This window comes from Trinickia symbiotica, assembly GCF_003028655.1.
Lineage (GTDB): Bacteria > Pseudomonadota > Gammaproteobacteria > Burkholderiales > Burkholderiaceae > Trinickia > Trinickia symbiotica_A.
The window spans coordinates 170,288-227,756 of record NZ_PYUC01000012.1; the positions used below are offsets into that span (position 1 = coordinate 170,288).

At 65.2% G+C, this 57,469-nt stretch carries 50 protein-coding genes (1 of these 50 only partly in view); 37 read left to right on the top strand and 13 right to left on the bottom strand.

Going from position 1 to position 57,469, the window contains the following annotated elements; all coding sequences use genetic code 11:
• Positions 1-380 carry the final stretch of an enoyl-CoA hydratase gene (locus C9I57_RS23120; protein WP_181321924.1) on the top strand. 466 nt of this gene lie to the left of the window's left edge, so only the last 380 of its 846 coding nucleotides appear in the window; the start codon falls outside the window, past its left edge; it ends in the stop codon at positions 378-380.
• On the opposite strand, the gene C9I57_RS23125 is transcribed toward C9I57_RS23120, so the two are convergent.
• A complete protein-coding gene (locus C9I57_RS23125) occupies positions 337-1,320 on the bottom strand; it encodes an alpha/beta hydrolase (RefSeq protein WP_107152950.1) in 984 nt (327 codons plus the stop codon). The two genes, C9I57_RS23120 and C9I57_RS23125, sit on opposite strands and share 44 nt — an antisense overlap.
• Before the next feature lie 236 nt (positions 1,321-1,556).
• Between C9I57_RS23125 and C9I57_RS23130 the strand changes: the two genes are divergently transcribed.
• The 5 genes from C9I57_RS23130 (at position 1,557) to C9I57_RS23150 (ending at position 7,090) form a co-directional block, all read left to right on the top strand.
• Positions 1,557-2,588, top strand: a complete 1,032-nt coding sequence (locus C9I57_RS23130; RefSeq protein WP_107152951.1) for a methionine ABC transporter ATP-binding protein — start codon at positions 1,557-1,559, stop codon at positions 2,586-2,588.
• A complete protein-coding gene (locus tag C9I57_RS23135; protein ID WP_107152952.1) occupies positions 2,581-3,234 on the top strand; it encodes a methionine ABC transporter permease in 654 nt (217 codons plus the stop codon). The genes C9I57_RS23130 and C9I57_RS23135 overlap by 8 nt, the downstream gene beginning before the upstream one ends.
• Positions 3,235-3,490: 256 nt before the next feature.
• Positions 3,491-4,252, top strand: coding sequence for an electron transfer flavoprotein subunit beta/FixA family protein (locus C9I57_RS23140; RefSeq protein ID WP_107152953.1), 762 nt, complete (start codon positions 3,491-3,493; stop codon positions 4,250-4,252).
• Between the two features lie 21 nt (positions 4,253-4,273).
• Positions 4,274-5,206 (top strand): electron transfer flavoprotein subunit alpha/FixB family protein, encoded by a 933-nt coding sequence (locus C9I57_RS23145; RefSeq protein ID WP_107152954.1) that lies wholly within the window; start codon positions 4,274-4,276, stop codon positions 5,204-5,206.
• A gap of 93 nt (positions 5,207-5,299) precedes the next feature.
• A complete protein-coding gene (locus C9I57_RS23150) occupies positions 5,300-7,090 on the top strand; it encodes an acyl-CoA dehydrogenase (RefSeq protein ID WP_107152955.1) in 1,791 nt (596 codons plus the stop codon).
• A gap of 52 nt (positions 7,091-7,142) precedes the next feature.
• Here C9I57_RS23150 and C9I57_RS23155 read toward each other — a convergent pair whose 3' ends face one another.
• The gene (locus tag C9I57_RS23155) at positions 7,143-8,429 is read right to left on the bottom strand and encodes a D-amino acid dehydrogenase (protein WP_107152956.1); all 1,287 of its coding nucleotides are present in this window, start codon (positions 8,427-8,429) and stop codon (positions 7,143-7,145) included.
• Positions 8,430-8,526: 97 nt separating this feature from the next.
• Here C9I57_RS23155 and C9I57_RS23160 point away from each other — a divergent pair, with 97 nt between their 5' ends.
• A complete protein-coding gene (locus C9I57_RS23160; protein ID WP_107152957.1) occupies positions 8,527-9,015 on the top strand; it encodes an Lrp/AsnC ligand binding domain-containing protein in 489 nt (162 codons plus the stop codon).
• A gap of 251 nt (positions 9,016-9,266) precedes the next feature.
• Positions 9,267-9,455, top strand: a complete 189-nt coding sequence (locus C9I57_RS32490) for a hypothetical protein (RefSeq protein WP_146166252.1) — start codon at positions 9,267-9,269, stop codon at positions 9,453-9,455.
• 6 nt (positions 9,456-9,461) lie between these two features.
• On the opposite strand, the gene C9I57_RS23170 is transcribed toward C9I57_RS32490, so the two are convergent.
• From C9I57_RS23170 to C9I57_RS32850, 3 genes are all read right to left on the bottom strand, one after another.
• A complete protein-coding gene (locus C9I57_RS23170) occupies positions 9,462-11,627 on the bottom strand; it encodes a 3-hydroxyacyl-CoA dehydrogenase NAD-binding domain-containing protein (RefSeq protein WP_258187788.1) in 2,166 nt (721 codons plus the stop codon).
• 129 nt (positions 11,628-11,756) lie between these two features.
• A complete protein-coding gene (locus C9I57_RS23175; protein ID WP_107152959.1) occupies positions 11,757-14,906 on the bottom strand; it encodes a transglycosylase domain-containing protein in 3,150 nt (1,049 codons plus the stop codon).
• Positions 14,907-15,504: 598 nt separating this feature from the next.
• The gene (locus tag C9I57_RS32850) at positions 15,505-15,675 is read right to left on the bottom strand and encodes a hypothetical protein (RefSeq protein ID WP_181321925.1); all 171 of its coding nucleotides are present in this window, start codon (positions 15,673-15,675) and stop codon (positions 15,505-15,507) included.
• 597 nt (positions 15,676-16,272) lie between these two features.
• On the opposite strand from C9I57_RS32850, the gene hutH reads away from it, so the two are divergent.
• The 9 genes from hutH to C9I57_RS23220 all read left to right on the top strand — a co-directional run bounded on the left by hutH (position 16,273) and on the right by C9I57_RS23220 (position 25,201).
• Positions 16,273-17,838 carry a histidine ammonia-lyase gene (hutH, locus tag C9I57_RS23180; RefSeq protein ID WP_181321926.1) on the top strand — a complete coding sequence of 522 codons (1,566 nt, stop codon included), beginning with the start codon at positions 16,273-16,275 and terminating at the stop codon, positions 17,836-17,838.
• 4 nt (positions 17,839-17,842) lie between these two features.
• Positions 17,843-18,544: a histidine utilization repressor gene (gene hutC / locus C9I57_RS23185; RefSeq protein WP_107152960.1), complete on the top strand. Its 702-nt coding sequence runs from the start codon at positions 17,843-17,845 to the stop codon at positions 18,542-18,544.
• Between the two features lie 55 nt (positions 18,545-18,599).
• Positions 18,600-20,288: a urocanate hydratase gene (gene hutU, locus C9I57_RS23190; RefSeq protein WP_107152961.1), complete on the top strand. Its 1,689-nt coding sequence runs from the start codon at positions 18,600-18,602 to the stop codon at positions 20,286-20,288.
• A gap of 10 nt (positions 20,289-20,298) precedes the next feature.
• Positions 20,299-20,955, top strand: coding sequence for a HutD/Ves family protein (locus C9I57_RS23195; protein WP_258187789.1), 657 nt, complete (start codon positions 20,299-20,301; stop codon positions 20,953-20,955).
• A complete protein-coding gene (gene hutI, locus C9I57_RS23200; RefSeq protein ID WP_107152962.1) occupies positions 20,952-22,199 on the top strand; it encodes an imidazolonepropionase in 1,248 nt (415 codons plus the stop codon). The genes C9I57_RS23195 and hutI overlap by 4 nt, the downstream gene beginning before the upstream one ends.
• A 20-nt stretch (positions 22,200-22,219) precedes the next feature.
• Positions 22,220-23,620 carry a formimidoylglutamate deiminase gene (locus C9I57_RS23205; protein WP_107153011.1) on the top strand — a complete coding sequence of 467 codons (1,401 nt, stop codon included), beginning with the start codon at positions 22,220-22,222 and terminating at the stop codon, positions 23,618-23,620.
• 39 nt (positions 23,621-23,659) lie between these two features.
• Entirely contained in the window at positions 23,660-24,466 is an 807-nt protein-coding gene (gene hutG / locus C9I57_RS23210; protein ID WP_107152963.1) for an N-formylglutamate deformylase, read from the top strand.
• A gap of 85 nt (positions 24,467-24,551) precedes the next feature.
• On the top strand, positions 24,552-24,857 hold the full coding sequence (locus C9I57_RS23215; RefSeq protein ID WP_018439067.1) for a HigA family addiction module antitoxin: 306 nt from the start codon (positions 24,552-24,554) through the stop codon (positions 24,855-24,857).
• Between the two features lie 92 nt (positions 24,858-24,949).
• The gene (locus C9I57_RS23220; protein WP_258187790.1) at positions 24,950-25,201 is read left to right on the top strand and encodes a hypothetical protein; all 252 of its coding nucleotides are present in this window, start codon (positions 24,950-24,952) and stop codon (positions 25,199-25,201) included.
• Between the two features lie 11 nt (positions 25,202-25,212).
• Here C9I57_RS23220 and C9I57_RS23225 read toward each other — a convergent pair whose 3' ends face one another.
• Positions 25,213-26,064, bottom strand: a complete 852-nt coding sequence (locus C9I57_RS23225; protein ID WP_107152964.1) for a LysR substrate-binding domain-containing protein — start codon at positions 26,062-26,064, stop codon at positions 25,213-25,215.
• A 132-nt stretch (positions 26,065-26,196) separates the two neighbouring features.
• On the opposite strand from C9I57_RS23225, the gene C9I57_RS23230 reads away from it, so the two are divergent.
• The gene (locus C9I57_RS23230) at positions 26,197-27,408 is read left to right on the top strand and encodes an aminotransferase class I/II-fold pyridoxal phosphate-dependent enzyme (RefSeq protein ID WP_440130243.1); all 1,212 of its coding nucleotides are present in this window, start codon (positions 26,197-26,199) and stop codon (positions 27,406-27,408) included.
• Positions 27,409-27,471: 63 nt separating this feature from the next.
• Here C9I57_RS23230 and C9I57_RS23235 read toward each other — a convergent pair whose 3' ends face one another.
• A complete protein-coding gene (locus C9I57_RS23235; protein WP_107152966.1) occupies positions 27,472-28,020 on the bottom strand; it encodes a hypothetical protein in 549 nt (182 codons plus the stop codon).
• 135 nt (positions 28,021-28,155) lie between these two features.
• Here C9I57_RS23235 and C9I57_RS23240 point away from each other — a divergent pair, with 135 nt between their 5' ends.
• The gene (locus C9I57_RS23240) at positions 28,156-29,058 is read left to right on the top strand and encodes a helix-turn-helix transcriptional regulator (RefSeq protein ID WP_107152967.1); all 903 of its coding nucleotides are present in this window, start codon (positions 28,156-28,158) and stop codon (positions 29,056-29,058) included.
• Here the strand turns inward: C9I57_RS23240 and C9I57_RS23245 are convergent.
• The 4 genes from C9I57_RS23245 to pdxY all read right to left on the bottom strand — a co-directional run bounded on the left by C9I57_RS23245 (position 29,055) and on the right by pdxY (position 33,819).
• Positions 29,055-29,915 (bottom strand): cytochrome c oxidase assembly protein, encoded by an 861-nt coding sequence (locus C9I57_RS23245; protein WP_107152968.1) that lies wholly within the window; start codon positions 29,913-29,915, stop codon positions 29,055-29,057. The genes C9I57_RS23240 and C9I57_RS23245 overlap by 4 nt on opposite strands.
• A gap of 188 nt (positions 29,916-30,103) precedes the next feature.
• Positions 30,104-31,264, bottom strand: a complete 1,161-nt coding sequence (locus tag C9I57_RS23250; RefSeq protein ID WP_107152969.1) for a pyridoxal phosphate-dependent aminotransferase — start codon at positions 31,262-31,264, stop codon at positions 30,104-30,106.
• 92 nt (positions 31,265-31,356) lie between these two features.
• Positions 31,357-32,505, bottom strand: coding sequence for a branched-chain amino acid ABC transporter substrate-binding protein (locus C9I57_RS23255; RefSeq protein WP_107153013.1), 1,149 nt, complete (start codon positions 32,503-32,505; stop codon positions 31,357-31,359).
• 462 nt (positions 32,506-32,967) lie between these two features.
• On the bottom strand, positions 32,968-33,819 hold the full coding sequence (gene pdxY / locus C9I57_RS23260; RefSeq protein ID WP_107152970.1) for a pyridoxal kinase PdxY: 852 nt from the start codon (positions 33,817-33,819) through the stop codon (positions 32,968-32,970).
• A gap of 618 nt (positions 33,820-34,437) precedes the next feature.
• On the opposite strand from pdxY, the gene hpnI reads away from it, so the two are divergent.
• The 17 genes from hpnI (at position 34,438) to C9I57_RS23350 (ending at position 53,842) form a co-directional block, all read left to right on the top strand.
• Positions 34,438-35,637, top strand: coding sequence for a bacteriohopanetetrol glucosamine biosynthesis glycosyltransferase HpnI (hpnI, locus tag C9I57_RS23270; protein WP_107153014.1), 1,200 nt, complete (start codon positions 34,438-34,440; stop codon positions 35,635-35,637).
• A gap of 93 nt (positions 35,638-35,730) precedes the next feature.
• Positions 35,731-37,152, top strand: a complete 1,422-nt coding sequence (gene hpnJ / locus C9I57_RS23275; RefSeq protein ID WP_107152972.1) for a hopanoid biosynthesis associated radical SAM protein HpnJ — start codon at positions 35,731-35,733, stop codon at positions 37,150-37,152.
• 4 nt (positions 37,153-37,156) lie between these two features.
• Positions 37,157-38,026, top strand: a complete 870-nt coding sequence (gene hpnK / locus C9I57_RS23280; RefSeq protein WP_107152973.1) for a hopanoid biosynthesis-associated protein HpnK — start codon at positions 37,157-37,159, stop codon at positions 38,024-38,026.
• Positions 38,023-39,102 (top strand): lysylphosphatidylglycerol synthase domain-containing protein, encoded by a 1,080-nt coding sequence (locus C9I57_RS23285; protein WP_107152974.1) that lies wholly within the window; start codon positions 38,023-38,025, stop codon positions 39,100-39,102. Before hpnK ends, C9I57_RS23285 begins: the two co-directional genes overlap by 4 nt.
• Positions 39,103-39,485: 383 nt before the next feature.
• Entirely contained in the window at positions 39,486-40,175 is a 690-nt protein-coding gene (locus C9I57_RS23290) for an ABC transporter permease (protein WP_181321932.1), read from the top strand.
• Positions 40,172-40,885, top strand: coding sequence for an ABC transporter permease (locus tag C9I57_RS23295; protein ID WP_107152976.1), 714 nt, complete (start codon positions 40,172-40,174; stop codon positions 40,883-40,885). The genes C9I57_RS23290 and C9I57_RS23295 overlap by 4 nt, the downstream gene beginning before the upstream one ends.
• 21 nt (positions 40,886-40,906) lie before the next feature.
• The gene (locus C9I57_RS23300) at positions 40,907-41,701 is read left to right on the top strand and encodes an ABC transporter ATP-binding protein (RefSeq protein WP_107152977.1); all 795 of its coding nucleotides are present in this window, start codon (positions 40,907-40,909) and stop codon (positions 41,699-41,701) included.
• A 5-nt stretch (positions 41,702-41,706) separates the two neighbouring features.
• Positions 41,707-42,831: a GlxA family transcriptional regulator gene (locus C9I57_RS23305; protein WP_107152978.1), complete on the top strand. Its 1,125-nt coding sequence runs from the start codon at positions 41,707-41,709 to the stop codon at positions 42,829-42,831.
• Positions 42,832-42,927: 96 nt separating this feature from the next.
• The gene (locus tag C9I57_RS23310; RefSeq protein ID WP_107152979.1) at positions 42,928-44,190 is read left to right on the top strand and encodes an aspartate aminotransferase family protein; all 1,263 of its coding nucleotides are present in this window, start codon (positions 42,928-42,930) and stop codon (positions 44,188-44,190) included.
• Between the two features lie 29 nt (positions 44,191-44,219).
• The gene (locus tag C9I57_RS23315; protein ID WP_107153016.1) at positions 44,220-45,482 is read left to right on the top strand and encodes an arginine N-succinyltransferase; all 1,263 of its coding nucleotides are present in this window, start codon (positions 44,220-44,222) and stop codon (positions 45,480-45,482) included.
• Complete coding sequence (gene astA, locus C9I57_RS23320; RefSeq protein ID WP_107152980.1) at positions 45,479-46,537, top strand: arginine N-succinyltransferase; 1,059 nt, start codon at positions 45,479-45,481, stop codon at positions 46,535-46,537. Before C9I57_RS23315 ends, astA begins: the two co-directional genes overlap by 4 nt.
• Before the next feature lie 5 nt (positions 46,538-46,542).
• Positions 46,543-48,006: a succinylglutamate-semialdehyde dehydrogenase gene (gene astD, locus C9I57_RS23325; RefSeq protein WP_107153015.1), complete on the top strand. Its 1,464-nt coding sequence runs from the start codon at positions 46,543-46,545 to the stop codon at positions 48,004-48,006.
• Between the two features lie 198 nt (positions 48,007-48,204).
• Positions 48,205-49,545 (top strand): N-succinylarginine dihydrolase, encoded by a 1,341-nt coding sequence (gene astB / locus C9I57_RS23330; protein ID WP_107152981.1) that lies wholly within the window; start codon positions 48,205-48,207, stop codon positions 49,543-49,545.
• Positions 49,529-50,617, top strand: a complete 1,089-nt coding sequence (gene astE / locus C9I57_RS23335; RefSeq protein WP_107152982.1) for a succinylglutamate desuccinylase — start codon at positions 49,529-49,531, stop codon at positions 50,615-50,617. Before astB ends, astE begins: the two co-directional genes overlap by 17 nt.
• 392 nt (positions 50,618-51,009) lie before the next feature.
• A complete protein-coding gene (locus tag C9I57_RS23340; protein ID WP_107152983.1) occupies positions 51,010-52,068 on the top strand; it encodes a sugar ABC transporter substrate-binding protein in 1,059 nt (352 codons plus the stop codon).
• Entirely contained in the window at positions 52,068-53,066 is a 999-nt protein-coding gene (locus C9I57_RS23345) for an ABC transporter permease (RefSeq protein WP_107152984.1), read from the top strand. The genes C9I57_RS23340 and C9I57_RS23345 overlap by 1 nt, the downstream gene beginning before the upstream one ends.
• The gene (locus C9I57_RS23350; RefSeq protein ID WP_107152985.1) at positions 53,066-53,842 is read left to right on the top strand and encodes an ATP-binding cassette domain-containing protein; all 777 of its coding nucleotides are present in this window, start codon (positions 53,066-53,068) and stop codon (positions 53,840-53,842) included. Before C9I57_RS23345 ends, C9I57_RS23350 begins: the two co-directional genes overlap by 1 nt.
• A gap of 16 nt (positions 53,843-53,858) precedes the next feature.
• Here C9I57_RS23350 and C9I57_RS23355 read toward each other — a convergent pair whose 3' ends face one another.
• Positions 53,859-54,257 carry a hypothetical protein gene (locus tag C9I57_RS23355; protein WP_107152986.1) on the bottom strand — a complete coding sequence of 133 codons (399 nt, stop codon included), beginning with the start codon at positions 54,255-54,257 and terminating at the stop codon, positions 53,859-53,861.
• A gap of 242 nt (positions 54,258-54,499) precedes the next feature.
• Between C9I57_RS23355 and C9I57_RS23360 the strand changes: the two genes are divergently transcribed.
• A complete protein-coding gene (locus C9I57_RS23360) occupies positions 54,500-55,858 on the top strand; it encodes an EAL and HDOD domain-containing protein (RefSeq protein WP_107152987.1) in 1,359 nt (452 codons plus the stop codon).
• A 69-nt stretch (positions 55,859-55,927) separates the two neighbouring features.
• Here C9I57_RS23360 and C9I57_RS23365 read toward each other — a convergent pair whose 3' ends face one another.
• Positions 55,928-57,382 carry an HDOD domain-containing protein gene (locus C9I57_RS23365; protein WP_107152988.1) on the bottom strand — a complete coding sequence of 485 codons (1,455 nt, stop codon included), beginning with the start codon at positions 57,380-57,382 and terminating at the stop codon, positions 55,928-55,930.
• Positions 57,383-57,469: the final 87 nt, after the last annotated feature.

Here is a 57,469-nt window from a genome sequence, read left to right on the forward strand (position 1 = left end):
ACTACGGTCTCTTCTGCGCGACGCCGGCCGTGCCGCTTTCGCGCAATCTTTCCCGCAAGGCCGCTTTCGAAATGCTCATGACGGGCGATTTCATCGACGCCGCGCAGGCTCGTGAAAAGGGGCTCGTCAATCGGATGGCGCCGCTCGACGCGCTCGATGCCGAAATCGCCGAGCTGGCCTCGAGTATTTGCGCGAAGCCGGCCGCGGCGGTCCGCGCGGGCAAGACGCTGTTTTATCGCCAGCTCGAGCTGGACGTCGAAGCCGCCTATCAGCTGGCCGCGCAGACGATCGCCTGCAATGCGATGGATGAGGCCGCGCTCGAAGGCATCCATGCATTTATCGAGAAGCGGAAGCCGAACTGGCCGACGAACGGTGCTTGATCCAATCGATCAACGCTTCGATGACGCGCTCGCGATCGAGATCGTTCATCGTCTCGTGGTAGCTGCCTTCGTAAATCGTCAGCGTGCAATCGGGCGAGCCGACTTGCGCGGCAAACGCGCGGCTGCCCAGCGGCTCGGTGAGCTTGTCCTCGCTGCCATGATAGACGAGCACCGGTAGCCGCAGCGCGGCGCGGCCACGCTCGATGCGCGCCATCGCATCGAGAATTCCGGCCCCCGTGCGAGCCGGTATATTGCCGTGGTGGACGAGCGGGTCGCGACGATTCGCTTCGACGACGGTTTCATCGCGCGCGAGCAGCGCCGGTTCCACTTTCATCGCCGGAAAGCTGGGCCAAACACGGCTGACAAAGCGGCTCGCCGCGATCTTCCAGCGCGGCACGTCATGGCCCGGCGCCAGAGCCGGGCTCGAGAGGATGAGGCCGGCGAGCGGCCCGTTGCGCTCGGCGAAATCGGCGAGCCGCTCGATGGCGAATAGCGCCGCGATCGCGCCACCCATGCTGTGGCCCATCAGGAAGAGCGGCGGCTCGGAGCCGTCGCTACGCTCGGGGTCGCGAGCGGCATCGAGCAGCGCCTGCGCATCGGACAAATAATCGTCGATCCGAGCGACCCACGTGCGCTTGCCGGGCGAACGTCCGTGGCCGCGCAGATCGATCGCCACGAGCTCGATGCCGGCCGCGTTCAGGCATTCGGCGAGCGGGGCATAACGGCCGGCGTGCTCGGCGAGGCCGTGCAAGAGTGCGACTGTCGCGCGAGGGCGCGGCTCCCGGTAAGCCGCGGTGGCGGCAGCCGAGGCTGCCGGCCAGCGGTAGCAGGCGAGTTCGACTCCGTCGGCGGTGCGAACGGTGCCCGTGTGTCCGCGTCGCCCGGCTCGAGGCGGCGCTCCATTCTGATGTGCGGGCGAGCGCTCGACGCTGCTGACCATGGCGCAACCTTTCAAGTGGTGCTTGGGGAACAGATATTAGTCGGGTTCGCGCGGGCGGACCCGCATCCACGTGGGTCAAGACCTCTAATTACTGATAGTTATTTTAATCGGACGATTGCTTATTAATCGTCATTTGCCGCATTGCGATAAAATAAGCGCCTTTACCAGTGAGCCACGGCGGCCGGCTGTCGACAAGCGCGAGGCGCGCTCCGACGGTCTCCGCCGTTTTACTTTTGATGATCGAATTACGCAACGTTTCGCAGCGCTACCCCGGACCACAAGGATGGGTCGATGCGCTTCAAGCCGTCAATCTGACGATCCCGGCTGGCGAGATCTTCGGCATCATCGGCCGCAGCGGCGCCGGCAAGAGCACGCTGGTGCGCACGATCAATCTGCTTTCGCGGCCGAGCGAGGGCGAGGTCGTCGTCGCGGGCCGTACGCTGACGGCACTGCCGGCCGACCAGTTGCGCGAGGCGCGCCGCGAAATCGGCATGGTTTTCCAGCACTTCAACCTGCTGAACTCGCGCACCGTCTTCGAGAACGTCGCGCTGCCGCTCGAGCTGGCCGGCATGAAGCGGGCCGCGATCGAGGCGGCCGTGCTCCCGCTGCTCGAACTCGTCGGGCTCTCCGCTCAGAAGGACCGCTATCCGGCGCGAATCAGCGGCGGTCAAAAGCAGCGCGTCGGTATCGCCCGCGCGCTCGCGAGCAAGCCCAAAGTCCTGCTTTCCGATGAAGCGACGTCGGCGCTCGATCCCGAGACGACGCGCTCGATCCTCGAGCTGCTGAGAAGCATCAATCGGAAGCTCGGCTTGACCATCGTACTGATCACACACCAGATGGAAGTCATCAAGCAGGTGTGCGACCGCGTCGCGGTGCTGGACGCAGGCCGGGTCGTCGAGCAAGGCAGTGTCGTCGATGTATTCCTGAAGCCGCGTCACGAAGTCACGCGCGCGCTGCTCGGCGACGTCATCGCGCACGAGCTTCCCGAGGCCGTGAAAGCGCGCGTCGCGAAGCATCTCGAGACGGGCGAGGGCCGACTGCTGCGGCTCGCGTTCGCCGGCGCGAGCGTCGATCGGCCCGTGCTCTCGGAGACGATCCGGCGCTACGCCGTCGACATGAACATCCTGCACGGCCAGGTGGACGACATTCAGGGCCGCGCATTCGGCTCGCTTGCCGTGCTGGCGGGCGGCGAGCCGGCGCAGCTTGGCGCCGCGCTCGACTTTCTGCGTGAGCAAGGCGTGGTCGTGGAGGCACTCTCGCATGTTTGACGAAATGCTCTCGATGTTTCTCCAGTCGTTCTGGGAAACGCTCGTCATGGTCGGTATTTCGGGGACGCTCGGCGCGCTCGTCGGCCTGCCGCTCGGCGTATTGCTGCACCTCACCGAACGCGGGGGCGTGCTCGAAAGCGTCTCAGCTAATCGCGCGATGGGCTTGACGGTCAACGCCGTGCGCTCGACGCCGTTCATCATCCTGCTCGTGGCCGTGATTCCATTTACACGCGTCGTCGTCGGGACCTCGATCGGCACGGCCGCGGCCGTCGTCCCGCTCACGATCGCGTCGGCGCCGTTCATCGCGCGCCTCGTCGAGACCGCGCTGCGCGAGGTCGATCGCGGCCTTATCGAGACGGCGCAAGCGCTCGGGGCGACGACGCGACAGATCGTCTTCAAGGTGCTGCTGCCCGAAGCGCTGCCGGGCATCGTCGCGGGGCTCACGATCACGTTCGTTTCGCTAGTCGGCTATTCGGCGATGGCGGGGGCGATCGGCGGAGGCGGGCTCGGCGACCTCGGCATCCGCTACGGCTATCAGCGCTTCCTGCCGCAGGTGATGCTGGCCGTCGTCGTGATCCTGATCGTGTTCGTCCAGCTCGTTCAGTCGTTCGGCGATTGGCTCGTGCGGCGGCTCAGCCATCGCTGAGCATCGCCGGCGGAAACGCGGAAAAGGCGGGGTACGCCGGCTGCGGCCGGCGCGGTGCGCGTTAGTAGAGGCGTTCGTCGAGTAACGGGACTTGGCGTCCAGGTCCGCGCCTCATTAAAATAAAACGATCGTTCGCTAATGCCGCGTGCACCATCGGAGGAGAGACCCTTCGGCTTCCTAGCCCGGCGCGGTGGCTCGAAGCGCCGTCGTTATAATGGCCGCTAGGTTAACGTAATCGTCACTTTGGAGCGTGTGCATGAAAGTTCTGGTTCCAGTCAAGCGCGTGGTTGACTACAACGTGAAGGTCCGGGTGAAGTCGGACGGCACGGGTGTCGACATCGCGAACGTGAAGATGTCGATGAATCCGTTCGACGAAATCGCCGTCGAGGAAGCGGTGCGCCTCAAGGAAGCGGGCGTGGCGACCGAGATCGTCGCCGTTTCGTGCGGCGTGGCGCAGTGCCAGGAGACCTTGCGCACGGCGCTCGCGATCGGCGCGGACCGTGCGATTCTCGTCGAATCGAGCGAAGAGCTGCAGCCGCTGGCCGTGGCGAAGCTCTTGAAGGCGCTCGTCGAGAAGGAAGAGCCGCAGCTCGTGATCCTCGGCAAACAGGCGATCGACGACGACTCGAACCAGACGGGTCAGATGCTCGCCGCGCTGGCTGGCTTGCCGCAGGCGACGTTCGCGTCGAAGCTGACCATTGCCGATGAGGGCGGACAAAAGCGGGCGACGGTGGCGCGCGAAGTGGACGGCGGCGCCGAAACGCTCACGCTGACGCTGCCGGCCGTGGTGACGACGGACCTGCGTCTGAATGAGCCTCGCTACGTCACGCTGCCGAACATCATGAAGGCGAAGAAGAAGCCGTTGGAGACGATCAAGCCCGAAGACCTCGGCGTCGATGTGACGCCGCGTCTGAAGACGCTGAAGGTGGCGGAGCCGCCGAAGCGCAGTGCCGGTGTGATGGTGCCGGACGTGAAGACGCTGGTCGAGAAGCTGAAGACGGAAGCCAAGGTGCTGTAAGCGCGAGCGGAGCAACGAGAAATGACGATTCTGGTAATTGCCGAACATGACAACGCGACCGTCAAGGGCGCGACTTTGAACACGGTGGCCGCGGCTCAGAAGATCGGCGGCGATATTCACGTGTTGGTGGCGGGGCACGACGCGCAAGGCGCGGCCGATGCGGCGGCGAAGATCGCCGGTGTCTCGAAAGTGCTGCTGGCCGACGCGCCGCAGCTGGCCGAAGGGCTCGCCGAGAACGTCGAGGCGACGGTGCTCGGCATCGCCAAGGACTACTCGCATATCGTCGCGCCCGCGACGGCGTACGGCAAGAACATCGCGCCGCGCATCGCGGCGAAGCTCGACGTGGCGCAAGTCAGCGAAATCACGGCGGTGGTGTCGGCCGATACGTTCGAGCGGCCGATCTACGCGGGCAACGCGATCGCGACGGTGCAATCGAGCGATCCGATCAAGGTGATCACGGTCCGTGCGACAGGCTTCGACGCGGCGGCGGCGGAAGGCGGCAGCGCGTCGATCGAAAAGGTCGAGGCGAGCGCCGATCGCGGCATTTCGCAATTCGTGAACCGCGAAGTGACGAAGCTCGATCGGCCGGAGCTGACGAGCGCGCAAATCGTCGTCTCGGGCGGACGCGGCCTGGGCAGCGGCGAGAACTACGAGAGCGTGCTCGTGCCGCTCGCGGACAAGCTCGGTGCGGCATTGGGCGCCTCGCGCGCCGCGGTCGACGCGGGCTATGTGCCGAACGACTATCAGGTCGGGCAGACGGGCAAGATCGTGGCGCCGCAGCTCTACGTGGCCGTGGGTATCTCGGGCGCGATTCAGCATCTGGCCGGCATGAAGGATTCGAAGGTGATCGTTGCGATCAACAAGGATCCGGAGGCGCCGATTTTCAGCGTGGCCGACTATGGCCTCGTTGGCGATCTGTTCTCGCTCGTGCCCGAGTTGGTTGCCGCGCTTTGACGTGACGTGTGAAGCGCTGCGATGAGCGGCGCCTGACGGAAAAGTGGGGGCGCGAGGCGCCCCTTTTTTTATACGCTTGGGACGGAGGAGACAATGAGCTACATCGCGCCTATCAAGGACATGCTGTTCGTGATGAAGGAGCTTGCCGGCTTCGACGAAATCGGCAAACTGCCGGGCTTCGAAGAAGCGACGCTCGACACGGCGCAGGCTGTGCTCGGCGAATCGGCCAAGCTTTGCGAAGCGGTGCTCGCTCCGCTCAACGTCGAAGGCGACCGCAATCCGAGTGTATGGAAAGCAGGCGCCGTCACCGCGACTCCCGGTTTCAAGGAAGCGTTTCGTCAGTTCGTCCAAGGCGGCTGGCAAGGCGTGCAACAACCGCTCGACTACGAGGGTCAAGGCTTACCCAAGCTCATCGGTACGCCCTGCATCGAGATGCTCAACGCGGCGAACCTCTCCTTTGCGCTCTGCCCGCTGCTGACCGACGGCGCGATCGAGGCGCTGCTCACGGCCGGCAGCGAGGAGCAGAAGCAGCGCTTTGTGCCGAAGCTGATCGGCGGCGAGTGGACGGGCACGATGAACCTGACCGAGCCGCAGGCCGGCTCCGACCTCGCGCTCGTGCGCACGCGAGCGGAGCCGCAAGGCGACGGCACTTATCGCCTCTTCGGCACCAAGATCTTCATTACGTGGGGCGAGCACGACATGGCCGACAACATCGTCCACCTCGTACTTGCGCGCACGCCCGACGCGCCCGAGGGCGTCAAAGGCATTTCGCTTTTCATCGTGCCAAAGTTTCTCGTCAACGACGATGGTTCGCTCGGTGCCCGCAACGACGTGCATTGCGTTTCGATCGAACACAAGCTCGGCATCAAGGCGAGTCCGACGGCCGTGCTTCAGTTCGGAGACCATGGCGGCGCGCTCGGCTATCTCGTCGGCGAAGAGAATCGCGGTCTCGAATACATGTTCATCATGATGAATGCCGCGCGCTTCGCCGTCGGGATGCAGGGCATCGCCGTTGCCGATCGCGCCTACCAGAAGGCCGTCGCCTATGCGAAGGAGCGCGTGCAGAGCCGGCCTGTCGACGGCTCGGCGAGAGAGGCCGTGACGATCATTCATCATCCGGACGTGCGCCGGATGCTCGCGACGATGCGTGCGCTGACGGAAGGCGCGCGTGCGCTCGCCTATGTGGCGGCTGCCGAGAGCGACATCGCGCATCGTCATCCCGACGAAGCGAAGCGCGCCGAACATCAAGCCGTCTACGAATACCTCGTGCCGATCGTCAAGGGATGGAGCACGGAGCTTTCGATCGAGGTGGCGAGTCTCGGTGTCCAGGTGCACGGCGGCATGGGCTTCATCGAGGAAACCGGCGCCGCCCAGTACTATCGCGACGCACGCATTCTGACCATTTACGAAGGGACGACGGCGATCCAGGCGAACGACCTCGTTGGTCGCAAGACGCTGCGTGATGGCGGCGCCGTGGCGAAGCAGCTGATCGGCCGCATCGGCGAGACTATCCAGGCGCTTTCGGCGCGCGATGGCGCCGCCTTGGCGTCTATGCGCGAGCGCCTCGAGGCCGGTGCTCGCTCGCTCGCGGCCGTCGTCGACTTCGTCCTGTCCAACGCGAAGCGCGATCCCAACGCGGTGTTTGCCGGCAGCGTTCTCTACCTGCAACTCGCTGGAATCGTGCTCGCCGGTTGGCAGATGGCGCGCGCGATGCTCGCGGCGGCCGCGAACGAATCGAGCGATCCTTCGTTTTACGGCGCGAAGATCGCCACCGCGCGCTTCTATGCGGAACATCTGTTGCCGCGAGCCGCGGCGCTCGAGGTGGCGATCTTGAGTGCGAAAGGCGGCGAGGGCGTGCTGGCGTTGTCCGAAGATCAGTTTTGAGCGCCGCGCGGCGGAAATGAAGAGGGCGCCCCTTCGAGCGCCCCTCCTGCCGTTACGCGTAAGCGGGACGCGGCGTGGCGCCGACGTCGCCGATGTACCGATGCACGGACAGATCGTCGGCCTTGATGGCGGGCCGCTTGCCCGAGATCAGATCGGCCAGCAATTGCCCCGAGCCGCACGACATGGTCCAGCCTAGCGTGCCGTGGCCCGTGTTGAGGAAAAGGTTGGGCAACGGCGTGCGGCCGACGATCGGCGTGCCATCGGGCGTCATGGGCCGCAAGCCCGTCCAGAACGGCGCCTGCGACGTGTCGCCGGCGCCCGGGAACAGATCGTTCACGCACATCTCGAGCGTCTCGCGGCGGGCCTGGCGCAGCTTCTTGTCGAAGCCGACGATCTCGGCCATGCCGCCGACGCGGATCCGGTTGTCGAAGCGCGTGATCGCGATCTTGTAGGTCTCGTCGAGCACCGTCGACACAGGGGCGGCCTCCGCGTTGACGACTGGGGCCGTGATCGAATAGCCCTTCAGCGGATAGACGGGAATCTTCGCGATGTCGGCGACGAGCTTCGTCGAGTACGAACCGAGTGCCACGACGTACGTATCGGCGTGCAGCACCTCGTCGCCGCAGCGCACGCCCGCGATGCGGCCCGACGCCATCAGCAGTTCGTCGATCGACGTGCCGAAGCGGAACTTCACGCCAAGCTCGGCGGCCATCGCGGCGAGGCGTGTCGTGAAAAGTTGGCAGTCGCCCGTTTCGTCGCCGGGCAGCCTCAGGCCGCCCGTCAGCTTATGCGAGACGGCTGCGAGCGCCGGTTCGGCGCGCGAAAGCTCAGTCGCGCTCAAGAGCTCATAAGGAACGTTCGCCTCTTGCAAGACGGCGACATCCTTTGCCGCGCCGTCGAGCTGCTGCTGAGTGCGAAAAACCTGCAGTGTGCCGCCGGTGCGGCCTTCATATTGAATGCCCGTCTCGGCCCGCAGGGCTTGCAGGCAATCGCGGCTGTACTCGGCGAGACGGACCATTCGCCCCTTGTTGGTCGCATAGCGCTCGGCCGTGCAGTTGCGCAGCATTTGCCACATCCAGCGCAGCTGGAATTGCGTACCGTCGAGGCGGATCGCGAGCGGCGCGTGTTTCTGGAACATCCACTTGACGGCCTTCAGCGGCACGCCGGGCGCGGCCCACGGCGCGGCGTAGCCGGGCGAGATCTGCCCGGCGTTGGCGAAGCTCGTTTCGAGCGCGGGCCCCGCCTCGCGATCGACCACGGTGACTTCATGACCGGCGCGCGCCAAATAATAAGCGCTCGTCACGCCGACCACGCCGCTGCCCAGAACGATGACTCGCATAGCTATCCCTCAAGACGGAAGATCCAGTTCTTGGCGCTATACTATTGCGACAAAAGCAGTTTTTGTTTCTGTACTTTTTTGATTTTTGGTGAAAACCATGCGCACGCAGCGGCAACCCGTCCGCAAGCTGGACAAGCTCGATCACCATATCCTGAAAGTGCTCCAGGAAGACGGGCGCATCGCGATGAAAGACCTCGCCGAACGCGTCGGCCTGACCGTGACGCCTTGCATCGAGCGGGTGAAACGGATGGAGCGCGACGGCGTCATCAAGGGCTATCACGCGCGCGTCGATCCGCTGCAACTCGGCGCGGCGCTGCTCGTCTTCGTCGAAATCACGCTCGGTCACAAGAGCGGCAACATGTTCGACCAATTCCGCCGTGAGGTGCAGAAGATTCCCGAAGTACTCGAGTGTCATCTCGTCTCCGGGGACTTCGACTACCTGATCAAGGCCCGCATCGGCGAAATGGCCGACTATCGCAAATTGCTCGGCGACATCCTGCTGCAATTGCCGGGCGCGACGCAGTCGAAGAGCTATGTCGTCATGGAAGAGATCAAGGAGACGCTCGCGATCTACGTCGGCGATTGACGCGAACGGCCGCGCTCGCCGGCCATCCGGCGCCGCGTGCGGCGCCGCGCAGCGCATTTCCTCCGACTTTCCCGCTCAATCGGCCGCTCGTCCGGGAACCGCTTTTGCTGACCCTTTGAGTGGGGATGCCGGCGCCGTCGACTGGCGGCATCCCGCCGCGTTGTCGCGCGCGAGATGGGCGAGATGCTTTCCATCAGCGCATCGACATTCGCCGCGCCGCCGTCATCGGCCGATACAACAGGGAGGAAGTGATGAAACGGAACTGGTTTTTGGCGCTTTTGCTGCCGTTTTTTATCGCGGGCTGCTTCTCATACAGCAAGAGCCCGCCACCGAAGGAGAACACGACCGTCGTCGTACCGCAGGGAACGCAGACTGTGCCTGAAGAGCGCAACACCATCGTGACGCCGCCGGGCACGACGACGTGCGTGGCGCCCTGCTGAACTCGCTCACCCCCGCGCCGTATTGAGGCTCGAGAAGTCGGCACCGCGATCGACGAGTTCGACGATGAGCGGTGACGGCTTCCAAAAGAGCGGGTCCTCCTTCTCGAAGCGCCGCAAACTCGCGAGCACGTTCGCGAGGCCGAGGGTGTCCGCATACTTCATCGGGCCGCCGCGGTAGCGCGGAAAGCCGTAGCCGTGCATGAGGGTGACATCGACGTCGAGCGGGCGCAGCGCAATGCCTTCACGGACGATGTTCGCCGCTTCGTTGACGACGGCCGTCATCAGGCGCTCGACGATTTCCTCGTCGGTGAAGCGGCGAGGCGTGACGCCGCGCCGCTTGCGCTCGTCTTCGACGAGCGCCTCGACCTCGGGATCGCGAACGCCCGTGCGCGCGCCCTCAGGGTAGAGGTAAAACCCGCGTCCCGTCTTCTGTCCGAACCAGCCGCGCTCGCAGAGGCGGTCCGCGATCTCGACGTAGCGCAGGCGCGGATCGCGCGTCGGCGCGCGCCGCTTGCGAGCGGCCCAGCCGATGTCGCCGCCCGCGAGATCAATGACCTGGTACGGTCCCATCGGATAGCCGAACGCGCGCATCGCTTCGTCGATCTGATAGGGCGATGCGCCGTCTTCGAGCAAATAGTCGGCCGCGGTCCGGTAGACGGCGAGGAGCCGATTGCCGATGAAGCCGTCGCAGACGCCGGCCCGCACGGAAACCTTCGCGAGCCGCTTGGCAAACTCGAACGCGGTCGCGACGACATCGGCCGCGACGCGCGCGGGCACGACCACTTCGAGCAGCTTCATCACGTTGGCCGGCGAGAAGAAATGCAAGCCGATGACGTCGGCGGGCCGTGACGTCGCGCCGGCGATTTCGTCGATGTCGAGATAGGACGTGTTCGTCGCCAAGACGGCGCCGGGCCTGGCGACGCGGTCCAGCTCGGTGAAGACGGCCTTTTTGACGGCCATGTCCTCGAAAACGGCTTCAATCACGAGGTCGACGTTCGCAAGCGCCTCGTACGACGTGCTGCCCGCGAGGCGCGCCATGGCATCCGCCTTCGCTTTCGCGTCGATGCGTCCCTTCACGACGAGGCCGTCATAGACACGCTCGACGTGCGCGCGCCCGCGGCCGAGCGCGGCATCGTCGCGCTCGATCAGCGTGACGGGCAGGCCCGCATCGAGCACGGCGACGGCGATGCCGGCACCCATGGTGCCTCCGCCGACGATACCGACGCTCGCAATCGAACGCGGCCTGGCGGCGCTCGCCTCGGGCACCTTTGCCGATTCGCGCTCGGCGAAGAACGCGTGGACGAGCCCGGCGCGCTGCGGGCTGTCGAGGCATTCGAGAAAGAGTCTGCGCTCGAGTGCCAGGCCTTCGTCGAATGGCAGTTCGAGCGCGGCTTGCACGGCCTCCACGATCTTCAGCGGCGAAAAGAGCCCGCGTGAGCGCGTGGCCGTCTCATTGCGTGCCGCTTCGATGGCGGCACGGCTCGCCGCTTCGTCGGCGAGTCCGTCCGCCGCGCGCGTCGGCCGCGCACCCTGGCGCGCGGCGACGAGCTCCCGCGCGTAGGCGAGCCCCTCGATGACGATGTCGTCAGTCTTGGAAAGACGATCGATGAGGCCGAGCGTCAGCGCTTCGTCGGCGCTCGCGTGGCGGCCGGAGAGCATGAGATCGAGCGCCGCTCGCGCACCGATGAGCCGCGGGGTGCGTTGCGTGCCCCCGGCGCCCGGCAATAACCCGAGCTTCACTTCGGGCAGGCCGAGCTTGGCACCGGCCGCGGCGATCCGGTAGTGGGCCGCGAGCGCGACTTCGAGCCCGCCGCCGAGCGCGGCGCCGTGAATCGCGGCCACGACGGGCTTGGTGCTCGCCTCGATGCGATCGCAGACGGCAGGCAGATGTGGCGGCTGCGGCGGCTTGCCGAACTCGCGAATGTCGGCACCGGCGATAAAGTTGCGGCCCATGCCGACGATGACCACGGCTGCGACGGCCGCGTCGGCGTCGGCCGCTTCGATCGCTTCGAAGAGGCCGCGCCGGACTTCGACGCCGAGCGCATTGACGGGCGGATTGTCGATGGCGATGACGAGAACGTTGCCGTGCAGCGTTCGGGTGACGGCGTGCGAGCCTCCGCCAGCGGAGGAAATCGGGGAAGGGGAAGACGCGGAGGCGGCTGGATGGGTCATGTCTCTCTCTGCGGATTTTGTCGATGCGAATGAGCATGCGCGCGCTTTCGCGCTTGTCGTTGTCGCGCGATTGTCGCATGCATCGCCGACGGGGCTCGCCGCTTTACGCAAGCGGCGGCCCACCCGGCATCACGAGGGAGAGGCGGTCTTGACGACGGAAGCGGTGGGGGAGGCGGCGTCTTCTCCGTGCTCGGCAGCCGTGCTGGTCCGCTCCTCGTGCTCGATGAGCGGCGCGAGCGTCGGGCCGAGCGACTTCAAGAGCTGCACGGCCATCGCGCTCGTGTAGCTGTAGCGCGCCGCGTACGGCTCGTGCGTGAAGGCGGTCAAGGAGCCGAAGAAGCGGTTGTCGATGACGAACACGAACGTCGCCGTACGATTGACCTTGCGCGATTCGATGAGCCTGTGGCCGCTCGCATACACTTCGAAGCGCTGATCGCCGGTGCCCGTCTTCCCGTACACAGTGAGCGTGTGACCGTCTCCGAGCGGCAGGCCGCTCGCGAGGCGCGCGCCGGTGCCGCCCTGCACGACGGAGGTGAGCAGCCCCTGGACAACCTCGGCGATCTCGGGCGATACGACCGGACCCTGCTTGCTCGGCACATGCGCGAAGTGCGTCTCGAACGGTGTCCCGGCCGCGAACTCGAGCGAATCGATGCTTTGTAGCGGCAGCATTCTGCCGTTGCTCGCGATCGTGCCGATCAGCTGCGCCAGCGCGTCGGGACGATCGCCTGACGCGCCGACGGCCGCGGCATACGAAGGCGTCACCGTCTCGAACGGATAGCCGAGCGCGCGCCACGCCTGCGTGATCCGCCCATACGCCTGGAGTTCGACCATGCGACGGATGCGGCGGTCCTGCGTCAAGTGATGCCGGGTCTTGAAGAGCCACGCATAGGACGTGAATCGGGCATCTTCGCTCGCCGCGCGCAATTCGTTTTCGGTAGCGTTCGGGTGCTTGCGCAGGTAGTTGAGCATCCAGAGTTCGATCGGATGGACGCGCGCGATGTAGCCTCGATCGTTGAGGTTGAACTTGTCGATGCCGTACTTGGCATAGAGCGCAGCGAGGTCGCCCTCGGTGAGCCACTGATCGGGCGTGCCTTTCAAAGCGGCGCGCATGCGTCCGCCGAACCACGGAAGCGGCTCCTCGGGCGCGACGCTGCGCAAGGCTGTTGCGAGCTTCGGCGCGGACTTGTGCATGCCCGCGATCAACGTATCGAGCGCCGCATCGGGCGTCTTCCCCTCGTACTTCTTATAGAAGCGATGCAGATAGACGAGGCTCTCCTGATCGACGAACTGCTTGAGGTAGCGCTGCCTCAGCTCGGGATCGTCGGTCCAACTCAGCGACGGCCCGGCGGCCTCGATCATCTCGTAGTGGACGATGTCGCGCATGAGTCGCACGAAGACGAGATTCACCGAATGCTGGAATGCCTGGCTGATCGTGAGAATGCGGCCGTTGTCGGACCTGTCGAAGTTCGTGAACGCCTGCATTCCGCCGCCGGTCGAGAACAGCTCGCCGGGGCTCGCCGAGTACTTGCGCTCGACGGCGGCATCGAGCATCGCTGAAAGCGATCGGTCGTTCGTATGCGAGAGGTAATCGACGGCCCAGCGCGTGAGATTGTCGAGCGGGTCGGGTTGCACGCGCTTGAGCTCGGCTGTCGACATGGACGCATAGCGCGCGTGCAATCTCTCGATGATCTGCAGATACGTGACGACCGTGCGCAGCTTGGCCGTCGAGCCGAGGTTCAGGCGCGCGCCGTGATTGATGTCGAATGGCTGATCGACGCTGTCCGTCTGCACGCGCAGCAGATTCTCGCCGCCGCGGCGCTCGAATAGGGTGAAGCTGAACGCGATCTTCGAAGGATCGTCGCCCGGGCGCAGCATTTCGAAGCCGTAGAGGCCCGCGGCCTTCGCGCCATCGACGGTGCTCGCGCGCGCGAGCGCGTCGCTGACGCTTTGCTGCACGCTGTTATCGAGCGTGGCATGCGCCGTCAAGTCGAGCCGGTCGAGATCGTAGTAGCTGGCGACGCCGAGCGCATTCATCAGATGCGAGCGCAAAAGCGTGACGGCTTTGCGCGCGACGTACGATTCGCCAACCGGTTGCGGCGCGGAAGCGCGATTGAGCACGAGCCGCTCGGCGAGCGCGGCGTCGCGCAGCGGTGGCGAGATCACGCCGTTGGCTGCCAGCACGCGCAAATAGCTGTCGGTCAGTCGATCCAGCGCGGCGGGATTGTGCACGAGATAGTACGAAGGGGCGCGCTGTGCGATGAGCAACGACAACGTTTGCTTGAACGCGAGCGCCTGCTTGGCGAGGGTCTCGGGCGACACCTCGCCGCTCGGGCCTTGCAGGCTCGCCTGCGCGAGCAGATTGTTGACCTCGTTGAAGTCGCGGCCGTACCAGGCGGTGAGTCCGTCGCCGAGACCGGAGATTTCGCCGACGCCGGGCTGCGCGGCAAGCGGCACGGTGTTCAGGTAATGCATGACGATCGTCCGGCGCGCCGGCATCGTATCCTCGCCCCCGAGATAAGCGCGTACCGATGCGGATGCGATCTGCCGCAGCTTTTCGGGCGGCGTCGCCGTGCGGCCGCCCGGCGAGTGGCGAAACTTCTCGATCTGCGTGGCGAGCGTGCTGCCGCCCGGCGTCGACTGATGGCGATTGACGAAGCGCAGAGCCTGATCGCCGAGTGCGCGCGTGAAGCGCCCCCAGTCGATGGCGGGATTGCGGTAGGGCTCGCGCGTATCGAGCAGATACCGATCCTCGATGAATGTCAGCGCGCTCACGACGAGCGGCGGAATCGCATCGAAGCTCGGATAGGCGAGCGCCGGGTAGCGCGCGCTGAAAAGCGGCTCGTCGTTCATCGCGAACAATTTGAGGCCGCCTTGATCCTTTTCCGCATACGGTACAAAGAGGCCATGATCGGCGATCGCGGTCATCGTCGACGAATCGCGCGCCTGCTGGGTGACGACATAGCCGCGAGCGAGCAGGCGCTTTTCGAAATCGGGGAGACGCGCATAGCCGAGCCGGATGTCGTACGGCCCGCTCAAAGACGCCGAAGGAAAGCGGATGCTGTTGCTCGGGCCAGGCTCGAGCGAGAAGGAGACGTCGCGATCGAGCCGCGCGAGGTAGCGTGCCTGCAGCCGCGAAGTTTGTATTTCGATGGAGGCGAAATAGGCGAGGACGCCGAGCAAGCCTGCCGCGACGAACCCGAGAAGCCACTTCCATCGGGCACCGGGCGACATCGTCGTGATGACGCGCAGCGGCATCATGCGGCCGAGCGGGCGATTCATTGTTGGGCTCCTCTGGTGCCTCGACGTGACGGCGCTTGAAACACTGCGGCCACCATGATTAGTTTAACCACAGCAAATGGTTTGCGCATTAAAACGGCGTGGCGTGACGCACGAATTGCCGACGCTCGCGCCACGCGAATACGAAACGTCTGACGTCATGTGTCAACACTGCAGAATAAGCAATCCGCCTGCCTGAAAATGTCGGTAAGATTATTCATTTACGACCCCACTTATTTCGCATGCGATTCGCGAGTTGCTTTAAAGGTTTTCGGCTGTGCCGATGAATTCTTTAAATCAGACGAATGTCGGCTGGGGGGGGGCGGCACACGCAGTCATAAACGATAATTGCGGCGAACCGTGGCAAGGATGTTACGGACGCCGAAAAGACGCTTCTTTCGCTTTTCGGCGAGAAGCAGAGAGGATGATCAGAGGGCGGTCTCGCGCGAGCGCATCTCGCGAGACGTCGCGCGCTGCGCTCGCGCTGTGGGCGGGCGCCCATGCGTCGCTTGCCGCATTCCATCGGGCAAGCGCTCGTCAAACCGCCGATTCATGGATTCCTGAAAGGCGGCATGCTCGGGTCGAGGTGCCCCGAGAGGTCTCATGAATCGCCGTTGTCGGACCCCTCTTTCTCCGGCTCTTTGCGGACCGCGTCGGCAAAGCGCGCGAGCGCGGCGAGCGAGCCGCTCACGCTCACGTACTCTTCCCGGCCGATCCTGCCGTCCAACAGCACGGCCATGCCGGATTCTCTTGCAAGTTCGATAAGATCCATCTGTCGCTGTCCTTGAATTTCTCGAGTCTCTCGCGTTTTAGTCATGATCAAGCGGTTCGTTTGGTCGATGGAGGTGGCTTGCGGTGATGACCGCGACGCTTCCTCTTGGCAGTCGCTGCCCGCGCCGCGTCGATCGCTTGGCCGCGTCCCGCCCTTGCCTCTAACAAAGCACACCTTGTACCTAGGGCTGTTCACACTCATTCGATGCCTGGGCGCACGCCGTTAGTGCGGACCGTTCATCGCATCTCCGCCAAACGACCCATTGCAGTGCGCCAAGCTCGCTGTTTTGGTGCGGCTCGCGGCTCGTCGGTAGCGGTCCGGTTCGCCGATTCGGCCATTCTCTTGCATATGTCTAGACAACCCGCGCCCTCGCGGTTCGACGAAGCCTGCTTGTCGAGGACCTTCGGAGCCCCAACGACGATCTGTCGCTTGAACGATCTTGCGGGCGCGCGCACGCCGCTCAGCTCCGCCACACGCGCTTCGCTACATGTAATGGAAATCCCTTACATGCGGCTTGTAAAAACGAGTTGTATATACAAGAAGACGAGACTAGACTGCCACCTCATTGACGACCGACTGCTGCAACAGGACACCTTCATGATGATTCTCACGCCTGGCCATTTGACTCTGGCCCAACTGCGTCGCATCGCCCGTGAACCCGTCACGCTCACGCTCGACCCGGCGAGCCATGCCGCCATCGACGCCGGTGCGCAGGCGGTGGCCGATATCGCCGCCAAAGGCGAGCCCGCCTATGGAATCAACACGGGTTTCGGCCGCCTCGCGAGCACGCATATCGCGCACGATCAGCTCGAGCTGCTGCAGCGCAATCTCGTGCTCTCGCACGCGGTCGGCGTCGGCGAGCCGATGGCGGCGCCCGTCGTGCGGCTCTTGATCGCGCTGAAGCTCTCGAGCCTCGGCCGCGGTCACTCCGGGATCCGGCGCGAGGTCATGGACGCGCTCGTTGCGCTCTTCAACGCCGACGTGTTGCCCGTCATTCCCGTCAAAGGCTCGGTTGGCGCCTCGGGCGATCTCGCGCCGCTCGCGCATTTATCGGCCGCGCTGCTCGGCATCGGCGAAGTGCACGCTCGCGGTGAGCGGATGAGCGCGGCACAAGGTTTGAAGTTGGCCGGCCTCGCGCCCCTGACGCTCCAGGCGAAGGAAGGGCTCGCGCTGCTGAACGGCACGCAGGCGTCGACTGCGCTCGCGCTATACCACCTCTTCGCGATCGAGGACCTCTTTCGCACGGCGCTCGTCGCCGGTGCGCTGTCGGTGGATGCCGCGGCCGGCTCCGTCAAGCCGTTCGATGCGCGCATTCACGAGTTGCGCGGTCATCGCGGACAGATCGACGCGGCGGCCGCGTATCGCGCGTTGCTCGAAGGCTCGGGCATCAATCTCTCGCATCGCGACTGCGGCAAGGTTCAGGACCCGTACAGTCTGCGCTGTCAGCCGCAGGTGATGGGCGCCTGTCTCGATCAGATGCGTCACGCGGCCGACGTGTTGCTCGTCGAAGCGAATGCCGTTTCCGACAACCCGCTGATTTTCCCCGATACGGGCGAAGTGCTGTCGGGCGGCAACTTCCACGCGGAGCCCGTTGCGTTCGCCGCGGACAATCTCGCGCTCGCGGCCGCGGAGATTGGTGCGCTCGCCGAGCGACGGATCGCGCTGCTTATCGACGCGACGCTTTCAGGCCTGCCGCCGTTCCTCGTCAAGGATGGCGGCGTCAACTCGGGCTTCATGATCGCGCACGTGACGGCGGCCGCGCTCGCCTCGGAGAACAAGACGCTCGCGCATCCGGCGTCCGTCGATTCGCTGCCGACCTCGGCGAATCAGGAAGACCATGTCTCGATGGCGACGTTCGCGGCGCGCAAGCTCGCCGACATCGCCGGGAATACGGCCAATATTCTCGCGATCGAATTGCTCGCGGCGGCTCAGGGCATCGATTTGCGCCTGCCTCATCGCACGAGCGCGCCGCTGCGGCGCGTGATGGAAACGCTGCGCGCGGAGGTACCGCACTATGAGCTCGATCGCTACTTCGCGCCCGACATCGCCGCTGTCGAGCGGCTCGTGCATGACGGCACGATCGCCGCGGCAAGCCCGTTCGCGTTCGCATCGGAGGGGGCGGAATCGGTGCCCGGAGCAAATCCCCTCGGCAACGCGCACTGAAGAAATGAACGCTTCCGCTCCCGCTTATCAGGGCATCAAGGATTTCATCCTCGCGCGCATCCATTCGGGCGAATGGGCCGAGGGCGATCAGGTGCCTTCAGAGAACGAGCTCGCGCGCGAATTCAAAGTGGCGCGCATGACGGTGAACCGCGCACTGCGCGAGTTGACGGCCGAGCAGGTGCTTACGCGCGTGCAGGGCGCGGGGACGTTCGTCGCACGGCCCAAATACGAATCGACGCTCGTTGCGATCCGCAGCATCTCCGACGAGATCGGCGCGCGCGGTCACCAGCATCGAGCGAGCGTGCTCGCACTGGGCGCGGCCGTAGCCGATGCCGCGCTGGCCGAGGAGATGCAGGTCAGCCCGGGCAGCCCGATCTTCCATTCGCGGCTGCTGCATTTCGAAAACGACGAGCCGGTGCAGCTGGAAGAGCGTTGGGTGAATCCCGCCGCCGCGCCCGAATACGCGCTGCAGGACTTCACGAGAATCACGCCGAATCAGTACCTCGTGCGTGTCGCGCCGCTCTCGCGCGTCGAATATCGAATCGAGGCGGCGCTGCCCGAGCCCGAGACGCACGCGCACCTCGCGATGGCCGACGGCGAGCCGTGTCTCGTGCTGCATCGACGCACCTGGACGCGCACGCTCGTCGCTTCGGTAGCCAACCTATGGCACCCAGGCAACCGCTATCGATTCACGGGCCACTTCTGACTGCTGAACTGACGCCGACCGAATCAACGCACACGAATCCCCGAGGGAGGACCGCATGAACGACCCGAAGTTTTCCGATCCGCGCTTCGATCCGACGCGCACCGTGCGTGCACCGCGCGGCACGGAGAAGACCTGCAAGAGCTGGCTCACCGAAGCCGCCTACCGGATGATTCAGAACAACCTCGACGCGGAAGTCGCCGAGCATCCGCATGCGCTCGTCGTCTACGGTGGCATCGGCCGCGCGGCGCGCGACTGGAATTGCTTCGACCGGATTCTCGAGACATTGAAGGACCTCGGCGACGATGAAACGCTGCTGATTCAATCCGGCAAGCCCGTCGGCGTGTTCCGGACGCATGCCGATGCGCCGCGCGTGCTGCTCGCGAACTCGAACCTCGTCCCGCATTGGGCGACGTGGGAGCACTTTCACGAGCTCGATCGCAAGGGGCTCATGATGTACGGGCAGATGACGGCTGGCAGCTGGATCTATATCGGCAGCCAGGGCATCGTGCAAGGCACCTATGAGACGTTCTATTCCGTCGCGAACCAGCATTTCGGCGGCAATGCGAAAGGCCGCTGGATCCTGACGGGCGGCCTCGGCGGGATGGGCGGCGCGCAACCCCTCGCCGCGACGATGGCGGGGTTCTCGATGATCGCCGTCGAATGCGACGAGACGCGCATCGACTTTCGCCTGAAAACGCGCTACCTCGACAACAAGGCAACCACGCTCGACGAGGCACTCGCGATGATCGAGGCGGCGAAGGCGAGCGGCAAGGCCGTTTCGATCGGATTGCTGGGCAATGCGGCCGACGTCTTCGCCGAATGCGTTGCACGCGGCATCACGCCCGATTGCGTGACCGATCAGACGAGCGCGCACGATCCTATCAACGGCTATTTGCCCCAGGGCTGGACGGTCGTCGAATGGCGCGAGCGCCAGCGAACCGATCCGCAAAGCATCGTCACTCCCGCGAAGCAATCGATGGCGGGCCAGGTGCGGGCGATGCTCGCGTTGCAAAAGCGCGGCGCGGCGACGCTCGACTACGGCAACAACATTCGGCAGATGGCGCACGACATGGGCGTCGACGACGCATTCGATTTTCCGGGCTTCGTGCCGGCCTACATCCGCCCACTCTTTTGCGAAGGCAAGGGGCCGTTCCGCTGGGTGGCGCTATCGGGCGATCCCGAGGACATCTACAAGACCGATGCCAAGGTCAAGGAGCTGATCCCCGACGACGCCCACTTGCACAACTGGCTCGATATGGCGCGCGAGCGGATCGCTTTTCAGGGACTGCCCGCGCGCATCTGTTGGGTCGGCGTGAAAGACCGCTATCGGCTCGGCCTCGCTTTCAACGAGATGGTCGCGCGCGGCGAGCTGAAGGCGCCCATTGTGATCGGCCGCGACCATCTCGACACGGGCTCCGTCGCGAGCCCGAATCGCGAGACCGAGGCGATGAAGGACGGCTCGGATGCCGTCAGCGACTGGCCGCTCCTGAATGCGCTGCTGAACACCGCCGGCGGCGCGACCTGGGTGTCGCTGCATCATGGCGGCGGGGTCGGCATGGGCTTCAGTCAGCATGCCGGCATCGTCATCGTCTGCGACGGCACGGAAGCCGCCGCGCGCCGTATCGAGCGCGTGCTGTTCAACGATCCGGCGACGGGCGTGATGCGACATGCCGACGCCGGCTACGACCTCGCGCGACGCACCGCGCAAGACGTCGGGCTCAAGCTGCCGATGCTCGGGCGATGAGGTGAGGGCGATGGTTGCGCTTCAGACTATCGCGGTGGGTTCGATCGTCCCACCGGCGAATTTCGCTTCGGAGAGAGTCGTGCGCGGTGCCGAGGTCGTCGCTTCGCCATGGAAGAATGGCGGCGGCCTGACGCGCGAGATCGCCGTCTACCCGCCGGGCGCGGGGTTCGACGACTTCGTCTGGCGCGTGAGTGTCGCCGATGTCGAACGTTCGGGGCCGTTCTCGCGTTTCTCGGGTGTCGATCGGACGCTCGTGCTGCTGTCCGGCGCCGGCATGCTGCTCGCCGACGAGCGCGGCATGGCGCAGACGGCGTTGAGCGAGCCGTTCGCGTTCGCGCGCTTCGCGGGCGAGCTTGTCGTCCATGCCGAACTGCTCGACGGCCCGACGCGCGACTTCAATTTGATGGTCCGGCGCAGCGAGGCGAGCGGCACAGTCGAGCTCTGGCGGGCAGGAGACGAGCATCGGCTCGATGCCGATGCGGCGCTCGTCTTTTGCGCCGAAGGGATGGTCGACCTGTCAGTCACGGGGGCGGAGCCGGTGCGCCTGACGGCGATGGACACGCTGCATCTCGATCGACCGCGTGGCTTGTCGTGCATCCTGTCTGGTGAAGGCACCGCTCTTGCCGTCGGCATTCGCTATTTCGATCGACAGGTCGACGAAAAATGAGCGAGCGAATCTGGCGGCATCTGCATCTTTGCCCGAGCGGCGACCCGGACGAGACGATCGTCGATGCGGCACTCGCGGTGCGCGACGGCAACATCGAATGGTTTGGCCCGGCGTGCGAGCTGCCGGCTGAGCTATCGTCGTGGCCGAGCGAGGATCTCGGCGGCGCGTGGGTCACGCCCAGCCTCGTCGACTGTCATACGCATCTCGTTTTCGGCGGCCATCGCGCCGATGAATTCGCCATGCGGCTCGCGGGCGTCGGTTACGAGGAGATCGCGCGGCGTGGCGGCGGGATCGTCTCGACGGTGCGCGCGACGCGTGGCGCGGACGAGGCGACGCTACTCGACGATGCCGCTCGCAGGCTCGAGCCGCTGATTGCGGAAGGCGTCGCGGCGATCGAGATCAAATCGGGTTATGGCCTCGATCTCGCGACCGAGCGCAAGATGTTGCGCGTGGCGCGCGAACTCGGGCGCCGCTATCCGGTATCGGTCTACACGACGTTTCTCGGCGCGCATGCGTTGCCGCCGGAATTCGCTGGCCGCCCCGACGACTACATCGACGAGGTCTGCGAGCGGATGCTGCCGGCGCTGGCCGATGAAGGGCTCGTCGATGCGGTGGACGTCTTTTGCGAGCGGATCGGATTCTCGCTCGCGCAAAGCGAGCGCGTGCTCGATGCGGCGGCTCGCCGCGGCTTGCCAGTCAAGATGCATGCCGAGCAGCTGAGCGCCAACGGAGGGACGGCGCTTGCGGCGCGCTACGGGGCGCTCTCGGCCGATCACCTCGAGTTCCTCGACGAAGCCGGCGTGGCGGCGATGAAGGAGGCGGGCACGGTCGCCGTGCTGTTGCCGGGCGCTTACTACTTCATTCGCGAAACGCAGCTGCCGCCCGTCGATTTGTTGCGGCGATACGGCGTGCCGATCGCGCTCGCGACCGACTGCAATCCGGGGACCTCGCCGTGCACGTCGCTGCTCGCGATGTTGAACATGGGCTGCACGCTGTTCCGGCTGACGGTCACCGAAGCATTGCAAGGCGTAACTTGCCATGCGGCACGCGCGCTCGGACGGAGCGACCGCCACGGCGTGATCGAAGTCGGGCGGCGAGCGGATTTTGTCGCGTGGTCCGTCGAAACACTCGCCGAGCTCGCTTATTGGATCGGACGGCCGCTTGCCTCGCGCGTTGTGCGCGCGGGCGTCACGGTGTTCGAACGCGGTTGCTTTCTTCCCCGGGCCATCGGCGACGGGCCATGACGGATTCGATGGAAACGACGATGACACCCGATTCTCGAACGCCGCGCGCGATGTTCGCCGAGAATGCCTGGCTTCCAGCCGGGTGGCAACGCAATGTGCTGCTCGAATGGGATGCCGGCGGCGCATTGACTGCCGTCACGCCGAATGCGACGCCATCGCCCGATGTCGCACGCGCGGCGGGCCCGCTCATGCCGGGTATGCCGAACCTGCATTCGCATGCGTTCCAGCGTGCCATGGCGGGGCTGGCCGAGTATCGGGCGAATGCGAGCGATACATTTTGGAGCTGGCGCGAGCTCATGTATCGGTTCGCGGCGCGCGTCACCCCTGAGACGCTGGCGGCCGTCGCATATTGGCTCTATGTGGAGATGCTGAAGGCGGGCTATACGTCGGTCTGCGAATTCCACTATGTTCATCATGCGCCCGATGGCGGCCGCTATGCGAATCGTGCGGAGCTTGCCGAACGCGTCGTCGATGCGGCCATGCGCGCGGGTATCGGCATGACGATGCTGCCTGTGCTCTACCAATACAGCGGGTTCGGTGCGCGGGCGCCGCGCGACGACCAGCGGCGCTTCATCAGTACTCCCGACGAGTTGCTCGATTTGATCGATGGGCTTCGCAAGGCGAGGCCTGAGCATGGCGCGCTCGCGTATGGCGTTGCCCCGCATTCGCTGCGGGCGGTCTCGGAGCAGTCGCTGCGAGCGCTCATCGACGGGCTTTCGAGCGACATGCGTGGCGCACCGGTGCACATCCATATCGCCGAGCAGACGGGTGAAGTCGACGAGTGCATCGTTGCGACAGGGGCGCGCCCCGTTGCATGGCTGCTCGACCGCTTCGATGTCGATGGCCGCTGGTGCCTCGTCCATGCGACGCATGTCGACGCCGGGGAAGTCGCCGGGCTTGCGGCGAGCGGCGCCGTGGCCGGATTGTGTCCGACGACGGAGGCGAATCTTGGGGACGGCATCTTTCCCGCGCGCGATTACCTCGACGCGGGAGGGCGCATCGGCATCGGATCGGACAGCCATGTGGCCGTCGACTGGCGTGCCGAGCTGCGTCTCGTCGAATACGGACAGCGTCTCGCGCGTCGCGAGCGCAACGTGCTCGCGGGCGAGGCAAGGCCGCAAGTCGCCGATCGACTCGTCGAGGCGGTGCTCGCGGGTGGTGCTGCCGCGACCGGCCGCCTCACGGGGGCTTTGCGCGCGGGCTGCCGGGCCGACTGGATCGTGCTCGATCCGAGGCATCCGTGTATCGATGCGCACCCGCGTGAAAGCTGGCTCGCCGGCATCGTATTCTGCGAGCACGGCACATCGCCCATTCGCGAGGTCTATGTCGGTGGTCGATGCGTCGTGCGGGATGGCAGGCACGCCGACGAGGAGCGAGCTTATGCGACGTATCGGGAAGCGATGGGGGAGCTGCTGCGCTAAGATGGGCGGCTGTTCCTTCTCATATTGACACTCCATCAAATGAACACCTCGCATGAGCGGCCCGTTTTCTCGGTCCACCGCGGGCACTTGCCGCTGCTGATTTCGATGCCGCACGTCGGTACTGAAATCCCCGATGAGATCCGGGCGACGATGACGGATGTGGCCGGGTATGTCGACGATTGCGACTGGCATCTCGAGCGCCTTTACGGGATTGCGGCGCGGCGCGGGGCGTCGCTGATCGTGCCGACCTACGCACGCTACGTGATCGACCTCAACCGCCCGCCCGACAACGCGAGTCTGTACCCGGGACAGGACACGACGGGCTTGCTGCCCGTCGATACGTTCGACAAGGAGCCGCTCTACCATCCGGGCGGCGAGCCGACGGACGAGCAGGTCGCGCGGCGCCGCGCGAAGTACTGGCAGCCTTATCACGATGCGCTCGTCGAAGAGATCGCGGCATTAAAGGCGCGGCACGGTAAGGTTCTGCTATGGGAGGCGCATTCGATTCGCTCCCGCGTGCCGCGCTTCTTCGAGGGGCGCTTGCCCGATTTCAACTTCGGCACGGCGGGCGGTGCGAGCGCGGCGCCGGGGATGGCCGAGGCGTTGGCCGAATGCGTGACGCGGGACGGGGCTTTCACGGCCGTTGCGAATGGGCGCTTCAAGGGTGGCTATATCACGAGGCAGTACGGGAAGCCGGAGGAGGGAATCCATGCCGTGCAACTCGAGCTGTCCCAGATTACGTATATGCAGGAGAGTCGTCCGTATGCCTATGACGAAGCGCGGGCCCGGAGAGTAGAGCCGTTGTTGGAAGCGTTGATCGACGAGGCGCTCGCGCGAATCGGCTAAAGCGCGTCTTTTGGGCGTGCATTCGGCGCGACAACCGCCACTTGTCGGTTGACGAATCCCCGCTTCGTCGATAAGGTTTCGGCCCATGGCCGATTCCGACTTCATTCATCCCGGCGCTATCGTGCGCCAGACTTGCCTCGAGCGGTTCAACCTGACCGTGACGCAGGGGGCGACGGCGCTCGGTGTGAGCCGCCAAGCGCTGACCAACCTGTTGAGCGGCAAGGCAGGGATCTCGCCCGAAATGGCACTGCGGCTCGATAGAGCATTCGGCGGCGGCGCCGAGACATGGCTGCAAAGGCAGCTGCTGCACGATCTCGCCAAGGCGCGCGAGAAGTTCGATGGCTTCGATGTCGTGCCGGTGAGTCAGCAGCGACAGAAGTCGTTGTTTTAGGGCTTTGACGTCGACCGCATCGTTGCACTTGCGGCCGCTGCGGCGAGGCAGAGGCATAATAGAGCGCTTGAATTAAGCTCGAGCTGTACGCGATGGCAGCACTACCGATTGAAAGATTGGAAGACATGACCCCTGCCGAGGAAAAGCGTTTCTGGGCGGTGGTCGAGCGTGCATTCGCGCGCGATGATGGGCAAGCGGCTCGGTCGCACCTGGCTGCGGGCCGGCCGATTTACTACTGCGACGATCGTTACCCAGACGATTTTATTCGGAAGTGGCCTGATGGCCGCCGTGAGTTGGTGGCCGTTGATGATGCCGGCAACATTTCTGTTATCCGATGCTTGTGAGTTCCCCGTACTCAAATCCGCAGTTCTCCCAAAATCTGCTCGGCCAAAAAATCGCATTCGGCGCGATTCGACCCGGCGCTGCGTGCGAGCACGATTTCTAGCGGCGGCAACGGTGGCAGCCCTTGCGCTCGACCGAGCTGAACGAATCGCTCGGGCAGCGCGCAACGCGCGACGGGCGCCACCGCGAGTCCCGCTTCGACCATACTGAAGAGCCCAAGCAAGCTCGGACTCTCATACGAAGTCCGATAGGCGATGCGCGCACGCTGCAGCGCGCGGATCGCGTTGGCGCGCGCGACGCTGCCGGCTGCGAAGACGGCGATCGGCAGTGGACGCTCTTTCCATATCGGGCCGCCACGCGCCGCGCCGGCCCAGACCGTCGGCTCGAGGCGGATCAGCTCGCCGCGCATGCCTTTCATGCGTGTCATGCAGGCGAGATCGATTTTGTTGTCCTTCACCAGCGGCACGAGCGCATGGCTCGGCAGGCCGACCACCTGAATCTCAACCTTCGGATAAGTCGCCGAGAACTTTCGCAGCACGCCGGGCAGCAGCGATGAAGCATAGTCGTCGGGCACGCCGATCACGACGCGCCCCTTGATCTCGGGATGCACGAGCGACGCCCACGCCTCATCGCGCAGCGCGAGCATTCGGCGCGCGTACTCGATGAGCAGATACCCCTCTTGAGTCGGCACGACGCTGCGCGCCCTGCGCACAAAAAGCGTCTTGCCGAGCGCGCCTTCGAGCGCTTTCACCTGCATGCTGACTGCCGATTGCGAGCGATGCACGAGTGCGGCGCCACGCAGGAAGCTACCGGCATCGGCAACCGCGACCACCATCGAGAGGACATCGAGATCGAGGGTCTTCATCGCGTCGTATCATCAGAAAAGCTGAACGAAGCGTTCAATATAACGCGTTTGTCTGAATCCTCCCATATCGGCATACTTCACTCGTCAGCCCCCATTTCATTTCGGAATGACTCGCGGAGAGAACACATGCCGATGACTTACGACGACTTTGCCCGCTTGGGCCTCTCGATCGATATGACTCGCGGCAAGCCCGCACCCGAGCAGCTCGACCTATCTCGCGGACTGATCGATGAAGCCGGGACAGTCGGACATCTTTCGCGCGACGGCATCGATTGTCGCAACTACGGTCATCTGCTGGGCCTACCCGAAGCGCGCGAGCTCGGCGCCGAGCTGCTCGGCCTGTCGCCGAGTCAAGTGGTCTCGGCGGGCAACTCGAGCCTCGAGTTGATGCACGATGTGCTCTCGTTCGCAATGTTGTTCGGCTTACCGGGCGGCGAACCGTGGCACAAACTGCCAAGGGGAGCAGCCATCCTTTGTCCAGTGCCCGGCTACGATCGCCACTTTGCGATCTGCGAGGCGCTGGGCATCCGGATGATCGCGGTGCCCATCGACGACGACGGCCCCGACATGGATTTCGTGGAGGCGCAGGTTGCCGCCGATCCTTCGATCAAGGGCATCTGGTGCACGCCGCTTTACAGCAATCCGACGGGAACGATCTATTCGGACGACGTCGTGCGGCGCCTTGCTTCAATGCCGACGGCCGCGCCCGATTTCCGGCTCTTCTGGGACGATGCTTATCGTTTCCATCACCTGACCGAGCGTAGGCACGCTAGCCCCGACATCGTCGGAGCCACGCTGAAGGCGGGCTATCCCGATCGCGCGCTCGTCTTCGCATCACTGTCGAAGGTGACATTGGCCGGCGGCGGGGTCGCGTTTCTCGCATCGTCGCCCCGTAACATCGATTGGTGGCAGCGCCACGTATCGGTGCGCACGATCGGCCCCGACAAGCTGAATCAGTTGCGGCACGTGCGGTTCCTGCGCGATCGCGCGGGGCTCGAGCGATTGATGGAAAGGCATCGCGCGCTGTTACGGCCGAAGTTCGATGCGGTCGCGGCGACCTTCGAAGCGATGCTCGCCGATGCGCCCGGCGTTTCGTGGTCGACCCCGCAGGGCGGCTATTTCGTGAGCCTCTACACCCCGGATGGACTCGCCAAGCGTACGGTCGCGCTTGCCGCCGAGGCCGGCATCGTGTTGACACCGGCGGGTGCGGCGTTTCCGTACCGCACCGATCCCCGCGACACGCATCTGCGCATCGCGCCGAGCTTCCCGAGCCTCGCGGATATAGAGCTTGCCGCAAAGGGTATCGCGCTTTCGTTGCGGCAGGCCATCGACGAGCGCGAGTGACGCCCTGCGGGCAATGAGCGAGGCGCATGGAGCCGCCGAACGGACATCGGCTCGTCGCCTCGTTCAACCCTCCACGCGCGTCGCAAGAAATTCACCTTCGACGAACCAAGTCGACCCGTCGCGATCGAGCGCTTCGCCGATCCAATGAAAACCGCGGGACGTGATTTCGGCGAAGCGCCAGCGCGTGGCTTGACCATCGGCGCGCGCCCCCGTTTGCACGATCTCGTTTCCAACGCGCCGGCCGATTTGCGTTTCGCGGTGACTTCGCGCCGGATTCGTCCATGAAATGCGCCAGGCGCGCAAATCTGGATCCCAGCTGCGCAGCGTAGTGCCGTACATGTTGAATTCCGGATCTTGCGGCGGGCGGGTGCCGCGCGGCGGCATGATCCAGACGTCCTCGATGGCGCGGCCCTCGAGCACCCAGCCGAAATGCGCTTCGGCCGTCATGCCTTTGCCGCGCAAATCGACGCCGCGATAGCGCAGTACTTCGAGCGACCAGCTGCCGACGAGCCAGCCGTAAATATCGTCGGCCTCTCCGATGTCGGCGGCGCGGCCCGGAGCGGCGAGGGCCGATAGGAATGCACGCGATGCATCGTTTTCGATAGGATTCACGTTGAGTCTCCTTCGTTCATCGAATTCGCTTACCGGCCGACCGTGCCGGCGCGGTCTTCGGCGCAGCGGGCGACGGGTCTGCCATCCGCCCGAGCGGGCTCGAGGACGATAGTAGGTAACGCGGCGAGGTGAAACTTGGCAAAAATTGCGGCCGACTTGGACGAGGCGCTCGCGCTGCGGCGCGAGGCGGGCGCGCGAGGACGTGTCGCGCCGCGTGTGATCGCGGCCGGTCGGGGCTGGGACGTCGCGGACGTGCTTTGTACGCACGGGCCTTGTGACAAGCCATTCGAGGAGCGCCATCAGCAGGTACTGATCGCCCTTGTGGCGGCGGGTGCGTTCGAGTACCGGTCCGTGCCTGGAAGAGGGCTGATGACGCCCGGTTCGGTCATGCTCGGTAACGCGGGCGAATGCTTCGAGTGCGGCCATCGCCACCGCGCGGGCGACCGTTGCGTCGCGTTTCGCCTCACGCCAGAGTGCTTCGAGCGAATCGCCGAGGATGCCGGGCTGCGCCGAGCTAGCGCGAGGTTTCCCACGGCCCGCGTCGCGCCTTCGCGAGCGCTCGCGCCGTTCGTCGCGGCGGCTTCGGCCGGTGTTTCCGCGCGTGCCGGCGTTGCCTGGGATGAACTGGCCTTGGCACTTGCCGCCGTCGTGCTACGAGAGACGACCGAGCAACGCGTGCAAGCGGGCAACTCCGTTTCGGCCGCGGCGCTCGAGCGCGTGATGCAGGTGCTCCGGCTGATCGACGAGTCGCCGGACGGCGATACCAGCGTCGATGGCCTGGCCCGGCATGCGGGTTTGAGCCCTTATCATTTTCTGCGTACCTTCGAGCGGGTGACGGGTACGACGCCGCATCAATACGTCTTGCGGGCGCGATTGCGCGCCGCTGTCGAGCGCCTGGTGGATGAGCCCGCGAAGGTCATCGATATTGCCCTCGATTGCGGCTTTGACGATGTGTCCAACTTCAATCGCGCGTTCAGAAACGAGTTCGGAATGAGCCCTCGTGCCTATCGCGCGCGGATGCGAAGCCGGGGTTCCTAAACCGCGGCCCCGCTCGGGCGAGGCGCGACGGCGGGCCGTTGTTGCTCGCCGCGCGGCGCACGCGCCGATAACCGCATCAAATGCCGCAGGGCCATCATCGCCCCGATCGCTTCGAGCACCGCTGCCGGCACCCACATGATGAGGCCGCCGAGGCTCTGGTCGAGCACCGGCGGGATCGACGTGAACGCGCGGCCACACAGCGTGAAAACCGGATAGAGATCGCGCGACGAGAACGTGATGATCGCGCCGACGAGAATCTGCGGCGTCATCGTGATGACGGGCGACAAGACTCTCAAGCCCGGACGCGTGCGGCTCGGCGGGGCGGGACGGTGATCGAGCAACATCCACCAGTAGAGCAGTCCGCTCGCGGCCACGGACCAGTTCATGAACGTATAGATGCGCCAATCGAGCATCGCCACGAACTGTATCGACGGAATCAGCCAGAACACGACCGAAATGACGAACGCCAGGGAAATGAACGTTGGGTTGAGCAGGACCGCGGCGGCCATGCGCGCGGCCGTGCCGCGTTGCCATCGCCGCAGCGAGATGCGCCAGCGCAGAGGCAGCCCCGCGCGAAGCACGCCGCCCGGATAGCCGGCCATCACGATCAATGGCGCGAGATGGTGCAGCACGAGATGCTGCAGGCGGTGCACGAAGAACTGGTGCTCGGCATAGTAGTCGAGCCGCGTATGCAGCGCGATGTAAAAAAGAGCAAGCCCTGACCAGAACGCGGCCCGCCGCGCGAACGTCACGGAAATGCGCCGCGCGCCGCGCGCATAGAGCAGGGCGGCGGCAATGAAAACGGCCACGAGCGCGGGGGAGGGCTCCCACGGATCGAGCAGGCTGAACAAAGACATGACGAATCGTTGGACGGTGGTGCGGGCGTTGAGCGAGCCCTGTGGCCCGCGGACTGGAGTCGGATGTTATCAGGTGCGGGCAGGCGGCGCCGTCCGGCCGTCGCGGCAAACACACATCCCTGGTACAACCAGAACCTTTGCCAGGTGAACGACTCAGTGATGCCGTGACGCCCGATGGCAGCTCCGCATCACAGGCGCCATGACGCACGTATGCGTTCGCGAACGTCACGCATCCGCGAAACGGGCTCGTTCGAGAAGACCAATCGCAGATAGCGATCCGCCGTCGGTCCCCAGTTCGTCATCGGCGTGGCCGCGACCTTGCCGTGTGCGAGCAGCAATCGCGATGCGTCGGCAGGCTCGATGCCGAGGCTGCGCGTATCGACGAGCAGGGACCAGCCGCCGTGCGGGCGAACAACGGGTGGCAGATCGGCCAATTCGGCCATGAGGAAATCGCGCCGGCTTTCCCATTCGGCGACGGCAGCCGCGACACCGTCATCGGTCGCCGTGAGCGCGGCCGTCGCGCCCGGCATGGCAATGCCGACCTGACAGACGACGTTCGACAAGCTGACGAGGCGCACGTCGTTCATGATCGATGCGGGTCCGACGATCCAGCCCACGCGCCAGCCGATCATCCGGTATTCCTTCGAGAGTGAGCCGACGGTGATCGTCCGTTCCCGCATGCCCGGCATGCCGGCCGGATGGATGATCTCCCGGCCGTCGAAGACGATGCGCTCCATCGCCGCGTCATAGACGAGCCATGCACCGGCCCGTTCGCAATGCTCGGCGATCGCGCGCCATTCGTCTTTCGATGCGACAAAGCCGCTGGGCATCGACGGGGACGCGATGAGGAACGCCTTCGTGCGCGGCCCGATCGCGGCAGCGAGGCTCTCCATGCCGAGCCGCCAGCCGTCGGCGCCGGGCTCGAGCCGCGCGAACTTCGCCACGCCGCCCGCCAGGTGCACACGGTTGATGAGGCCCGCATAGGTTGGATCAGTCAGCACCACCTCGTCGCCGGGCTCGAGAATCGACAGCAGCACGTTGAGAATGCCGGCGAGCCCGCCCGCCGATATGACGCATTCGCTTGCTGGATCGTATTCGACACCCGCCGCGCGGCCGACGCGTAGCGCGGCAGCCTGCCGCAGCGGCCACTGCCCGAGAAACGGCAGATAACTGTTGGCTGCGTCGTCGCCGATTGCGTCGCGCGTACGCGCGAGGGCCTCGGCGGGCGGCCTCAAATCGGTATCGAGATTCTCGAGCCTTAGGATGTCGGCGTCATGCATCGAATCCGCCGCGTCGCCGACGCGATCGACACCGATGCCGGGAATGTTTCGCAAGCGGGATACTGTCACGTCGACCTCCGAATGGGTTTAGGAGGCAATGCGCGCCCATCGACGCTGAAGAAGTACTGCCGGGTGTCGATGGGCGCCGATCAGATCCGCGATCACTCCGCGCTCTTGGTGACGACCGTCACCCATTGGCCGTTCTTGACTTGATACATCGTCGACGAGGCGCCCTTCAGCGAGCCGTCCGGATTGAACGCGATATGTCCCGTGATGCCATCGAAGCTGATGTCTTTCAGCTTCGCACGGTAATCATCGGGCTTGGCTGAGTTCGCCGCCTGCATCGCCTTGATTGCGGTCCAGGTCGCGTCGTAGCCGAACGGCGCATAGGAGAGCACATCCACGCCGAACTTCTTCTTGAAGTTGTCGGCGAAGGTCTTGCCGACGGGCGTGCTGTCGAGCGGGCGCCCATACTCCCATGCCTCGGCGTTTTCGGCGTCGTCGCCAGCAAGCTTGATGAAGTCGATATCCTTCACGCCGCCGCCGCCGACGTACTGCGCCTTCATGCCGAGCTGGCGCATCTGCTTCATGATGCCGGCGGCCTGCGGATTGAGCGCGCCCACGAAGATGAGATCGGGATTCTTGCCTTTGAGGCTCGTGAGTTGCGTCTTGAAGTCGGTGGCGGAATTGGTCGTGTATTCGCGCCCGACGATATTTCCGCCCGCCTTCTTGACCGCCTTGGCGAACTCGTCCGCCTCGCCTTGTCCGAACGCAGTGCGGTCGTCGATGATGGCGATACGCTTGGCCTTCGTCACCTCCACGGCATACGTGCCCGCCGTGCCGGCGTTTTGGGCATCGTTGGAAATGACCATGAACATGTTCTTGAATCCGCGGCCGCTGATGGTCGGATTCGTCGCGGCGGGATCGATATCGGGGATGCCGGCCTTCTCGTAAATCACCGAGGCAGGAATCGTCGTGCCGGAGTTGAAGTGGCCGATGACGACATTGACGCCTTCATCCACGAGCTTTTGCGCGACCTGGGTGCCGGTGCGCGGGTCCGCCTGGTCGTCTTCGGAGACAAGCTGGAAGTCCACCGTCTGACCATTGATCTTGATGCCTTGGGCCTTCGCGTCGTCGAGGGCCATCTGCACGCCGTTCTTGAGGTCAGCGCCGTAGTTCGCGTTGGGGCCCGTAAGCGGCGCGGCAAAGCCGATTTTGACTGTCACGTCCGCCGAAGCGGTGAGCGGCACAGCGGCGAGAAGCGTTCCAACGGCAACTGCGATAGGGGCGATCGTCTTCGCAATACGCATGTTCTTTCCTTTGTCGGCAAACATGGAAAACGGCTACGGCGTGCATGCCGGCTCTCGCAAAGACACTCCCAACCCCGATCCGAGTGGACCCGAGCCGGCGCACGGCTCTAATGTGTTTCTAGTTATTCGATGACGCGCTCGTGTGGCGGGACCTCCTGGCGTTCGTGGTTTTCCTCGACATGCCGCAGGCGCCCAAGGGGCGGTTCGGGCGCGGGTTGACGCCCGGCGGCAGCCATTCGACGCGAATATAGGAAGCCAATATGCGTGCGTCTTGACCGTTCGCGTCGCTCCGCATGCGCATTTCGGCACAGGCGACCGGCGCGGGCAATCAGGGCAAACACGCTCGCCACGCCGGATTTTGGCGAGATAAGGGATTACGCTAAGGGCGTCTCGAGGGGGCTTTCCGCCGGTGGCGGTGATTCAGCGGTCTAGCAACGGTTCGGCGCGCAAAGCCGCGCGACGCTAGGCCGTTTCGGCGAGCCAGGCACCGAGCCACTCGCGCGGCTTGGCGATATCGTCCTGCGCGGCGACGAGCTCGAGCTCGTAGCGACCGGCGTCGAAGGTCGCCTTCAGCACAGCGTGGACGGCGGACACCGTGTGTTCGAGTGCCGTGCGCACCGTGTCGCCGAGAAGCCGGCGCGCGACGAAGATCGCGCTCGTCAGCTCAGCCACGCCGACGGGCTGCCGCGCGAAGGGGTAGCGCGTATGTTGGCACAGCCATGCTTCGTCGTGCGTCACCGCGAGCAGATTGATGCGGTCGGCCGGGCTGTTGCGGTCGCGCAACTGCTTGACGCAGACGACCTGCGGCCCGCGCCGGATCAGCTCGCGGCACGCCACGACGGCTTCGTCGACGGTCTCGATCGTGCGGCCGGCCAGCTTTTGCAACGCATCGTGCGTGGGCGCGAGGCCGTCGGCGATGTCGGGGATCTTCTCGAGCAGATACTCGTCGACGCTCGAGCCGGCGCCCGCGCCGATGACAGGGGTCGCGAAGTGCCAGGCACCGGCGTTCGCCGCTTTGACCGAGCGCACGATCTCGACGACGGCGTCGATCTGGGAAGTCGAGCCGAGATAGCCGGACAGAACGGCGTCGCAGCGCCGCAGCATGCCGATCGTGCCGATGCCTTCGACGAGCTCGGCCATTTGCGGCGCGTCGATCGCGCTGCCCGCCCAGTGGCCGTACTGCATATGATTGGAAAACTGCATCGTCTCGAGCGGCCAGACATTGACGCCGAGGCGTTGCATCGGAAACACGGCTGCACTGTTGCCTGCATGGCCGAAGACAACATGCGGCTGGATGCTGAGGACGTTTTTCATGATGGCTTCGTTCGCGCGTCATGCAGGTTTGGAATTAACGATACATGAGTTGTTGCGTCGCGTCATCGTGCGATCCCGCCCCCTGCCGCCAAAAACCGTCGCGGCAGGCCCGCTTGTTGCATAAATGCTGCTCTCCGGCGACGAGATCCGTTGCGGCAGCCCGTTTCGAAGCGCTTTGCCACGCGCGCTGATACAATTGCCCGTTTGCAAAACAGATTACGGTTTGCGTACAGTCGGCCGATAGCGCCAATGGCAACGGCGGCGCGCACGATCGACGATAAAAGCGCACGGGCAGTGCGTCGGGTGCGGTTCTCGAGCGATATTCGGGGGACTTCCGAAAGTCCGCCGGGATACCTTCGTTCCCGTTTCCGCCGTCCGAGCGAACGCGAAAGGCCCGTACCGGAACCGAGCGGCCAGCGGCACCGACTGATCCGTGCGCGCCGGGCCGGGCGGCGGCTCGGGCAGCCCTGATGGCCGCTCGGGGATGAACGAAGGAGTAAGAAACGTGCCAGCTAGTGTCTTTTCATTCCGGTCGTCCGCGATCCGAACGGCCGCGCCTGGCTTTCCGACCGATTCCATGCTTTCGAGCGGCGCCGCGCGGTGACGATCGTGACGACAATGACGACATCGCTCATTTCGGATTGGTTGCTCGTCGCGCTTTGCTGCGTCGCGGCGGCTTATGCGCTCGTGGCGGCGGTCGCCATGCCGTTCGCGCCGAGCGCCAGGCGGGGCCGTGACACGCACGGCGCGCCGCGCGCCTCGCGGCCGGTATGGCCGTGGGGCGAAGCGGTCAGCGTGCTGAAGCCGCTTTGCGGCACCGAGCCGCGGCTCTTCGAGAATCTCGCGACGTTCTGCGAGCAGACGCATCCCTGCTATCAACTGCTCCTGGGCGTTTCCTCGCCGAAGGATCCGGCCATCGCCGTCGTGCGGCGGCTTCAGGCGGCTTATCCGCAGCGCGAGATAGAACTCGTCGTCGATCCGCTCGTGCACGGGCACAACCTGAAGGTCAGCAACCTCATCAATCTCGCCGCGCACGCGAAACACCCGCTTATCGTGCTTGCCGACAGCGATATCGCGGTCGAGCCCGACTATCTCGAATCGGTCACGGCGCCGCTGGCCGATCCGCAGGTCGGGATCGTGACGTGCCTTTACAAGGCGCGCAGCGTCGGCGGCTTCTGGACGCACGTCGGCGCGCTCTTCATCAACGAGTGGTTCGCGCCGTCGGTGCGCATCGCTCATGCGGCCGGCTCGCGACAGTTCGGTTTTGGCGCGACGCTCGCGCTGCGCGCCTCGACGCTTGCCGAGATCGGCGGCTTCCAGGCGCTCAAGGACTGTCTTGCCGACGATTACTGGCTCGCCGAACACACGCGCAAGCTCGGCTTGACGACGGTGCTCTCGGAAGTCGTCGTCGACACGGATGTGATCGAGTCGGAGTTCTCGTCGCTCTGGACGCGCGAGACGCGCTGGCTGCGCACCATCCGTTCGATCAATCCGCTCGGCTTCGCATTCCTCTTCATCACCTTCACGTCGCCGTGGCTCGTGACCGCGGCGCTGCTCGCGCTCGGTCACGGCGGCGCATTCGTGCACGACGCCGCGCTCGTCGGCTCCGCGGCCGTCGGCACGCTGGCGCGACTCGGCTTGCATGCGCGCGGTTCGCGCAATGCGCGTGAGTTCTGCCTGGACTTGCCGCTCGTGCCGTTGCGCGACGCTTTGCTCGCGGTGCAATGGCTCATCGCGGTGTTCGGGTCGCACGTGACCTGGCGCGGCGCGCGCATGCCGGTCGTCGCGCGCGTGGCAGAGGGGTCCGATGGCCCCTGAACGAATCGGTTTGGAAGCACATCGTCGGGAGCGCACCGCTTCACGCGCTCTCCCCATTTGACATCAGCATCCATACAGGTTGCCGGAGCATTCATGAAAACCCTGTTCTTGCAGGCCCCCTCGTTCGACGGCTTCGATGGCGGAGCCGGCTCGCGCTATCAAGCCAAGCGCGAAATCCGTTCGTTCTGGTATCCGACCTGGCTCGCGCAGCCGGCGGCGCTCGTGCCCGATAGCCGCGTGCTCGACGCGCCGGCCGACGGCGTTTCGGTCGAGGCGACGCTCGACATCGCGATGCAGTACGACCTCGTCATCATCCACACCAGCACGCCGTCGTTTCCGAGCGACGCGCTCTTCGCCGAGCACCTCAAGAAGAGGAAGCCTTCGCTGCTGATCGGCATGGTGGGCGCGAAAGTTGCCGTCGATCCGCACAACTCGCTCACGGCCACCGAGGCGATCGATTTCGTCTGCCGCGAAGAGTTCGACTACACCTGCAAGGATGTCGCGGACGGCAAGCCGTTCTCGGAGATCCTCGGCTTGAGCTACCGCGCGAAGGACGGCTCGATCGAGCACAACGGCGCGCGTCCGATGATCGAGAACATGGACGAGCTGCCGTTCGTCGCGCCCGTCTACAAGCGCGATCTGAAGATCGACAACTACTTCATCGGGTACCTCAATTATCCGTACGTGTCGATTTACACGGGCCGCGGCTGTAAGTCGCGCTGCACGTTCTGCCTCTGGCCGCAGACCGTGGGCGGCCACCGCTACCGCGTGCGCTCGGTCGAGAATGTCCTTGCCGAAGTAAAGTGGATCAAGGAGAACATGCCCGAAGTCAAGGAGATCATGTTCGACGATGACACGTTCACCGACGACGCGCCGCGCGCGGAGGCGATCGCGCGCGGGCTCGGCAAGCTGGGCGTGACCTGGTCATGCAACGCGAAGGCGAACGTGCCGTATTCGACGCTCAAGGTCATGAAGGAGAACGGCCTGCGCCTCTTGCTCGTCGGCTACGAGTCCGGCGACGACCAGATCCTCGTCAACATCAAGAAGGGCCTGCGCACCGATTTCGCGCGGCGCTTCAACGCCGACTGCAAGAAGCTCGGCATCAAGATCCACGGCACCTTCATTCTCGGCCTGCCCGGCGAGACCGAAGAGACGATCAGGAAGACGATCGAGTACGCGAAGGAAATCAATCCGCACACGATTCAGGTCTCGCTCGCCGCGCCGTATCCGGGCACCTTTCTCTACAACCAGGCGGTCGAGAACGGCTGGCTCGAGGAGAACAAGACGATCAACCTCGTCAGCAAGGAAGGCGTGCAGCTCGCGGCGATCGGTTACGACCATCTGTCGCGCGAGCAGATCTATCACCATCTCGAGAAGTTCTACAAAGAGTTCTACTTCCGTCCCTCGAAGATCTGGGAAATCGTGCGCGAAATGCTGACGAGCTGGGAGATGATGAAGCGGCGCCTGCGCGAAGGCGTCGAGTTCTTCCGTTTCCTGCGCGCGCACGAGGCATGATCAATTGACCCCACCGGCGGCGCGCGCGCTCATCTTCACGGCCGACGATTTCGGGCTCGATGAGCGCGTGAACGCGGCCGTCGAGCGCGCGTATCGCGACGGCGTGCTGACGTCCGCGAGTCTCATGGTCAGCGCGCCGGCCGCGCGCCACGCCGTCGAGCGGGCGCGCTGGCTGCCGGGTTTGCGCGTCGGTCTTCATCTGGTGCTCGCCGACGGCCGCGCGACGCTGCCGGCCAACGAGATTCCGGCGCTCGTCGGCGCCGACGGTCGCTTCGGCGATGCGATGGTGCGCGACGGCTTTCGCTTCTTCTTTCTTCCGACGGTACGCGCCCAGCTCGCCCGCGAAATTCGCGCCCAGTTCGAAGCGTTCGCGGCGACGGGATTGCCGCTCGATCACGTCAATGCGCACAAGCACTTCCATGTGCATCCGACGGTACTCTCGCTGGTTCTCTCGATCGGCCGCGAGTATGGCCTGCGCGCCATTCGCCTGCCGTTCGAGGCGCATGCGCCCTGGTGGCTCACGCCTTGGATCGCGCTCATGCGCGCGCGCCTCGCGCGGGCCGGCATTGCCCATAACGATTACGTCGTCGGTATCGCCCGCACGGGCGGCATGGACGAGGCGGCGATGCTCGACGCGCTGGCTCGCTTGCCGGCCGGCGTCGGCGAGATCTACTGTCACCCGGCCGAAGCAGGCGCGGCGCCGCTCACGCCGTCGATGCGCGACTACCGCCACGCCGATGAGCTCGCCGCACTCGTCTCGCCCCGCGTGGCGGCGGCGATCGCGGGCATCGCGCGCGGCGGTTTCATGGACGTCTGCGGCACGGGCGATGCTCGTTTTCCCGGCGGGGTCGGGCGAGGGGGCGGCCGGTTATGACGAAATGGCTGAAGTGGGCCGGATGGCCGATCGGCGTGGCGATTCTGCTGGCGCTCGTCGTGCACGAGGGCGTCGGCGACGTCGTTCATGTGATCGGGCAAGCCGGTTTCGCGTTGCTTTGGCTCGTACCGTTCCATGCGCTGCCGCTGCTGCTCGATGCGGTCGCATGGTACGTATTGCTGGGCCGGCGTGCGCCGCTCGCCTTCCTCTGGTGGATCGCATCGGTGCGTGAGGCGGTGAGCCGCCTCTTGCCCTCTGTCGGCGTCGGCGGCGAAATCGTCGGCATTCGCCTTGCGCGCTGGCGCGTGCACGATGCGAGCCTTGTCAGCGCATCGGTGATCGTCGAGGTGCTCATTACGATCGCCGTCCAATACGCATTCTCCGCGCTCGGGCTCGTGCTGATTCTCGCGACGACCGACGGCGGCGGCGTCAAGACCATTGCGCTGGCGCTCGCCTTGTCGTTGCCGTTGCCTGTGCTCGCGGTCGCCCTTTTGCGGCGCGGCGGCGTCTTCCACGCGATCGAGCGTTTCGCGGCGCGCGTGCTCGGCAACGAACACCAATTGCTGCAGGGGATCGACGGCAAGCGGCTCGATGCCGAGATCGATACGCTGATGTCGCGCCCCGGCACATTGCTGCGCGCTTTCCTCTGGCAATTCGCGGGTTATCTGCTCGGCGCGCTCGAAACCTATTGGGCGCTCGCCATGCTCGGCCATCCCGTGTCGGTGAGCGGCGCGGTCGCCATCGAAGCGCTCACGCAGGCCGTCCGTCATGCCGCCTTCATGGTGCCGGCCGGCCTTGGCGTGCAGGAAGCGGCCGTCGTCGTGCTCGCGCAGATGTTCGGTGTCGATCACCAAGTCGCGCTTTCGCTCGCGCTCGTCAAGCGGATGCGCGAGGTCATTTTCGGCTCCATCGCGCTCGGATCATGGCAGCTCGCCGAGCTTGGGCGGGCTCGCCGCCAAATGAATCTTCGGCGCGCACCGGCCGCGGCCCATTCAACGGCCGAAGCGTCGGCGCATGCGGACGCCGGGGGCGAGAACGAGCCGGACAAAACGCGCGATCACGACCTCGTGCGATAGATTGCGCGTTGGCGCACGCGGCGCATTGCATCGCATCGCGCACCGTAAGGAATTACCGGCCGCTCATCGCAAGGTGACGGCCGGTTCGCTTTTCTGCTCCCGCGAGAACCATGTTGTGTTCTTGTCCGACGATACCCACAGATCGTGACGCGATCGTCGGCCGCCCGAATATCAAAAAAGCGACGCGAAATTTGTGCAATGGCACTTGGCCGATCGGCTTATCGGCGGCGTCGATGCATCGGGAAACACGGCTTGCCGCGGCATCGAGCTCCCGGCAATCGGATATTGCAGTGCAGCAGACTGCGAGGCCCCCATTTGAACAAAGTTTTTCCGATTGCGACGATCGGCCCCGAATGACGAACGACTCAAAAACGGAGACGCGTGTGTTCCTTTACGGTTTCGGCCCAATCCTCCTGGCGGGCGCGCTGCGAACGGTCGAGCTTTCGCTGCTGTCGCTCGGCGTTGCCGTCCTGCTCGGACTGGCCGGCGCGCTCGCTAAGCTTTCTCGCAGCCAGGCCATGACGGCCGTCGCAACGGCCTATACGACGTTGATCCGTTCGGTGCCCGACCTCGTGCTGATGCTGCTGCTTTTCTACAGCATCCAGATCGGCGTCAACCAACTGACCGACACGCTCGGGATGGCGCAGATCGACATCGACCCGTTCGCGGCCGGTGTGTTGACGCTCGGCTTTATTTATGGGGCCTATTTCACGGAGACGTTTCGCGGCGCCTTCCTGGCCGTGCCGCGAGGCCAGCTCGAGGCGGGCATGGCGTACGGCATGAACGGGGCGCGCGTCTTCGCGCGCATCCTGTTTCCGCAGATGATGCGCTTTGCGCTGCCCGGCATCGGCAATAACTGGCAAGTGCTCGTCAAGGCCACGGCGCTCGTTTCGATCATCGGCCTCGCCGACGTGGTAAAGGCCGCACAGGATGCAGGCAAGAGCACGTTCAACATGTTCTTTTTCCTCCTGGTGGCGGCGCTCATCTATCTGGCGATCACGACGGTTTCGAACGTCGCCCTCGCGTGGCTCGATAAACGCTATTCGATGGGTGTCAGGCAGGCGGACCTATGATCGAGATTCTTTCCCAATTCGGCCGTGCCTTTCTCTATTGGGACGGCCAGGGCGTTTCCGGCCTCGCGATGACGCTGTGGCTGCTCGTTGCCTCGCTCGCGATCGGCTTCGTCATGGCGGTGCCGCTCGCGGTGGCCCGCGTCTCGAAGAACCGCTGGCTCTCGCTCCCCGTGCGCTGCTATACCTACGTCTTTCGCGGCACACCGCTCTATGTACAGTTGTTGCTCATCTATAGCGGTGTCTACAGCCTCGCGATCGTGCGCGCGCACCCGGTAGCGGGCGAGTTTTTTCGCAGCGGCCTGAACTGCGCGATTTTGGCGTTCGGGCTCAACACGGGTGCCTACACGACCGAGATCTTCGCCGGCGCGATCCGCTCGATCACGCATGGCGAGGTCGAGGCCGCGTGCGCCTACGGCATGAGCCGCATGACGATGTACCGTCGGGTCATCCTGCCTTCGGCGCTGCGACGCGCGCTGCCGTTGTACAGTAACGAGGTCATCCTGATGCTGCATGCGACGACGGTGGCGTTCACCGCTACGGTGCCCGACATCCTGAAGGTCGCGCGCGACGCCAACTCGGCGACCTACATGTCGTTTCAGGCGTTCGGCATCGCCGCGCTGATCTATCTTGCGGTATCGTTCGCACTCGTTGCGGCGTTCAGGCGCGCCGAGCGGCGCTGGCTCGCGTATTTGGCCGTCGGCCGTCACTGATCAGGCTCCAGGGAGAGCATCGTGCTCCAACAGACTTCTCAATCCGCCGCCGCCAAGCTCGCGGCGCTCGACGTCCACAAGCGGTATGGCGACAACGAAGTGTTGAAGGGCGTTACGCTCGAGGCGAAGGCCGGCGACGTCATCAGCATCATCGGCGCGAGCGGATCCGGCAAGAGCACGTTCTTGCGCTGCATCAACTTCCTCGAGCGGCCGAACGCGGGGCAGATCATCGTCGACGGAGAAGCGGTGCGGACGAAGCCGAATCGCTCGGGCGATCTCGAAGTTGTTGACCACAAGCAGCTTCAACGGATTCGCACGAAGCTCGCGATGGTCTTCCAGCACTTCAATCTGTGGGCGCACATGACCGTGCTCGAAAACGTGATGGAGGCGCCCATTCATGTGCTCGGGCTCTCGCGCCGCGAGGCGGAGGAGCGCGCGCGAACATACCTCGAAAAGGTGGGCCTCGCGCCGCGGCTCGAGAAGCAATACCCGTCGCATCTGTCGGGCGGGCAGCAGCAGCGCGTGGCGATCGCGCGCGCCCTCGCGATGCATCCCGACGTCATGCTCTTCGACGAGCCGACCTCGGCGCTCGATCCCGAGCTCGTCGGCGAAGTGCTGAAAGTGATGCAGAAGCTCGCCGAAGAAGGCCGCACGATGATCGTCGTCACGCATGAGATGGGTTTCGCGCGCAACGTATCGAATCACGTGATGTTCCTGCATCAAGGGCGTACCGAAGAGGAAGGCGATCCTTCGATCGTGCTGACGCAGCCGAAGAGCGAGCGCCTGAGGCAGTTCCTCTCGGGCAGCCTCAAGTAAGGCGAATGCGCGCGCGCGAGGCCGCCGTGCTTCCCGCGGCCCCTTCCTCCACGCGGACGCTCGACCGTTCGTCGGCGCCGGTCCGTGCAATCGAAGTCGCGATCGTCGCGTTGCCGCCGGTCTCGATGTCGGGCATCGGATCGATCGTCGACGCATTCACGCTCGCGAACGAAATCGACGGCCGCTTGCTCTATCAGGCGCGAGTCTATTCGTGGGACGGACGCCCGGTGCCGCTCTCCGGCGGCGCGATGTTGCCGGCCCACGGAGCGTTCGGCGATGGCGTCGCCTGCGATTGGCTCATCGTCGTGACCGAGCGCTTTCAGCAGTTCGCCGATTACCGGCTTTTTCTCGCGGCGCTTTCGCGCGTTGGTCAGCGCACGCCGTTCGTCACCGGCATTCATCACGGCGTCTGGTGGCTGGCGATGGCGGGCCAGCTCTCGGGATACCGCGTCAGCGTGAACTGGGAGACTTTTCAGCAGTTCGCCGAGGAGTTCGAACGGTCGATCGTCACGCAACAGATCTTCGAGATCGATCGGGACCGCGCCACCTGCGTCGGCGGGCAGGCGAGCGCCGACTTCATGCTCGCGATGATTGCCCGCGATCACGGTCCCGAGCTCGCCCACCGGATTGCGGATGCGCTGGGCCTCGGGGCGCTGCGCGCCGGCGAGGAACGTCAGCGCATTCCGTATGTCACGGCGCCGGGCGAGCGCCATCCGCGGCTGAACGACGCGTTGAAGCTGATGGAGGCCAACATCGAGGATCCGCTGACGACGGACGAGATCGCCGAGCTCGTCGGGGTTTCGCGCCGGCAGCTCGAACGACTCTTTCGTCAATATCTCGCCGCCATGCCGTCGAAGTACTACCTCGGCCTGCGCCTGACGAAAGCGCAGATGCAGTTGCGGCGCACGAGCAAGTCGATCGTGCAGGTAAGCCTTGCCTGCGGGTTTTCATCGGCGGCGCACTTTTCCAATGCCTATCGTGAGCGGTTCGGCATCACGCCGCGCGAGGAGCGCCGCAGCTGGATCGCCAAGCAACAGGGGACGGGTGCGCCTTTTGCGGCGGAACCGCCTGTCGGCGCCCTCATCGAGCCGCTCGATGCCGAGCCGCGCGGGGCGACGCGAAACGAATAGGGTGCGGCGAACCCCGATAAATCGCGTCGCGCATGAGCAAGACGGAGCCGCGAACGTTTTCTAAACTATCGCCATTACCTCAACGAGGAATCTGCCATGAACGAATTCGCTGTGGACCGCCGGACGTTCGACGACGTCATGGTGCCCGTGTTCTCGCCCGCGCCTTTCATTCCCGTGCGCGGCCAAGGTTCGCGCGTATGGGACTCGCAAGGGCGCGACTATATCGACTTCACGGGCGGCATCGCGGTGACGGCGCTCGGCCACGCGCACCCCGAGCTCGTGCGCGTGTTGCGCGAGCAGGGCGAAAGGCTCTGGCACGTCAGCAACGCCTATACGAACGAGCCGGTGTTGCGCCTCGCGAAGCGTCTCGAGGCGTTGACGTTCGCCGAACGGGCGTTTTTTGCCAATTCGGGCGCCGAGGCGAACGAGGCGGCGCTGAAGCTCGCACGGCGTGTGGCCGTCGAGCGGCATGGTGCCGAGAAGTTCGAAATCGTCTCGTTCGCACAGTCGTTTCACGGGCGCACGCTCTTCACCGTCAGTGTCGGCGGCCAGCCGAAGTACGCGGAAGGTTTCGGCCCGGTGCCGCCCGGCATCCGCCATCTGCCTTACAACGACATTGCGGCGGCGCGTGAGGCCATCGGCCCGCAGACGTGCGCCGTCATCGTCGAGCCGATCCAGGGCGAGGGCGGCGTGATCCCGGCCGATCCGGCGTTCTTGCGGGCGCTGCGCGAGGCGTGCGACGCGCATGGCGCGCTGCTGATTTTCGACGAAGTGCAGACCGGTGTCGGCCGCACGGGGCATTTCTATGCCTATATGGACACGGGCGTGACGCCGGACATCCTGACGACGGCCAAGGCACTCGGCAACGGCTTTCCGATCGGCGCAATGCTGACCACGAAAGAGCTCGCCGCGCATTTCAAGGTCGGCGTGCACGGCACGACATACGGCGGCAACCCGCTCGGCGCCGCGATCGCGGACAAGGTCGTCGAACTCGTCAGCGATCCGGCGCTGCTCGAAGGCGTCAAGCAACGCGGTGCGACGCTGATTGCGCGGCTCGATGCGCTCGGCAAGCGCTTCGGTCTCTTCAAGGAGATTCGCGGCAAGGGCCTCTTGATCGGCGCGGAGCTGACTTCGACCTACGAAGGCCGCGCGAAGGATTTCGTCAACGCGGCGGCCGAGCACGGCCTGATGCTGCTGATCGCGGGCCCGAACGTTTTGCGCTTTGCCCCGTCGCTCGTCATTGCCGACGCCGACCTCGAAGAGGGGCTGCGGCGGCTCGAGAAGGCGGTCGAGCAGGTTGCCGGCGCGAGCGCCGAAGCAAGCCAGGCCGCGAGCGCGACGAACGTCGCGGCGCGTTGATCGGGCAGGCCACCGAGACTGGAACGACGATGCTTTTCGTACGCCCCGGAAGACTCTCCGACCTCGACGCGCTCGAGAAAATGGCCCGCGCGGCGCGGCCCGTGCTGCATTCGCTGCCGCACGATCGGCAGGCACTGGAAGCGCGCGTCGCGCTCTCCGAGGATTCGTTTCGCGCGGACGTGGACTTCCCGGGCGAGGAGTTCTATCTCTTCGTGCTCGAAGACAGTGCGACGGGCGAACTGCTCGGCACGTCGAGCATCGTCGCCTCGGCCGGCTACGCGGCGCCGTTCTACGCCTTTCGCAACGACGCGTTGATCCATGCGTCGCGAGAGCTCCGTGTGAGCCGCAAGATTCATGCGCTCACGATGTCGCACGAGCTGACGGGCAAGAGCCGGCTTGCCGGTTTCTATCTCGACCCGTCGGTGCTGGACGGCGTTCACGCGCGATCGGAAGCGCTCCCGCCGCAAGCTGCCGCCGCGGCGGCACACCTGCTCTCGCGCGCGCGAATGATTTACGTCGCCGCGAATCGCCGGCGCTTCACATCCGAGGTGTTTTCGCTGCTGCTGGGCGTGACCGACGATGCCGGTGTGTCACCGTTCTGGGAGGCCGTGGGCCGGCGCTTCTTCGGCCGTGACTTTCCTGAAATCGAGAAAATCTCGGGCGGGCGCAGCGCCACGTTCATTGCCGAGGTGATGCCGTCTTATCCGCTTTACGTGCCGCTGCTGCCCGAAGCCGCGCAGCGCGTGCTCGGCGAGCCCAACCCGAAGAGCTTGCTGGCTTACGACATTCACCTCGAGGAAGGTTTCGAGCCGGATCGCTTCGTCGACATCTTCGATGCGGGGCCGGTGCTGACCGCGCACGTCGATCGCAGCGCGTGCGTCACGCACAATGAAACGCGCACGGTGCGCGAGACGGCGGAGCCGAGGCATACCGCCGGCGCACCGCGCACGCCCGAGACGGCGGCCGAGTCGGCGGGCGGAGCAGTGGCTGCGGCCGGCGCGTCCCAAGTGCCTGACACGCAGACCTATCTCGTCGCCAGCAACCGCGAGGGCGAGTTTCGCTGCCTATTGGCCGAACTGCCCGCCGACGAAAGCGAGGGCGCGACGCTCGCGTCGGCGGCTCGTGCCGTGCTCGAGGTCGTGCATGGCGATTTCGTTCGCTGCGTGCCGCTGCATCGGCGCGCGGCCGATCCGGGCGAGGCGGCGGACGATGACGCCGATGTCTACCGCGAGCCTTCCGCCGGTCGCAGTTCAGTCCGTTCCGCATCCGCTGCGCAAGGAGCTCGCCGATGATCGTCGTTCGCGCCGTCACGACTGGTGACATCGACGCGCTCGTCGCGCTCGCGCAGGAAACGGGCCCCGGGCTCACCACGTTCAAGCCCGATCGCGATGCGCTCGTCGCGCGCATCGAGCGATCGAAAAAGACGATCGAGGGCCGCGCCGCGCCGCAGGAATCGGGCTACTTCTTCGTCATGGAGGATTCCGCGACGGGCGACGTGGCCGGCGTCTGCGGGATCGAGACAGCGGTCGGCCTCGAGCAGCCGTTTTACAACTACCGCGTGAGCACGGTCGTGCACGCGAGCCAGGAGCTCGGCGTCTGGACCAAGATGTCGCTGCTCAACATCGCGCACGATCTCACGGGCTATGCCGAGGTCTGCTCGCTGTTCCTCTCGCCGCGTTACCGCGCGCACGGCGTGGGCGGGTTGCTGTCGCGTTCGCGCTTCATGTTCATCGCCCAGTTCCGCGATCGCTTCCCCGACCGGCTCTGCGCCGAGTTGCGCGGGCATTTCGACGCCGACGGCACGTCGCCGTTCTGGCGCGCCGTGGGCGTGCATTTTTATCAGATCGACTTCAACGAAGCCGACTATCTGAGCGCGCACGGCCGCAAATCGTTTCTCGCCGAGTTGATGCCGCGCTATCCGGTCTACGCCGATCTGCTGCCCGAAGAGGCGCAGCTCGCCATCGGCAAGACGCATCGCGACACGGCGCCCGCGCGCAAGATGCTCGAAGCGGAGGGGCTGCGCTACGAGAATCATGTCGACATTTTCGACGCCGGCCCCGTGCTCGAATGCCACATCGACGACTTGCGCACGATGCGCGAGAGCGTCGTCGTGCCGGTGGTCATCGACGAGGCCTCGGCCGCACGGCCGGCCGACTCGGAGGGCGCTGCGGGAGCACCACGCGCGCTCGTGTCGAACACGATGCTCACCGATTTTCGTGTCGGCATGGTGCCGGGCGTGGCCGAAGGGGGCGCGATGCGTCTCGCGGCCGCCGATGCCGCCGCGCTGCACGTGCGCGAGGGTGATGCCGTGCGCGTGCTCGCGCTGACCAGAAACCAGCAGGGATGATCGAAATGACAGGACTTTTTATCGATGGCGCGTGGGTCGGGGCGAACGGCCACACGTTCTGCTCGCGCAATCCCGGGACGGGCGAGATCGTCTGGGAGGGCAAAAGCGCGACGGCCGACGACGTCGAGCGCGCCGTCATGAGCGCGCGGCGCGCGTTTGCGAGCTGGTCGGCGACGTCGCTCGAAGCGCGCTGCGAGATCGCGCGCCGTTTCGCCGCGATCCTCGCCGAGCGTAAGGAAGCGCTCGCTCACGCGATCGGCCGCGAGACTGGCAAGCCGTTGTGGGAGGCGCGCACCGAAGTCGCGTCGATGGCGGCGAAGGTCGACATCTCGATCGCGGCCTATCACGAGCGCACGGGCGAGAAGCGCACGGCGATGGCCGACGGCGTCGCGGTCTTGAGGCATCGCCCGCATGGTGTCGTCGCCGTTTTCGGCCCCTACAACTTTCCCGGCCACTTGCCGAACGGACATATCGTGCCCGCGCTGATCGCCGGCAACTGCGTCGTCTTCAAGCCGTCCGAGCTTGCGCCGGCCGTGGCGCACGCAACGGTTGAGGCGTGGCGCGATGCCGGGTTGCCCGCCGGCGTGCTGAACCTCGTGCAAGGGGAGAAGGAGACGGGCATCGCGCTCGCCCAGCATCGGCAGATCGACGGGCTTTTCTTCACGGGCAGCTCCGATACGGGCACGCTGCTCCACAAGCAGTTCGGCGGGCGGCCCGAGATCGTGCTCGCGCTCGAGATGGGCGGCAACAATCCGCTCGTCGTCGCGCAGGTGGCTGACATCGACGCCGCCGTTCATCACACGATTCAGTCCGCGTATCTGTCGGCCGGACAGCGCTGCACCTGCGCGCGTCGAATCTTCGTGCCGCGCGGAGCGTTCGGCGATCGTTTCGTCGCTCGCTTCGTCGACGTGACATCGCGCATTGCCTACGGACGTTACGACGCTGAGCCGCAGCCTTTCATGGGCGCCGTCGTATCGGCGCGAGCGGCCGCGCGCCTCGTCGCGGCGCAAGACAAGCTCATCGAGCGCGGCGCGCATGCGTTGTTGCGGATGGAGCAGCGCGACCCGGAGCTCGGCTTCGTGAGTCCCGCCGTTCTCGACGTAACGGAAGTACGCGATCTGCCCGACGAAGAGCACTTTGGCCCGCTTGCGCAGATCGTTCGTTATGCGACGCTCGACGAGGCGATCGAGCGCGCGAACGATACGGTCTACGGCCTCTCGGCGGGTCTGCTGGCCGACGACGAGGCGGCGTGGACGCAGTTTCACCGCACGATCCGCGCGGGCATCGTGAACTGGAACCGGCCGACGAACGGTGCGTCGTCGGCGGCGCCTTTCGGCGGCACGGGGCGCTCGGGCAATCATCGGCCGAGCGCCTATTACGCGGCCGATTACTGCGCGTATCCGATGGCCTCGGTCGAGAGCGCGCAGCTGCGGATGCCCGCGAGCACGCCGCCGGGGCTCCATTTCTAGAGAGCTAGTGCCCTGTCCCGTACGTTCTTTGATAAATGAAATTGTCCAGATGGTCGTCAGGCAAGGAGGGAGGAGGCGCCATAGCCGTAGCTATGGCAACGACGAGCGACGCCGTCCTGGCGGCCATCTGGGCGATTTCATATCAAAGGAACTTGCGGGACAGGGCACTAAACAAAACGGAACGACGAAGGATCGACGATGCAAGCACGGGAAGCCAATTTCGACGGGCTCGTGGGGCCGACGCACAACTACGCGGGACTGTCGTTCGGGAACGTCGCCTCGCAAACGAACGAGAAGACGGTCGCCAATCCACTCGCGGCGGCAAAGCAAGGCTTGCGCAAGATGAAGCGGCTTGCCGATCTCGGCTTTTTGCAAGGCGTGTTGCCGCCGCAGGAGCGGCCGTCGCTGCGCTTGCTGCGTGAGCTCGGATTTTCTGGGAGCGACGCGCGCGTAATCGAGCGCGCGGCCAAGGACGCGCCCGAGCTCCTTGCCGCGGCGAGCTCGGCGTCGGCGATGTGGACCGCCAATGCCGCAACGGTCAGCCCCTCGGCCGATACCGAGGACGGGCGCGTGCATTTCACGCCGGCCAATCTGACGAGCAAGCTGCATCGCGCGATCGAGCACGAAGCGACGCGCCGCACGCTGGCGGCGATCTTCGCCGACGAGCGGCACTTTGCCGTGCACGAGGCGCTGCCAGGCACGCCCGCGCTCGGCGACGAAGGGGCGGCGAACCATACGCGCTTTTGCTCGCAATACGGCGAGCGCGGCGTCGAGTTCTTCGTCTACGGGCGCAGCGAATATCGGCGCGGGCCCGAGCCGCGGCGCTATCCGGCGCGCCAGACGTTCGAGGCGAGCCGCGCCGTCGCGCAGCGCCACCGTTTGCGCGAAGACGCGACGGTCTATGCGCAGCAGAACCCCGAGGTGATCGACGAGGGCGTGTTTCATAACGACGTGATCGCCGTCGGCAATCGCGAGACGCTTTTTTGCCATGAACGTGCGTTCGTCGATCAGGCGGGCGTCTACGATCGGCTGCGCGCACAACTATCGCGTCTGGATGCGACGTTCAACTTCATCGAGGTGCCCGACGCGCGCGTGACCGTGTCCGACGCCGTCTCGTCGTATCTCTTCAACAGCCAGCTCGTGACGCGGCCCGATGGCCGCGACGTGCTCGTCGTTCCACAGGAGTGCCGTGAGAACCCGCGCGTGTCGGCCTATCTCGACGACCTCGTCGCCGGTGGCGGGCCGATCGGCGAAGTGCTCGTCTTCGAATTGCGTGAAAGCATGAAGAACGGCGGGGGGCCCGCTTGCCTGCGCTTGCGCGTCGTTCTCGACGAGGCGGAACGAGCGGCGGTGAAGCCGGGCGTCTGGATCGACGATGCGCTGTTCGTGCGACTCGACGGATGGATCGGCAAGCACTATCGCGATCGGCTCGCGCCTGAGGATTTGGCCGATCCGGCGCTGATCGTCGAATCGCGGACGGCGCTCGATGAGCTCACGCAGATTCTCGGCGTGGGATCGCTCTATGACTTCCAGCGCTGAATCGAAGCTGCCGCCGATGCTCGCCGATTTTCTCGGCTTCACGCTGTCGGGAGCGCAGCCCGGCGCGGGAGAGGCTGCCGGCGAGTGCGCCGACCTACGGTACACGTGGCGCGGCGGCGGACTGCTCGAGCTGGAACCGACGTCGGCGGATCCGGCGGCACGCCCGGGATGCGTTCCGGCGAGCGTGCTGCTTTCGGCCGGCGTGCATGGCGACGAGACAGCACCGATCGAGCTCCTTTCGCGGCTCGTTGCCGAGCTGGCGGCCGGGGCGCTGCCGCTCGCCTGCCGGCTTCTCGTCGTCCTCGGCAATCTCGACGCGATGCGCGAGGGTTGCCGCTATATCGACGATGATTTGAATCGGCTTTTTTGCGGGCGGCATGCGCGCTTGCCGGGAAGTCACGAGGCGCCGCGCGCGATGGCGCTCGAAGCGGCCGCCGAGCGATTTTTCGGCCCGGGCGCCGGCGCGGCCGCACCGCCCGCCCAGATGCGTTGGCATATCGACATGCATACGGCCATCCGCGCCTCCGTCTTCGAGCAGTTCGCGCTGCTGCCGCATACGGAGGGGTGTCCGTCGCGCGAGATGTTCGATTGGCTCGCGCGGGCACGGATCGCCGCGGTATTGCTGCATACGGCGAAAGGGAATACCTACACGCAGTTCACGGCCGAGACTTTCGGCGCAACGGCCTGCACGCTCGAGCTCGGCAAGGTCCGGCCGTTCGGGGAAAACGACCTGACGCGTTTCGCCGCGGCCGATGACGCCGTGCGCGCATTGATATCAGGCGCGCCGTTCCGCGGCGAATCGCCGATGCCGCGCGCGTTTTCCGTCGTCGATCAGATTACGAAGTTGAGCGAAGCGTTCGAACTGAACCTCGCCGCCGACGTGCCGAATTTCACGCCGCTTGCGAAAGGGGCGCAGCTTGCCGTCGACGGGGACTATCGCTACGTTGTATCGCGCGACGAAGAGCGCATCGTCTTTCCCAATCCAACCGTGAAGCCTGGCTTGCGCGCGGGATTGATCGTCGTGGAAACGACGTCTGAGACGCTCGCCGCGCTAAAGTCCGATAACGGCTGAAAGAAGTCCGACTATTTATAAATGCTTTCTGTAAATGCGCCTGTGCTGGATCGCAGCATTACGCCGATTGCATGCAAAATAGTCGGACTAGTTAAGGGTATACATCGATTATTAGACGATAGTCGGCTGAGATAGCATTTTCAGGCCCCGCCGCCTGCTGCGTAACCATCTGGCGCGTATGTAGCATTCACGGTGGCGGCACAGTTGTAACGCTGAGCGCTCGCGTTTTCCGCCGGCGCTTTCTTTCTCGTTTGAGGTGACGTTCCAGAAACAAAAAACAGGAGGCCGTCATGAAAGTACCCCCACGCTCACTACGTTCGCTGCCCCCCGAGGGGGCTGAGGCGTCCCTTGGGGCGGCCCGGCGGGACGCCGTCGCGCAAGAGCGCGAAGAAATGGAAGAAGTAAGCGGTACACGGCGCGGACTACTACAGGGCGCAGGTCTGGCGACGGCCCTTGCTCTACTGGGCGGAGCGATGACGCCGGCCCAGGCGGCCGAGGGCGAGCCTTTTCCCGCCCACAAACGTTGGAAAATTGTCTTCGTCAACCATGTGACGACGAATCCGTTCTTCGTGCCGACGCAATACGGCATCCAAGACGCCTGCAAGATGTTCGGCATGGACTATCAGTGGACCGGATCGGCCAACGCCGACGTCTCCGAGATGGTGAACGCGCTGAACGCGGCCGTCGCCGCGAAGGCCGATGCGATCGCCGTGCCGATCGTCGACCCGAATGCCTTCAACGCGCCGATCCAGAAAGCGCTCGACGCCGGCATTCCGGTCTTCGCCTATAACGCCGACGCTCCCGCAGGTAAATCGAATCCGCGCCTCGCCTATATCGGCCAGGATTTGTACTTGTCCGGCTACCAGATGGGCGAGCGGATCGCCAGCATGATCGATAGCGGGCTCGTCGCACTTTTCATTGCCACACCGGGTCAGCTCAACATCCAGCCGCGTCTCGATGGGGCGAAGGACGCCATCAAGAAGTCGGGCAAGAACATCGATGCGCAGCAGATCGCCACGGGCGCGACGGTCAACGAGGAGCTCTCGAAGATCAAATCGTTCTACCTCGGGCACCAGGACCTGAAAGGCATGTTCGCCGTCGATGCCGGCAGCACGCAGGGCGTCGCCGAGGTGATGAAGGAATCGAACCTCAAGTCGAAGGGCGTGCATGGCGGAGGCTTCGATCTGCTGCCGCGCACCGTGCAACTCATTCACGAGGGCGTGCTTGACTTCACGATCGACCAGCAGCCTTATGTCCAGGGCTTCTATACTGTTCTCGAGGCATTCGTGTTCCTGGCGTCGGGCGGGCTCGTCGGACCGGCCAACATCAACACGGGCCTCAAGTTCGTGACGAAGGACACGGTCGAGCCCTACCTCAACACTTCGACGCGCTATGAAGGCAAGAGCACCAAGGCGCAGATCGTGCCTCACAGTGGGGCGATCAAATCGTGATGTCTTCCATCGCTGACTCCCGCAGCGCAGGCGCGCGCCTGAAGCTGCGGGCGGGTAAAGTCGCGCGCTCTGCCGAGCTTCGCATCCTCGTGGTAGCGCTGCTTCTCGGCGCTTACTTCGAGGTCGTTAATCACGACTTTCTGCTCACGTCCGCGAGCCTCACGAACCTGTCGCAGTTCATCGCGCCGGCCGCCATCATCGCCTGTGGCGAGATCATGCTGATGATCGGCGGCGAAATCGATCTGTCCGCGGGCATGGTGTTCGCCTTCGCACCGTTCATCATGCACTTCGCGAACGATGCGGGGGCGCCCGCCTGGGCGGCGCTGCTGATCGGCATTCTCGCCGCCGCGGTCGTGGGGTTCGTGAACGGCGCGCTGACGGTTTATCTGAGGATTCCGTCGTTCGTCACCACGCTCGGCACGCTGTTCTTCGTCAACGGCTTCACCCTGACGATTTCGCAAGGCACGCCCGTCACGCCGCCCGAAAATGAGGCGTTCGCATCGTTCATGGGGGCCTGGGGCTATAGCGAAATCATCTGGGCGGTCGTCATTGCCGCCGCGATGCACGTCTTGCTGCGGCACACGCGCTGGGGGCTCCATACGATCGCGGCGGGAGCGAACGCGCTAGGCGCCAGCGAAGCGGGCATTCAAATCCGCACGCTGAAGCTCGGCAACTTCATCCTCGCCGCTGTCCTTGCCGGCTTCACGGGCATACTCGAAGGCTTTCGTATCACGTCGATCGATCCGCAGGCGGGCGGCAACCAGATCATGTTCCTCGCCGTCGCCGCCGCCGTGATCGGCGGCACGCCGCTCGCGGGCGGCTCGGGCACGATCATCGGCGGGTTCATCGGCGCGGCGGTGCTCGGCATTCTGAACGACGGCTTCACGCTCGTCGGCATCAATGCATTCACGTTCAACATGATCCTCGGCGCGGCCATCGTCGTCGCGATGATCATCAACATTCACCTCATGCGTCTCGCGCGCAAGGGAGAGCCGTGATGTCGGGGGCAGGGGGGGAGGAAGCGCTGCGCGTCGAGCATATCGTCAAGCGCTTCGGCGCGGTGACCGCGCTCGACGGCGTGAGCATCACATTGCGGCGCGGCGAGATCCTCGGGATCCTGGGCGACAACGGCGCGGGCAAGTCGACGTTGATGAAGATCCTGACGGGCTTTCATCAGCAAACGAGCGGCAAGCTCTTCGTGAACGGCGCCGAAACGATGCTACGATCGGTCGATCATGCACGCGCGCTCGGCATCGAGTGTGTCTACCAGGACCTCGCGCTCGCGAACTCGCTCAGCATCTATCACAACATGTTTCTCAACCGCGAGATCGTCCATCGCGGGCCGATCCGCCTGTTGAACAACCGCGCGATGCGGCAGCGCGCGGCGGAATGTCTCGAGGACATCGGGGTGCATGTCCCGTCCGTCGATCTGCCCGTCGAGCAACTTTCGGGCGGTCAACGGCAGGCGATCGCCGTTGCGCGCGCGGTCAACTCCGACGCGCGCATTTTGCTGCTCGACGAGCCGCTTGCCGCGATGGGCGCGCGCGAAGCGGGTCTCATCATCGACCTCATCGTCCGTCTCAAGCAGAAAGGCGATCTGTCGATCGCCATGATCATGCACAACTACGCGCAGACGCTCGATATCGCCGACCACATCGTGCTGATGCAGCGTGGCCGCGTGACGTACGAAAGCGAGGCGGCGAGCACATCCGTGCCGGAGTTGATGGACATCGTTCGGCGCGAGTATCGAGACCTGCGCAACGGCCGGCAGTGACCGGCGCGAGCCCGGTTCAGTTCGCGGCCGGCACGGGACGCCAGCCCGCGGGGCAGCTCGTGACGTACGGATAGTATTGCTCGGCCGACTGGCAGTAGTACCAATAGCGCCCGCCGGCCGGCGGGCGCGCCACCAGCGGCGGCACGAACGGGTCCGGGGACGGATAGACCGGCCCCGGATAGTAGTACCAGAGGCTGCCGACCACCCACCACCATCCGAGGCGGCCGCCGTGCCTGCGGTGACGCCAGTGGCCGCTTTGCCAGAGACGCATGTCGTGCTGGCGAAACTGACTGATGTCGCCATGCCAGTGGGGCCCCAGCGCAACGCTCGGCGCGCCATGATCCGCTTCGTCCGGCTGGCCCGCCGAGGGAGCGCCATGGCTGCCGACGAGCGCAGCGGCGGCAAGCGCGGTCATCGTCCGTCTCGGGGTGGACGGCATGAGAGGTCTCGCAGTCTTCTTCGGGCTTTCAGCATACGCGCCGCGAGCAGGCGTCGCTCCAACAGGCTGCTTCGTTGTGTGCGCATTCGAGCGGTCCCGTACGCCCTATCGCCGTCGCCGACCCCATCGTATAATCCGCCGAAATCCGCTCCGGTTTGGAGCTGTCGCGGCCGGAAGCGATAAAAAAAACGTAAGCGCATCGAAAGGGGCAGAGGCTGATGGGGATCACGAACGATACGGGGGTGAGCTTGCAGGCGGGCGGCCAGTCTCCGCTGGCTGAGGGGCACCCGCAGATCTTGCATCCCGCGCGGCAGCCTCTCGTCGACGCCGATGGCCTTTTGCACGGATTCGAGCTGATCGCGCGAGAGCCGAGCCGCGTTGGGGACATCGCCCTCGACGATGAGGGCGAGCGCAAGCCCCACGCCGAGGCCGATGCGGCCGCGGCGCAAACGTTGGCGATGCTCGGTGCAAGCGGTGTGCGCGCCGCGCTCGGCGGGCATCGCGGCTATCTGAACGTCAGTCGCGCGTTACTTTTGTCGGACGCGTTCGCGCGCATATCCCCCGATCGTTTCTTTCTCGAGCTGCCGCCCGACATCGAGGCCGATACCGAGCTCGTCGCGCGCCTCGTCTCGTTGCACGCGAAGCGTCACCGATTCGTGCTCGATCACGTGACGCAGCCGACCGCGGCGTTCGCGAAGCTCTTGCCCTACGCCTACGCGATCAAGGTCGAGGTCGACCGAGCGGCCCCGGAGCTGCTCGCCAAACTGTCCGGCGCGCTGAAATCGGCCGGCAAAATCCTGATCGCGCTCGGCGTGGAATCGCAGGAGACGTTCGAGCGGGCGAGAGCGGCGCATTTCGATCTGTTCCAAGGGTATTTTTTCGCGCGCGGCCACAAGCAGGCCACGCGGCGGGCGAGCGCACCACGCCAGGCGCTGTTGAACCTGCTGCGCCTCTTGACGGCGGACCCGACCGTGGCCCAGCTCGAAGCCGAACTGAAGCTGAACCCCGTTCTCGTCATGCATCTCATGCGTCTCGCGAACTCCGGGGAGGCGAGTATCGGCCGCAAGGTGGAGACGCTGCGCGATGCGATCACGGCAACGGGCACCAACCGCATCGCGCGCTGGACACAGCTGCTGCTTTACGCCGACGGCCGCAAGGTACGACTCGAAGACGATCCGCTCGTGCAGATGGCCGCGACGCGCGCACGGTTCATGGAGATGTCCGTTGCCCGCCTTGCAAAGGCGGATCGCAAGATCGTCGACGGCGCGTTCCTGACCGGCGTATTCTCGCTCGTCGATGCTGTTTTCGGAGGCTCGCTCGAAGAGACGCTGGAGGCGCTCACGCTCTCCAGTCACATCCGCGCGGCCATCCTGCATCGGACGGGCACGCTCGGCACATTGCTCGATGCGATCGAGGCATTCGAGCGGGCCGACTGGGCGGCGCTCGATCGCGCGAGTGCGGCGCTCGCGCCGTTGAGCTCGAGCGAGCTCGCGGAGCTCGCCACGGCCGCCGCGGCATGGGCGAGTTCCGCCGACCAGAGCGAGGAGCACGCGGGACTCGACCATTTCGAGGATTGAGAAAGCTCTCAAGGCTGGCGCCTCGCGCCAGGTTCCCCGAGGGATGAAAGCAAACTAGCGGCGGGTCGATCAGAGCGTTTCGACTTCGCGTGTCGGCGCGCGGTTAAAGAAGCGGCCGAGTTCGCGTGCCAGCTCGTTGAGCGCGCTCATTTCGACTTGCGAGATCTTGCGCGGCTCCTCCTCGTGGAGCCAATCGCCGTAGAGCAGCGCGACCGTCGACTGGTTCGCCGCGACAGGCAGCAGCACGAACGCGCGGGCGTCGGCGAACGCCTCGCGGTACCACGCGGGCAATCGCACGACGATCTTCGAATCCTGTGCGTTTTCGATGAAGATCCCGACCGAGTTCGCGATGGCGAGATGGAAGACGTCCGGTTCGAAAGCCTCGTCGAACTGGAGCATCGGCAGGACGTGATCGACGTTGCGCCCGAAGCCGAGCCGGGCCTTGAAAACGCCCGTGGCCTGGCGCACGAAGACGACGGTGCGCGCGAAGCCGAGGCTCGCGAGCACGGTTTCCGATGCGAGCGCGAGCACGGGCGCGAGTGCATTCTCCGAAGGCAGCGCGCGCAAATCCTCGATGCCGGCCGCGATGCGCACCTCGGCGTCGACGGAGGCCCGCGCGATCGTCGCGGCGCTCGCCCGCAGCTCGTCGATCTCGCGCATGACGCCTTCGCCGGCTTCTTCGCGCGCAAGCGCGATGCTGGTGGCGACGAGCGCATCGGGTTCGGTCGACAGTGCGTGGCAGTAGCGCTGCGCGAGTTCCGCGAGCCGTGCCTCGACCTCATCCGCAGCCGTGCTCGGCGCCGTGAGCGCGTCGGCCACTTCGGTCGAAAAGTTGGTGACGGCGCGCAGCCACTGAACCTGCTGCGGCTCGTCCGCCTCCGGCTCGTAGGTGCCCATGCCGGCGCGAATGATATCGGGCAGCCGCCAGCGCGTGGCGGCCTCGAGGCCGATCTCCTTGAAGCTCACGCCGAGCACGGCCGAGCAGGCCGCGCCTTCGTCGAGCGTGCCGCTCTCGGCCTCGCGGCGAATCGCATCCCATTCGGCTTCGAGGTAGCAGACGACGAGCAGCTTGCCCACCTGCCGCATCAGCGTGCAGACGACGGCCTCTTCGCCGGCGCGCAAGTCGATGCGCTCGGTCAGCTTGCGCGCCACGCAGCCCGAAAGCATCGTGCGGTTCAACTCGAGCTTGGCGTCGATGCGATGCGGCGCGCTTTGATGAAAATGATCGACGATCTTCAGGCCGACGACGAGATGGCCGACGGCATCCATGCCGAGCACCATGAGCGCTCTCGTCACCGTGGTGATGTTGCCGCCGAACGCCATGTACATCGCCGAATTGGCGAGCCGCAGGACTTTTTGCGTCAGCGCGAAGTCCGACAGTACGACCTGCACGAGGGCCGTCAAGTCGAGATCGTCGTTCTTCATCGCGGCCATCGTCGTACGCAGCGACTGCGACAGCATCGGGAAGTCGCCGCGCTCGCTCATGCGCGCCCACAACTTGTCGAGCAGCGCGGCCTTTAACATGTCGTCGATCTCGTCAAAACCATATGCAAGTTAGTGTTATTTGCGGCAACGCTTCGCGAACCGCCCGCGTGCGTTGCCGCTTGACGC

Bases quoted from the DNA above. Each gene is read 5' to 3' on its own strand.
- C9I57_RS23155 (WP_107152956.1), bottom strand. From the start codon at position 8,429: ATGCGAGTCATCGTTCTGGGCAGCGGCGTGGTCGGCGTGACGAGCGCT.
- C9I57_RS23255 (WP_107153013.1), bottom strand. From the start codon at position 32,505: ATGCGTATTGCGAAGACGATCGCCCCTATCGCAGTTGCCGTTGGAACG.
- C9I57_RS23150 (WP_107152955.1), top strand. From the start codon at position 5,300: ATGAGCTACATCGCGCCTATCAAGGACATGCTGTTCGTGATGAAGGAG.
- C9I57_RS23220 (WP_258187790.1), top strand. From the start codon at position 24,950: ATGGCAGCACTACCGATTGAAAGATTGGAAGACATGACCCCTGCCGAG.
- C9I57_RS23175 (WP_107152959.1), bottom strand. From the start codon at position 14,906: ATGAATCGCCCGCTCGGCCGCATGATGCCGCTGCGCGTCATCACGACG.
- C9I57_RS23160 (WP_107152957.1), top strand. From the start codon at position 8,527: ATGCGCACGCAGCGGCAACCCGTCCGCAAGCTGGACAAGCTCGATCAC.
- hpnJ (WP_107152972.1), top strand. From the start codon at position 35,731: ATGAAAACCCTGTTCTTGCAGGCCCCCTCGTTCGACGGCTTCGATGGC.
- C9I57_RS23365 (WP_107152988.1), bottom strand. From the start codon at position 57,382: ATGTTAAAGGCCGCGCTGCTCGACAAGTTGTGGGCGCGCATGAGCGAG.
- C9I57_RS23295 (WP_107152976.1), top strand. From the start codon at position 40,172: ATGATCGAGATTCTTTCCCAATTCGGCCGTGCCTTTCTCTATTGGGAC.
- C9I57_RS32850 (WP_181321925.1), bottom strand. From the start codon at position 15,675: ATGGATCTTATCGAACTTGCAAGAGAATCCGGCATGGCCGTGCTGTTG.
- hpnI (WP_107153014.1), top strand. From the start codon at position 34,438: ATGACGACATCGCTCATTTCGGATTGGTTGCTCGTCGCGCTTTGCTGC.
- C9I57_RS23145 (WP_107152954.1), top strand. From the start codon at position 4,274: ATGACGATTCTGGTAATTGCCGAACATGACAACGCGACCGTCAAGGGC.
- C9I57_RS23130 (WP_107152951.1), top strand. From the start codon at position 1,557: ATGATCGAATTACGCAACGTTTCGCAGCGCTACCCCGGACCACAAGGA.
- C9I57_RS23315 (WP_107153016.1), top strand. From the start codon at position 44,220: ATGCTTTTCGTACGCCCCGGAAGACTCTCCGACCTCGACGCGCTCGAG.
- C9I57_RS23285 (WP_107152974.1), top strand. From the start codon at position 38,023: ATGACGAAATGGCTGAAGTGGGCCGGATGGCCGATCGGCGTGGCGATT.
- C9I57_RS23305 (WP_107152978.1), top strand. From the start codon at position 41,707: ATGCGCGCGCGCGAGGCCGCCGTGCTTCCCGCGGCCCCTTCCTCCACG.
- C9I57_RS23170 (WP_258187788.1), bottom strand. From the start codon at position 11,627: ATGACCCATCCAGCCGCCTCCGCGTCTTCCCCTTCCCCGATTTCCTCC.
- C9I57_RS23195 (WP_258187789.1), top strand. From the start codon at position 20,299: ATGGTTGCGCTTCAGACTATCGCGGTGGGTTCGATCGTCCCACCGGCG.
- C9I57_RS23205 (WP_107153011.1), top strand. From the start codon at position 22,220: ATGACACCCGATTCTCGAACGCCGCGCGCGATGTTCGCCGAGAATGCC.
- C9I57_RS23125 (WP_107152950.1), bottom strand. From the start codon at position 1,320: ATGGTCAGCAGCGTCGAGCGCTCGCCCGCACATCAGAATGGAGCGCCG.
- C9I57_RS23135 (WP_107152952.1), top strand. From the start codon at position 2,581: ATGTTTGACGAAATGCTCTCGATGTTTCTCCAGTCGTTCTGGGAAACG.
- C9I57_RS23140 (WP_107152953.1), top strand. From the start codon at position 3,491: ATGAAAGTTCTGGTTCCAGTCAAGCGCGTGGTTGACTACAACGTGAAG.
- astB (WP_107152981.1), top strand. From the start codon at position 48,205: ATGCAAGCACGGGAAGCCAATTTCGACGGGCTCGTGGGGCCGACGCAC.
- hutC (WP_107152960.1), top strand. From the start codon at position 17,843: ATGAACGCTTCCGCTCCCGCTTATCAGGGCATCAAGGATTTCATCCTC.
- C9I57_RS23215 (WP_018439067.1), top strand. From the start codon at position 24,552: ATGGCCGATTCCGACTTCATTCATCCCGGCGCTATCGTGCGCCAGACT.
- C9I57_RS23340 (WP_107152983.1), top strand. From the start codon at position 51,010: ATGGAAGAAGTAAGCGGTACACGGCGCGGACTACTACAGGGCGCAGGT.
- pdxY (WP_107152970.1), bottom strand. From the start codon at position 33,819: ATGAAAAACGTCCTCAGCATCCAGCCGCATGTTGTCTTCGGCCATGCA.
- C9I57_RS23355 (WP_107152986.1), bottom strand. From the start codon at position 54,257: ATGACCGCGCTTGCCGCCGCTGCGCTCGTCGGCAGCCATGGCGCTCCC.
- astE (WP_107152982.1), top strand. From the start codon at position 49,529: ATGACTTCCAGCGCTGAATCGAAGCTGCCGCCGATGCTCGCCGATTTT.
- C9I57_RS23345 (WP_107152984.1), top strand. From the start codon at position 52,068: ATGTCTTCCATCGCTGACTCCCGCAGCGCAGGCGCGCGCCTGAAGCTG.
- C9I57_RS23350 (WP_107152985.1), top strand. From the start codon at position 53,066: ATGTCGGGGGCAGGGGGGGAGGAAGCGCTGCGCGTCGAGCATATCGTC.
- C9I57_RS23230 (WP_440130243.1), top strand. From the start codon at position 26,197: ATGACTTACGACGACTTTGCCCGCTTGGGCCTCTCGATCGATATGACT.
- C9I57_RS23310 (WP_107152979.1), top strand. From the start codon at position 42,928: ATGAACGAATTCGCTGTGGACCGCCGGACGTTCGACGACGTCATGGTG.
- C9I57_RS23225 (WP_107152964.1), bottom strand. From the start codon at position 26,064: ATGAAGACCCTCGATCTCGATGTCCTCTCGATGGTGGTCGCGGTTGCC.
- C9I57_RS32490 (WP_146166252.1), top strand. From the start codon at position 9,267: ATGAAACGGAACTGGTTTTTGGCGCTTTTGCTGCCGTTTTTTATCGCG.
- astD (WP_107153015.1), top strand. From the start codon at position 46,543: ATGACAGGACTTTTTATCGATGGCGCGTGGGTCGGGGCGAACGGCCAC.
- hutH (WP_181321926.1), top strand. From the start codon at position 16,273: ATGATGATTCTCACGCCTGGCCATTTGACTCTGGCCCAACTGCGTCGC.
- hutU (WP_107152961.1), top strand. From the start codon at position 18,600: ATGAACGACCCGAAGTTTTCCGATCCGCGCTTCGATCCGACGCGCACC.
- hutI (WP_107152962.1), top strand. From the start codon at position 20,952: ATGAGCGAGCGAATCTGGCGGCATCTGCATCTTTGCCCGAGCGGCGAC.
- hutG (WP_107152963.1), top strand. From the start codon at position 23,660: ATGAACACCTCGCATGAGCGGCCCGTTTTCTCGGTCCACCGCGGGCAC.
- C9I57_RS23360 (WP_107152987.1), top strand. From the start codon at position 54,500: ATGGGGATCACGAACGATACGGGGGTGAGCTTGCAGGCGGGCGGCCAG.
- astA (WP_107152980.1), top strand. From the start codon at position 45,479: ATGATCGTCGTTCGCGCCGTCACGACTGGTGACATCGACGCGCTCGTC.
- C9I57_RS23245 (WP_107152968.1), bottom strand. From the start codon at position 29,915: ATGTCTTTGTTCAGCCTGCTCGATCCGTGGGAGCCCTCCCCCGCGCTC.